Raw genomic sequence first — 55,918 nt, 5'->3', positions numbered from 1 at the left:
GCTGACCGAGAAGCTGACCCACCGTGGCGTGACCGTGAAGTACGCGATCCACCCGGTAGCGGGCCGTATGCCTGGGCACATGAACGTGCTGCTGGCCGAGGCGGAAGTGCCTTACGACCAAGTGTTCGAAATGGAAGACATCAACTCCGAGTTCGGCCAGGCCGACGTGGTGCTGGTGTTGGGCGCCAACGATGTGGTCAACCCGGCCGCCAAGAACGACCCGAACTCACCGATTGCCGGTATGCCGATTCTTGAGGCGTTCAAGGCCAAGACCATCATCGTCAACAAGCGCTCGATGGCCAGCGGCTATGCCGGCCTGGATAACGAGTTGTTCTACCTGGACAAGACCATGATGGTCTTCGGTGATGCCAAGAAGGTCATCGAAGACATGGTCAAAGCCGTCGAATAACACTGCGCCAGCGCAATACCCGAAACCCTGGCCTCCAGTAGGCTGGGGTTTTTTTATTGCCGCATGAAACCCGACCAAAGGCTCTAAATCGCTGCCTGGCATTCGACCATGGTAGCGGGCCGAAATTTTTTGAAATCACTACACTGCCCACCTTGCTTCCGTAGCCTGAGATAACAATTCATGTACCGTGATCGTATCCGCTTGCCTTCGTTGTTGAACAAGGTCATGAGCGCGGCAGACGCCGCCGCACTGATCGAGGACGGCATGACCGTCGGCATGAGCGGCTTCACCCGTGCCGGTGAAGCCAAGGCCGTCCCCCACGCCCTGGCCGAACGCGCCAAGACTTCGCCGCTGAAAATCACCCTGATGACCGGCGCCAGCCTGGGTAATGACCTGGACAAGCAACTGACCGAAGCCGGCGTGTTGTCGCGCCGCATGCCGTTTCAGGTCGACAGCACCCTGCGCAAGGCGATTAACGCCGGCCAAGTGATGTTTATCGACCAGCACCTGTCGGAAACCGTCGAGCAACTGCGCAACAACCAACTCAAGTTGCCGGACATAGCCGTGATCGAAGCCGTTGCGATCACCGAACAAGGACACATCGTGCCCACCACCTCTGTGGGCAACTCGGCCAGCTTCGCGATTTTCGCCAAACAAGTGATTGTTGAGATCAACCTGGCGCATAACCCGAACCTGGAAGGGCTGCACGACATCTATATCCCGACCTACCGGCCGACGCGCACACCGATCCCGTTGGTCAAAGTCGACGACCGCATCGGCAGCACCGCGATTCCGATCCCGCCGGAGAAAATCGTCGCCATCGTGATCACCAATCAGGCCGACTCTGCCTCAACCGTGACACCACCGGACGCCGACACCCAAGGCATCGCTAACCATCTGATCAACTTCCTCAAGCAGGAAGTCGACGCTGGGCGCATGACCAACAAGCTCGGCCCGCTGCAGGCCGGGATCGGCAACATCGCCAACGCGGTGATGTGCGGCCTGATCGAATCGCCGTTCGAAGACCTGACCATGTATTCGGAAGTGTTGCAGGACTCGACCTTCGACCTGATCGACGCGGGCAAGCTGAGCTTTGCTTCGGGCAGCTCGATCACCTTGTCGGAGCGACGCAACGCTGACGTGTTCGGCAACCTGGAACACTACAAGGACAAGCTGGTACTGCGCCCTCAGGAAATCTCCAACCACCCTGAAGTGGTTCGGCGCCTAGGCATTATCGGTATCAACACGGCGCTTGAGTTCGACATCTACGGCAACGTCAACTCCACCCACGTCTGCGGCACGCGGATGATGAATGGGATTGGCGGTTCCGGAGACTTCGCGCGTAACGCGCACCTGGCGATTTTCGTCACCAAGTCGATTGCCAAGGGCGGCGCAATTTCCAGCGTCGTGCCGATGGTCAGCCATGTGGACCATACCGAGCATGACGTGGATATCCTGGTGACCGAGGTTGGCCTCGCTGACCTGCGTGGCCTGGCGCCACGTGAGCGGGCACGGGTGATCATCGACAATTGCGTGCACCCGGCTTACCGCGATGCGCTGAACAGTTACTTCGAAGCTGCCTGTGTAATCGGCGGGCATACTCCGCACATCTTGCGCGAAGCACTGAGTTGGCACATTAACCTGGAAGAAACCGGGCACATGCTCAAGGCTTAATTGATACAGATCCGGGCTGATGCAAACACAGTTTATTCAACTCGGTGATCGCAGCAGTACTTTTTGAAAAAACTGTACTGCTGTACCGGTCATTTCCTACCGAATTATCCTACGCCCCATGTCGAAAATGCCTATTTCGCACCGAATCAGTGCAGACAGGTACAGTTGCCCCATTTCCGTACAGTACAGCCGCTATAAACAGTTAACTGGCCCCTCACAATACAGGTGAACTGTATCTAGAGAGTCTTGCGCCGGAGGAGGATCATTGGCATCAGTTAAACCACTACCTAATCCCGCCACAAGCGGAAGGATGTCATCATGGAACGTACACTCAGTTCCGATCTGTTCTTCGAAGAAAAAGCTGTAAACACCCAGGCTTCCATGCCTTTGCGCGTTCTCGCCAACCTGATGTTGTGGCAGCGCCGCATCTCCAGCCGCCACCAACTGGCTCGTCTGGATTCGCGTCTGCTGGCTGACGCCGGTATCAGCGAAGCTCAACGCTACGAAGAGCTGAGCAAGCCGTTCTGGCGCTAATTGGCGCCCGCTGGCCCTGACCCGCCGGGTCCACCGCCAGCACTCTGATTTAACAAAACAAAGCCCGCCCCGGGAAACCGGAGGCGGGCTTTGTTGTTTTCGGAGTTCAAACTTTACAAGTCCAAAAACAGAGGGCACCAACAAACACCAGTACAGTTAAAATAACATAACAATTAATCAGTACAATTTAGCATTGGTGTATCTGTATTGGTAAAGGCTGGCCGCTCAAGATGGTGTTCCAAGACTTCATGGAAGGCCGTCGTCATGAGCACACAAACCCCGCGCTACAAACAGTTGATGATTCGAATGGCTTGCGCTCTCGGCAGATGGGCGCGGCAGGCCCATGAGCGCCGCCAACTTGCGCAACTTGACCCACGTGAATTGGCCGATGCCGGCATCAGCCACGGCGACCGTACAGCCGAGCTGTCCAAGCCTTTCTGGCACGACTAGACAGATAGAGGCTTTCCGAACGGATAAGTGGCAGCTTAAGATCCCGTTATTACGTGGCGAACCTTGTAGAACGGACGTCTGATGCTTAATCCGCAACAATGTCCGTTTCACAGTGGCCGCATTGCGCCGCTTTATCTGATCTTCTACAGGAGTTATTCCATGTCCCGTCTTCGCCTGCTGAGTGCTGCCACCCTGTTGGCCCTGGCCGCCAACGCCAACGCGAGCAGCTTTATCGTGACCACCGACTCGATCGTTGGCGCGCTCAAAGCCACTTCTGACGCCAGCTCCGATGCCACGTCGTCCCTGCGTGACAACAAAGTCGTGCAAGCTGCCCGTGACGACGCCGCCAGCTTTGTCGCCAGCGAAGGCGCCATTCGTGGGGTGAAGCTGGAAAGCGCCCTGGCCCAGATTCGCCAACAGGCCCCACAACTGAACACTGCGACCGACGCACAACTGGCCCAGGCGATTCTGGCCATCTGATGATCCGGTAGACGCCAGGGCACGCCAGCCGCTACCAAATGTGTCAGCGCTGGCTCTCGCCCGGGCGTTGCGCTAGCCTTGGCGCTCGCTTTCAGTTGTCGAGTCCCATGGCTTTTTCATACCGCCTGTTGATTGTTCCCGTGTTGGTTTCCGCCTGCTGGTCACCCTTGGCTTCGGCCTTTGACGTGTCCATCCAGAGCACCGTCATCAGTGCCTACGCCACCAGCAAGGTGACGTCTGCGCCCTTTGACAGAAAATTGGTACTGGCCGCCCAGGATGACGCTGCCGCTTTTATCGCCACTGACGGCCAATGGCGGGGAGCTCGTCTGGAATCTGCGCTGGAGTACCTGCGCCGAACCCAGCCAAAACTTCATGTCAGCGACCTTGAACTGGCGCAGGCAATTCTCGTCCAATAATCATCGTATATTTCTACCTTTGTATTTCGGAGTCATTCCATGCGTAGCCCGCTGATCGCTGCCGCTCTGGGCCTGCTGTTGTTGGCCGATGTCGCCCACGCGCAAACCCTGAAAGCCACCAGTAACATCATCGTGCGTGCCTCGGCGCGTACCATTGATTTCACTTCGGACACCACCACTTCCATCCGCGACTCCAAAATCGTGCGCGAAGCCCACGATGACGCTGCCAGCTTCGTCGCCTCCAACGGCGAAATCCGCGGCGCGCAGTTGGAAGCAGCCTTCGATACCCTGCGCACCCGCGTACCGGAAGCCCGCGACGCCAGTGACCAGACTCTCGCCGAAGCTATCCTCGCTCTGTGAGGCGCCTGTTCGCCTGGCTACTGGCCGGGACTGTGCTGCTCTGTGCAGGCGCAGCCCAGGCCAGCCTGCAACTGCGGCTCAAGACCGATGGCTTGAGCCCGGCCGAACAGCAGGCCAGCCAGGCGTTGCTCGACGAAGCGATGCGCGCCCTGCCGCCGCGCTTTATCGAGCAGCTTGATCGACGTATTGATGTCGGCTGGACCGACAAGATGCCTGAAAACGCCTATGGCCAAGCCTCCCTGGTGTCCGAACTGGACCTGAACCAGAACCTGCTCGCCAGCCTCACCGACGGCAGCGCCGCCACCCAAAAGACCAATCGCCCCCATGGCACCGTGCGCCGCGAAATGCTCGCCACCGTGCTGCATGAACTGACCCACATCTATGACCGTGCGCGCCCGTGGTCCAGAGACGAGCGCCGCCTGATCCAACGCTGCAGCCGCCAGAACAACATCACCGGCCTGATCGGTCTGCCCGATCAATGCCGTGGCCAGAACGACCGTCGCTTCACCTTGAGTGACGACCCGCGCCTGCTGGACATTGCCGGCTGGCCCCAATACGTGGGCCGTCGCGGCGAGCGCGAGCAACACAACCACCAGGTCGCGCGCAGCCCGGACATCTACGAAACCACCAGCCCGCTGGAGTTTGTGGCGGTCAACATGGAGTATTTCCTCCTCGACCCGAGCTACGCCTGCCGTCGCCCCGCGCTGTTTCGCTATTACAAGGAACACTTCGGCTGGGCACCGCCCGAACAAGACACCTGCGCCAAAACCTACGCGTTCCTGAACGCCGGCAATGACTTCGCCAAAACGCCGCTGGGCCAGATCGACCCGGAGCGCGTGTATGAAATCGACTACCTGTTGGCCGAAGCCAACCAGAACCTGGTGAGCCGCTGGGGCCACAGCATGTTGCGCCTGGTGATCTGCGCACCCGGCCGCCCGCGTGGCCCGGATTGCCGGTTGGACCTGGACCAGCACTTGGTGTTGTCTTACCGCGCTTTCGTCGGTGACGTACAGCTCTCGAGCTGGGATGGACTGGTAGGCAAGTACCCATCACGCTTGTTTGTGCTGCCGCTGGCCCAGGTGATCGACGAATACACCAAGACTGAACTGCGCGGCCTGGCCTCGGTGCCGCTCAAGCTCACCCGCCAGGAAATCAACGACACCGTCGAACATGCCGCCGAAATGCACTGGAGCTACGACGGTAATTACTTCTTCATCTCCAACAACTGCGCGGTGGAGAGCCTCAAGTTGTTACGCAGCGGCAGCGCCAACCCGCAATTGACCAGCCTGGACAACATCACCCCCAACGGCCTGCTCGAGGTGCTCAGCGCCCGGGGCCTGGCTGACACCAGCGTGCTCAATGACAAGCGCGAAGCCTTGCGCCTGGGTTATCACTTCGACTCGTTCCGCGAGCGCTACCAGGCGATGTTCGACGTACTGCGCAAACATCTGCCGATCAAGCAGACCCAAGTCGAAGACTGGCTCGCCCTCAGTGCCGCAGAACGCCGCCAGTGGTTCACCCAGGCCGACCTTCGCACCAGTGCCGCGCTGCTGCTCCTGGAACAAGCCAGCTATCGCAAACAACTGATGCTGGCCCAGGACGAAGTCAAGCAACGCTACCTCAATGCCCGTGAACTGAAAAACGGCGGCATGGAAAGAGCCAACAACACCCTGCAACAGATCCTCGCCAACAGCGGCTTCCTCAGCCGCCCGGCGGAATTGCTCGACAGCGGCGGCTACGGCCTGCCGCAACCTTCGGAAGCCAAGCGCCTGGAATCGGAAAGCGCCGAGCGCCAGAAACAGCTGCAGTCCTTGACCGGCGATCTGGATAAAGAGGTAAGGGCGTTGCTGGACCCTGCACGCGCCGACGAGATTGCCGCCTGCGAAGCCAACCTCAAGCAGATGGGCGAGCACTTGCGGGCCTTGCACAAAGCCTCGGGCGGTTTGGAGCTGCCCTGAGTCGCCTTAAAGAAAATTCCTACAAGCCTTCCATCATCTGACTTACACAGCGAAAGCTGGCTGAAAGCTTCCCCGTCTAGGATCGCCCCCACTGCCGGCAACAGACCGGCTGTAAACAACAACAATGGTGATCCCTGATGTCCGCTACTACCCGCCTGTTCGCTCCAACTCCATTCGTACGCCACGTGCCTTTCGTACTGCGCTGACCCCAACCCGGTTCGCCATTCCCTAGCCGCGCTACGCCTGGAGTATTCCTATGCTGACTTTCCTTGGCTTTGCCATGGTCATCACGTTCATGTACCTGATCATGACCAAGCGCCTGTCCGCGCTGATTGCCTTGATCATTGTGCCGATCCTGTTCGCCCTGTTTGGCGGCTTTGCACCCGAGATCGGACCGATGATGCTTGCGGGCATCACCAAGCTTGCGCCGACCGGCGTGATGCTGATGTTCGCCATTCTGTACTTTGCCCTGATGATCGACTCCGGCCTGTTTGACCCGGCGGTGCGCAAGATCCTCAAGATGGTCAAGGGCGACCCGCTGAAAGTCTCGGTCGGTACCGCCGTGCTGGCCCTGGTGGTGTCCCTGGACGGTGACGGTGCCACCACTTACATGATCTGCGTGGCCGCCATGCTGCCGCTGTACCAGCGCATCGGCATGAGCCCGCGGATCATGGCCGGCTTGATCATCCTCGCCGGCGGTGTGATGAACATGACGCCATGGGGCGGCCCGACGGCCCGTGCCGCCAGTGCGCTGCATGTGGACCCTTCGGATATTTTCGTACCGATGATCCCGGCCATGGCTGTCGGCGTAGTGGCGATCCTGGTGATTGCCTATATGTACGGCAAACGCGAACGTGCCCGCCTGGGTGAACTGCACCTGCAGGGCGACGAGATCGATCACAGCGAGATCAGCGTGTCGCAATTCCCTGACGCCCGTCGCCCCAAGTTGATCTGGTTCAACGGTGCATTGACCTTCGCGCTGATGTGCACCCTGATTGCCGGCCTGTTGCCACTGCCGGTGCTGTTCATGGTCGCGTTCAGTATCGCGATGATCGTTAACTACCCATGCCTGCAAATGCAGAAAGACCGCATCGCCGCCCACGCCGGCAGCGTACTGGCAGTGACGGGTTTGATCTTCGCCGCCGGTATCTTCACCGGCATCCTGTCGGGCACCGGCATGGTCGACGCCATGTCCAAGAGCCTGCTGGCGGTTATCCCGGATGCGCTGGGCCCGTACCTGGCGGTGATCACCGCCTTGGTGAGCATGCCGTTTACGTTCTTCATGTCCAACGATGCGTTCTACTATGGCGTACTGCCCGTGCTCGCCGAAGCCGCCAGCCATTACGGCATCACTGCCGTGGAAATGGCCCGTGCCTCGATCGTTGGCCAGCCCGTTCACCTGCTCAGCCCGCTGGTACCTTCGACTTACCTGCTGGTGGCCCTGGCGGGGATCGAATTTGGCGATCACCAACGCTTTACCCTCAAGTGGGCAGTACTGGTGTGCCTGTGCATAATGTTCGCAGCTTTGCTGATGGGGATTTTTCCGCTGTTCAGCACTCTATAATCGTAACGACCTGACCGCGCGGCGCTGCAGCTTGCGCGGCTTCACATTTGCTCAAAGGAATACACATGGAATGGCTGACCAATCCGGAAATCTGGATTGCCTTCTTCACCCTGACGGCCCTCGAGATCGTCCTGGGCATCGATAACATCATCATGATTTCGATCCTGGTCAGCCGCATGCCCAAGCATATGCAGGCGCGCACCCGGATCTTCGGCCTGGCCCTGGCCATGGTCACGCGAATCCTGTTGCTGCTGTCGATCACCTGGGTCATGCAACTCACTGCGGACCTGTTCGTGGTCTTCGGCCAGGGCATCTCCGGTCGCGACCTGATTCTGTTCTTCGGTGGCCTGTTTCTGCTGTGGAAAAGCTCCCAGGAGATGTACCACGCCCTGGAAGGTGAAGATGAAACCCACGACGAGCCGGGCGGCAAGGGTGGCAAGTTCATCTACACCATCATCCAGATCGCGATCATCGACATCGTGTTCTCCCTGGACTCGGTGATCACTGCGGTCGGCATGGTTTCCCATGTGCCGGTCATGGTCGCTGCGATCGTGGTAGCCGTACTGGTGATGATGCTGGCTGCAGGCACCATCAGTGAATTCATCGACAAGCACCCGTCGCTGAAGATGCTGGCGCTGTCGTTCCTGCTGGTGGTGGGTACGGTGCTGATCGCCGAATCCTTCGGCGTGCATGTGCCAAAAGGCTACGTCTACTTCGCCATGGCGTTCTCGCTGGCAGTAGAAGCGGTAAACATCAAGATGCGTACCGCTATCGCGAAAAAGAGGAAACAGCAGGATCCTGTGAAACTGCGCAAGGACATTCCGGGTCAATAAACCTGACCCGCTGCTGAAATGGGGCGTTCGCGCCCCATTTTTTCATCTGCAAAAAACTGATTTCATGACAGTTTTGTTTCAATCCCCACTTTAGCTATGCGATGCTGGCGCAGAGCCCATTCGCCAACTACAGCTTAAGTACAAGACGTAGAACGGCACGCGGCAATTCTCATTTGCTCTTTCTGGAGCACACCCACACGGGGGGCCGAGCATGCTGACCTTGCTCAATCTGCTTTCCGCCGTGACCCTGCTTATCTGGGGCACGCACATCGTCCGTACCGGCATCTTGCGGGTCTACGGTTCCAACTTGCGCCAAGTCATCGGGCAGAACATGTCCAAGCGCTGGCTGGCGTTTATCGCCGGTATCCTGGTGACGGCCATGGTCCAGAGCAGCAACGCCACGGCGATGCTAGTGACGTCGTTTGTCGGCCAGGGCTTGATGGGCCTCATGCCGGCGCTGGCGACCATGCTCGGCGCCGACGTCGGTACGGCATTGATGGCGCGGGTACTGACCTTCGACCTGTCCTGGCTGTCGCCACTGCTGATTTTTCTTGGGGTGATTTTCTTCCTCTCGCGCAAACAGACGCGGGCAGGGCAGATGGGCCGCGTCGGTATCGGCCTGGGCCTGATTATTCTGGCCCTGCAACTGATCGTCGAAGCCGCCGGGCCGATTACCCATGCCCAAGGCGTCAAAGTTATCTTTGCCTCGCTGACCGGCGACATTTTGCTGGATGCCCTGGTCGGCGCTCTGTTTGCGATGATTTCCTACTCCAGCCTGGCCGCCGTACTGCTGACCGCCACCCTGGCCGGCGCCGGTGTGATCGGCCTGCATGTGGCCATAGGCCTGGTGATCGGCGCCAACATCGGCAGCGGCGTGCTGGCCTTCCTCAGCACCAACATGCAGAACGCCGCCGGCCGCCAGGTCGCGCTGGGCAGCTTGTTGTACAAACTGATCGGCCTGTTGCTGATTATTCCGGTGCTCGACCCGCTCGTACGCTGGATGGATGGCTTGGACTACAGCGCTCAAGGCATGGTCATCACCTTCCATGTGCTCTACAACACCACGCGCTGCCTGATCCTGCTGCCGACCATCGGGCCAATGGCGCGCCTGTGCGCCTGGTTGCTGCCGGAGAAACAGGAAACCAACGGCAAAGCCAGGCCCCGTCACTTGGACCTGGCCTCGCTCGCCACCCCAAGCCTGGCGCTGGCCAACGCGGCCCGTGAAACCCTGCGCCTGGGCGACCTGATCGACAACATGCTCACCGCCATGCTCGAAGTGCTGCGCGGCAAGCAAACCGCGATCACCCAGGAAATGCGCAGCCTCAGCGACGACGTCGAGGCCCTCTACAGCGCGATCAAGCTTTACCTGGCGCAAATGCCCCGCGAAGACCTGAGTGAACAGGACAGCCGCCGCTGGGCCGAGATCATCGAGCTGTCGATCAACCTCAAGCTGGCCGGCGACCTGATCGAGCGGATGTTACGCAAAGTCCAGCAGCAGAAAACCTCACAGCGCCGGCAGTTCTCCGAAGTCGGCCTGGAAGAACTCACCGGCCTGCACAGCCAGTTGATTGCCAACTTGCGTCTGGGCCTGTCGGTGTTCCTCAGTGCCGACCCGGAAAGCGCCCGCCAACTGCTGCGCGAAAAGCGCCGTTTCCGCGCTCAGGAACGTCGTCTGGCCCACGCCCACGTCAGCCGTTTGCAGCGCAAAATCGTACAGAGCATGGAGACCAGTTCCCTGCACCTGGAGCTGATTGCCGACATGAAACGCCTGAACTCGTTGTTTTGCAGCAGTGCTTATGTAGTGTTGGAAACCTCAGACACCGGCGCACTCTCCGCCGAAGATATTGCCGACATCACTCATTCGCCCTGAACGTACGATGGCCCGTGAAGTCAGTTAACAATGGACCTCACCCGCCAGGAAGCTTGTTATGCGTCGCCTGTTACTTGCCTGCCTGCTCATGGGCTCGGTACACACCTTTGCCTTCGACCGCCTGCAAGTCGAAGGCTACACCTTGCCCAATGGCCTGCAATTGCTGCTCAAGCCGGGCACCGAGCGTGGGCACGTGGCGATCCGCCTGGTGGTGGGCGTCGGCCTGGATGACTTTCCCTGCGACGAAAAAGAACTGCCGCACCTGCTGGAGCACTTATTGTTCAGCGGCATTGACGGCGGTGGTGAAGGCGAGCTTGAAGACCGCATGCAAGCCCTCGGCGGCGAATGGAACGCCTACACCAGCAACGCCGACACCACCTTTGTGATCGAGGCGCCCGCGCAAAACCAGCGCAAGGTGCTGGACCTATTGCTGGCGATCCTCACCCGCACCGAACTGACCGACGCGAATATCAATGCGGCCAAAAAAGTGGTCGAGCGCGAAGACGGCGGCCATTACTCGCACCTGCAACGCTTGCTCGACCGCCAGGACCTGGGCCACACCGCCAGCAACCAATTAGCCGTCGAACTGGGGCTCAAATGCGCCGAACGTGCCGAAGTCAGCCAGCTGACCCGCGATCAGTTGCAAACCCTGCGCACACATTGGTACGCGCCCAACAACATGACGCTGATCATCGTCGGCGACCTCGACAAACTGCTGCCGGCGTACCTGGAACGCACTTACGGTCAACTTGATCCGGTCGACCCCACCGAGCATCGACCGCTGCCGGAAATCCAGCACACCGCCGCCAGCCATCGCGACCTTATCCACGGCTGGGTCGGTGACAGCGCCAAACTGCACTGGCTGTTCCCCGAACCGGTTTTGGACGACCAACACGATGAAACCTACGATTTGCTCAAGGACTACCTCGACTGGGCGCTGTACCGTCAGCTGCGCCTCAAGCACGGTTTGTCCTACGGCCCCTGGAGCGAACGCGAAGTGCTCGGCGGCGTCGGCTTCCTCAGCCTGAATGCCGACCTTGAGCGCGACAATCTTCCTGAAGCCGAACAGGTGTTGCAGGACCTCACGGCGCAACTGCTCAAGGACGGCCTCGACCCGGCGGTCTTCAACCGCTTGCAGCAAGCCGCTATTGCGCGCCAAGCCTGGGCAGTGCAGGGCAACAGTGCGCTGGCCGACTATTACTGGAGCGCTGCCGGCGACTATGCCGATGGCCATATCAGCGACCCGGCCAAGCGCATCAAGGCCGTCAACCTGGCGCAAACCAACCAGGCCATGCGCGAGGTGTTTAACCAGAAGGGCTACTGGCGCGTCGAAAAACCGCTGCTGAGCTATGACGCCCTGAGCTGGATCGGGGCCGGCCTGCTCGCACTGATCGCCAGTGTGTTGATCGGCGTGCGTCTTTATCGCAAACGGATCACGTAATGAGGCACCGAACACAGGGCTAAGACGTTATTCTGTCTGTGATTTTTCCTACACCAATTGTGAACCGCCAATGCCAAATCTACCGCCCCTTATCCAGCGCATTATCGAACTGATCAAGCGCTATCCAGGGGTGATTGCACTCGGCGGTTTTATCTCGGGTGTGTGCAGCTTCATCCTGGTGGATCGCCAGCAGGGCATGGCCAGTTGGATTGCGGTGATCATGCTGGTGAGCTGGCTGTGGTTGATGCTGGAAAACAGCTTTACCCAGCTGTTCGCCAAAGTCTTCAAGCGCGAAATCCCCGAGCCGCTGCTGCGCTACGCGACCCAGATGATCCATCAGGAAAGCCTGTTCTTCGTATTGCCGTTCTTTTTCGTCACCACCGCCTGGAACAGCGGCCAGTCGGTATTCACCGGCCTGCTCGGCGCGGCGGCGCTGGTGTCAATCACCGACCCGCTGTACTACAAGTGGCTGGCACCCAAGCGCTCGCTGTTCCTGGCGCTGCACACCCTGACCTTGTTCGCGGCACTGCTCACCGCACTGCCCATCATCCTGCACCTCACCACCGCCGAGAGTTACAAGTTGGCGCTTGGCGTGGCCATGGCATTGTCGATCCCGAGCCTGGCCGTGAGCCTGCCGCTGCGCAGCATCAAGGGCTGGGTGATGCTGCTCGGGGTGACGGCCGCCATCGGCTGCGCCGGCTGGTTCCTGCGCAGTTGGGTGCCGCCGGCCACCTTGTGGATGACCGAAGTGGCGATCAGCACCCAGCTGCAAGACCGCACACCGGGCGATGACCTCAAGGAAGTCACCGCCGCCCAACTGCGCAGCGGCGGGCTGTACGCCTACACCGCGATCAACGCGCCACGCGGGCTGGATGAGCGGATTTTCCATGTGTGGAAATTCAACGGCCAGGAGGTCGACCGTATCGCCCTGGATATCCATGGCGGGCGCAAGGAAGGCTATCGCGCCTGGACCCACAAGCAGAACTTCCCGGCCGACGCCGTGGGGCGCTGGCAGGTGCAGGTGTTGACGGAGGATGGGCAAGTCATCGGTGTGCTGCGCTTCAAAGTCACTGACCCAGCACAAACGGACAACCCAAAGTAGGCCGTATCGTGCTATTACGTACGGATTGTGGATAGCCAAACAAGCTCGGAGCTTATGACCACTCGTACCACGGCCGGCGCAGCCCACCTCGACACATCCAGCGTTCCCCCGTTACTCAGGATTACGGGGGACTGGACGCTTGCCCACTACGCCAATCTTAAAAAACTGAGTGACAAGCTCGACGGCCAATACGACGCCGGTGCACACATCGACCTCAATGGCCTCGGCGCCCTGGATACCGCGGGTGCCTCGCTGCTGGTCGAGCTGCTGGGCCCGGACCGTATCGAGCGTTCCGCCGAGCAGACCGATTGCAGTTTGTCTACCGCCGACCGGGCACTGCTCAAAACCGTCTACCGCTCTCTGAACGATTTCTGCGTACCCGACAAAGAGCCGGAAGAAGCCGCCGGTATCCAAGTGCTGGCGCGTATCGGCCGGGCCGTCGACACGGTATGGCAGGACGGCATGAAACTGCTGGGCTTTATCGGCCTGATCCTCGAAACCTTCGCCCGTGGCGTTTTGCGCCCCAAGCGCTGGCGCATCACACCGATGGTCGCGCATATCGAACAAACCGGCCTCGACGCTGCCCCCATTGTCGCGTTGCTGACCTTTCTGGTGGGCGCCGTCGTGGCGTTCCTCGGCGCCACCGTGCTCAAGAGCTTCGGCGCGACGATTTTTACCGTGGACCTGGTGGCGTTTTCCTTCCTGCGAGAATTCGGCGTGTTGCTCACCGCCATCCTGATCGCCGGTCGCACCGCCAGTGCCTTCACCGCGCAAATCGGCTCGATGAAGGCTAACGAAGAAATCGACGCGATCCGCACCCTGGGCCTGGACCCGATGGAACTGTTGGTGCTGCCACGGGTAATGGCGCTGCTGGTGTCGCTGCCGATGCTGACATTTTTGGCGATGCTCTCGGGGATTGTCGGCGGCGGCGTGGTGTGTGCCGTGGCCCTGGATATTTCACCGGCGATGTTTCTCTCGCTGCTGCAATCGGACATTGGCGTGCAGCACTTTTTGGTGGGCATGGTGAAAGCGCCGATTTTCGCCTTCCTGATCGCGGCGATTGGCTGCCTTGAAGGCTTCAAGGTCAGCGGCAGCGCCGAGTCGGTCGGCGCGCACACCACCTCCAGCGTGGTGCAGTCTATTTTCGTGGTGATCGTGCTGGATGCGGTTGCCGCGATGTTCTTTATGGAGATGGGCTGGTGAGTCGTCTACACCGTGCGCCCACTGAGGCGGTGATCGAAGTGCGCGGCCTGTGCAATCGCTTTGGCAGCCAGAGCGTGCACGAGAACCTCGATCTGGATTTGTACAAAGGCGAGATCCTCGCGGTGGTCGGCGGCTCCGGCAGTGGCAAGTCGGTGCTGCTGCGCAGCATCGTCGGCCTGCGTCGGCCCAGCGAAGGCGAGGTGCGGGTCTTCGGCAAGAACCTGCCCAACCTGCCCGAGCATGAACGCTCGCTGGTGGAACGGCGCTTTGGCGTGCTGTTCCAGAAGGGCGCGCTGTTTTCCTCGCTGACGGTCACCGAAAACGTCGCCCTGCCGTTGATCGAACACGCCGGCCTCAGCCGTCGCGATGCCGAGCACTTGGCGGCGGTCAAGCTTGCCCTGGCGGGGCTGCCTTTGTCGGCGGCGGATAAATACCCGGCGTCACTGTCCGGCGGCATGATCAAACGCGCCGCTTTGGCGCGGGCGTTGGCACTGGACCCGGACATTCTGTTTCTGGACGAACCCACCGCCGGCCTCGACCCGATTGGCGCGGCGCAATTCGACCAACTGATCCTGACCCTGCGCGATGCGCTGGGCCTGAGTGTGTTCCTGGTCACCCACGACCTCGACACGCTGTACACCATCACCGACCGCGTGGCGGTGCTGGCACAGAAAAAAGTGCTGGTGGCCGATGCCATCGATGTCGTCTCGGAAACGGACGACGCCTGGATTCACGAATATTTCCACGGCCCCCGTGGCCGCGCGGCATTGGATGCCGCTCAATCGCTTAACGAGGTATGACATGGAAACCCGAGCCCATCATGTGATGATCGGTCTGTTCAGCGTGATCGTGGTGGTCGGCGCAATGCTGTTCGGCCTGTGGCTGGCCAAGTCCAGCGTCGACAGCGCCTTCCAGGACTACGAGGTGGTGTTCAACGAGGCGGTCAGCGGCCTGTCGCAAGGCAGTTCGGTGCAATACAGCGGGATCAAGGTGGGCGATGTCACCAGCCTGCGCCTGGACCCGAAAGACCCGCGCCGGGTACTCGCACGCATTCGCCTGGCCGGGCAGACGCCGATCAAGGAAGACACCCAGGCCAAGCTGGCACTGACCGGCATCACCGGCACTTCGATCATCCAGCTCAGTGGCGGCACGCCGCAAAGCCCGGAGCTCAAGGGCAAGGACGGCAACCTGCCGGAAATCATCGCCTCGCCGTCACCCATCGCGCGTCTGCTCAATAACAGCAACGACCTGATGACCAGCATCAACTTGTTGCTGCACAACGCCAACCACATGTTTTCGCGGGAGAACGTCGAGCGCCTGAGCAACACCCTGGACAACTTGCAACAAACCACCGGCGCCATTGCCGACCAGCGCGGTGATATCAAGGTGGTGATGCAACAGTTGATGCAGGTCAGCAAACAGGCGAGCGCCGCGCTGGAACAGACCACCACGCTGATGCGCAATGCCAACGGCTTGCTCAACGACCAGGGCAAGCAAGCCTTCGGCAGCGCCGAGCAGGCCATGAAGTCGCTGGAACAAAGCACCACGACCATCAACACCTTGCTGACCAACAACAAAGACTCGGTAAACAGCGGCATGCAGGGCCTCAATGAACTGGCACCGGCCGTGCGCGAGTTGCGCGAAACCCTCGGTTCGCTGCGCGCCATCTCCCGCCGCCTCGAAGCCAACCCCAGCGGTTACCTGCTGGGCAGCGACAAGAACAAGGAGTTCACGCCATGAAGCGTGCTTACCAAATAATCGCCCCGCTGGCCTTGGTGCTGATCAGCGCTTGCTCGATCCTGCCCAAGCCGGATCCGTCTGATGTGTATCGCCTGGCTTCGGCGCCAACCAGCACCCAAGGCACGCCAGTGAGCTGGTCGCTGCGTGTGTCCAAGCCGCAGAGCAGCGAGTTTCTCGACAGCCCGCGTATTGCCGTAGTGCCAAACGGCGACCTGATCAGCAGCTACGCGAACTCACGCTGGAGCGACCCGACGCCGGTGTTGCTGCGCAATCGGTTTATGGACGGTTTCCAGCGCGATGGGCGAGTGACGCTGCTGAGTACCGACGAGACCAATCTACAGGCTGATTACGAGCTGGGCGGTCAGTTGCAGGCGTTTCAGAGTGAGTACCACGGCAGTGCGGTAGAGGTGGTGATCCGCCTGGATGCGCGGTTGGTGCGTGGGAGTGATCAGCGGATTATTGCCAGTCGGCGGTTTGAGGTGAAGCAACCGGTCGGCGATACAAAGGTGCCAGCGGTAGTGGCGGCGTTTGGGCAGGCGGGGGATCAGTTGAACAAGCAGGTGGTGGATTGGGTGGTGCAGCAGGGAAACACAGCTCTTGTGGCGAGGGTGCTTGCTCCCGCTGGGTTGCGCAGCGGCCCCAAAACCCGCCCATGAGTTTTCACTGACACACCTGCCAAACCCTGTTGGGGCCGCTTCGCGGCCCAGCGGGAGCAAGCTCCCTCACCACAAATAACTAAGCCTTAACCAAAGAACCAGTAGCACACCGCAATCGCCGCCACCACACCGGCAAACTCCGCCAGCAACGCACACCCAACAGCATGCCGCGCCCGCTGAATGCCCACCGAACCAAAGTACACCGCCAACACATAAAAGGTGGTCTCGGTGCTGCCCTGAATCGTCGCCGCGACTAACGCCGGGAAGCTGTCCACGCCCTTGGCCTGCATGGTCTCAATCAACAGCGCCCGCGCCGCGCTACCGGAAAACGGCTTGACCATCGCCGTCGGCAACGCGTCGACAAAACGCGTGTCCATGCCCGTCCAGGCCACCACGTGGCGAATGCCTTCCAGGCCGAAGTCCAACGCCCCGGAGGCGCGCAATACACCCACTGCGCAGAGCATGGCCACCAGATACGGCAGCAGGTTCTTTGCAACGTCAAAACCCTCTTTGGCGCCTTCGACAAAGGCCTCGTACACCTTCACTTTGCGCAACGCACCGATCACCAGAAACAGCATGATCAAGCCAAACAGCGTCAGGTTGCCGAGGATCGATGACAAGCCCGCCAGCGCCGTGGCGGACAAGGTCGCCAGCAACGCCATAAAGCCGCCCAGTACCAGCGCGCCGGGAATCAGATAGGCCAGCACCACCGGGTCCCACAAGCGCAGGCGCTGCATCACCGCCACCGACAGCAGGCCCACCAACGTAGAGGCACTAGTGGCCAGCAGGATCGGCAGGAACACCAGCGTCGGGTCGGCGGCGCCTTGCTGGGCGCGGTACATGAAGATGGTCACCGGCAACAGCGTCAGCGAGGACGCGTTGAGCACCAGGAACAGAATCTGCGCGTTGCTCGCGGTATTGGGGATGGGGTTGAGTTCCTGCAACGCCTTCATGGCTTTCAGGCCAATCGGCGTGGCGGCATTGTCCAGGCCCAGGCCGTTGGCGGCGAAGTTGAGGGTGATCAAGCCGATGGCCGGGTGGCCGGCGGGCACCTCCGGCATCAAACGGCGAAACAACGGGCCGAGCGCCTTGGCCAGCCAGTCGACGATCCCGGCTTTTTCGGCGATGCGCAAAAAGCCCAGCCACAAGGTCAGGGTGCCGAACAGCAGCACCATCACGTCGACCGACAGTTTGGCCATGGCGAAAATGCTTTCGACCATCGCCGCAAAAATCCCGGCATTACCGCCAACCAGCCATTGCGCCAGTGCTGACACCATTGCCACGACAAAGAAGCCAAGCCACAGGCCATTGAGCATCAGTTGAATCCCCCGAAAGATGGAGCGAATGATAGCGGGGCTGGCAGAAACGACAAACCCCGGAATTTTCCGGGGTTTGTTTCAAAGCAGGGTGCTATCAGCCGCGGGTAGCTTGTGCGGTGGGCGCGGCTTCTTTGCTGCGCCAGTGCGGCAGCGAGTTCCAGTAGCGCTCGCCCTTGGCATCGTCGTACATGCCTTCCCAACGGGAGATGACCAGAACCGCCAGGGCGTTGCCGATCACATTGAGCGCGGTACGCGCCATGTCCATCACACGGTCGACACCGGCGATAAAGGCCAGGCCTTCCAGCGGAATGCCCACGCTGCCCAGGGTGGCCAGCAGCACCACGAAGGACACGCCCGGCACACCGGCGATACCTTTGGAGGTGACCATCAGGGTCAGTACCAGCATCAGTTGCTGGCCGATCGACAGGTCGATGCCATACAGCTGGGCGATAAAGATGGCCGCGATGCTCTGGTACAGGGTTGAACCGTCGAGGTTGAACGAGTAGCCGGTTGGCACTACGAAGCTGCAGATGGCCTTCGGCGCACCGTAGGCTTCCATCTTCTCGATCACACGCGGTAGCACGGTTTCGGAGCTGGCGGTGGAGTAGGCCAGCACCAGCTCATCTTTGAAGATGCGCATCAGCTTGAGAATCGAGAAGCCGAACAGGCGGGCGATCAGGCCCAGTACCGCAAAGGCGAAGAACAGGATGGCGACGTAAACCAGGATCACCAGCTTGGCCAGCGGCAGCAAGGAGGCGAAGCCGAAGTTGGCGACCGTTACCGCGATCAGGGCAAATACACCGATTGGGGCGTACTTCATGATCATGTGGGTGACTTTGAACATGCTCTCGGACACGCCCTGGAACATGGTCACCAACGGCTCGCGCAGCTCAGGCTTGAGGCTCGACAAGCCCAGGCCGAACAACACCGAGAAGAAGATGATCGGCAGCATGTCGCCACGGGCAACGGCGGCGAAAATGTTCGACGGGATCAGGTTGAGGATGGTTTCGATGAACGCATGCTCATGCTGCACTTCGGCGGCGGTGGCGGTGTACTTGGAGATGTCGACGGTACCCAGGGTACTCATGTCGATGCCGGCGCCCGGGTGGAACAAGTTAGCAAGCAACAGGCCGACCACAATGGCGATGGTGGTGACCACTTCGAAGTAAAGGATGGTTTTGACGCCGATTCGCCCCAGCTTCTTCGCATCACCTACGCCGGCGATGCCGACAATCAGCGAGGAAATCACAATCGGGATCACGATCATCTTGATCAGGCGGATAAAGATATCGCCTGCCGGCTGCAACACATTGCTGATCCACCAGGCTTTTTCAGCACTGAAATGGTTGAGCACTGCACCGATTGCGATCCCCAGTACCAAACCGATGAGGATCTGCCAGGCGAGGCTTAGCTTTGCCTTCTTCATGTCATTACCCTTACTTCAAGTGGACTTAAGGCAAATGCGCCATCTGCAACGCTCGGAAGCGAAAAAGTGTGTGCATTTGCCTCCATGGAAGGTCACCGCAGCGTGGCCGAAATGGCTTACTGGCAGGCGAAAAAAGGCGCAACTATTCCCATGCAAGGGAGCGACGTCTAATGCCGTAAACGCCTACCCTATGCCGAATCGGCATGACTTTTTTTGAAATTAACTGTCCGAACGGTCAGTTCAAATCCGCCATTAAAGCCCGTGAATATGCCGTTGACCGGCCAATACCGGCTCGCTCAGAGATGTTGGACAACTTATAGAGGTTGGCAAAAATGCCTGGGAATTCACTGACCTGGCGTCAGAAATGTCCTATGGCACAGCCAAAATTTTCTCGATAGATGGTCGCTACGAAACACCAAGTAATGGTTAGGAACGCGCAAAAGAGAAATTATCGGCTATGAGCCGTATAAGAAGCGGAGCATCAGAGTGATAAGCCCGTCGCAAGTTCAGCAAGCGTGAGGGCTTGTGAACTTGCGTCGCAGCTTTTCACCTGACCCGGCCCTTGCGCAGGCACTCCCTGTACCCGTAGGTCACGCCGATCTCGATTGATCAGAGCAACCCGGCCCCCTGGCCATGCATCACCCTTGGCGGGTGATGCAGACAGAAAGAAGCAAAGGGCTTCTTTCTATGGACGCCGGCTCCGCAGACGACAGACGCGTCAGACGGAACCTAGTACCAATTCGGGTCTTTCTTGAGCTGCTCCATCAGCAGCTTTTGCATGCCTTCGTTCGGCTTACCAATAAAACGGTAATCGGCGTGCCGTGTCGGGGATTTGTCTGCCGGTAAACCGGCCGGGACTTCCACCAACATGGCGTAGGCATCTTCCTTGTCGTAGCTGAAGGCAACGATCAGGCGCTTGTTCAGGCACGTATCTGCAGTTTCACAGAGCGGCCCCACCAAGTACTTCTCGCCATCCTCTTCTACAGCGTTCATTTGTTCGGCCGTACCGGACAGGTTCATCACCCATTCCGGCAGGCGCTGTTCTTTCTTCACCACGCTTTGCCAGGTTTCGCGGTACTGCTTGTCCGCACTGAGCAATTCGTTGGCTCGGGATTGGCCGTCATTGGCGGCCATCACCAAGCCGCTGCCGCCCAGGAGCAGGGCAGCAGCCATGGCTTTAAAGGACAAATGGGTCATATTCAGCCTCGGCCGCGACGACCAAAGAAGAACGAAGCGATGAACATCACCAGGAAAACCACAAACAGAATTTTTGCGATACCCGTGGCGGTGCCCGCGATACCACCGAAGCCCAGGACTGCAGCCACAATGGCGATGATCAGAAATGTGATTGCCCAACTCAACATGGTGATTCTCCTTACGCTTTTTTAGAGGTAACAGCGGTAGTGCCGTGCAGCCGCTCAACACAAGCGACCTTTTCTTGCTTAGAACACCCAACGCTCTTGGGCTGGCAATTCACCCAGGGTTGAACCCTGGTCTGCCACTCTCAATTGCGGGGCGGTTACATCAGTAGTAGCGCTGGCGCTGCCAACGGAACGGAAATGGGTTTGGGTCATCGACGGACGTTCGAATTGCGGGGTTTGCTGCTGACTTTGCTGCCAATGCTGCATCTGCTGGCCGCCAATCAACGTGACCATCAAAGCCAGGCTGGCAAACAGACCTTGCTGCATGCGCAGTGGCGATACACGTAATTGGCTGAGGCTTTGGCGAGTCATGCTGCATTTCTCCCGCATTCTGATTATTCGTTGGGAGAGCTATTGCAGAGTGCATGCCAGTTTTTTTACAAAATAAAACCCAATAAAATCAGTATGTTATGAATACACCAGTACTGTATCGAACAGCATCCTGCACGATGCCCCTTTGCAGGCCGTGCGAAATGCACGATGGTCAGTGGTCGGGTCAACGGATCGAAAGTGCAGGAGGCGTTGCCGAAGTGGCAGAAAGGCATGAAAACGCCATCAATCGGCGTCTTTGTAGGAGAACATGAAGATACCTGCGCGAAGATGCCTTTTATGAATCAGAATAAACCATGCAACTTGCCCGATTAATCCGGGACTAAACACCATCATTTATAGTTAAGGAGCGCGGGACAGATGGAATCAGCCAAGGAACTTCAAGGCCGCATTCTTTTAGTGGATGACGAATCCGCAATCCTCCGCACCTTCCGTTACTGCCTGGAAGATGAAGGCTACACCGTAGCCACTGCCAATAGCGCCGCCCAAGCCGATGCCCTGATGCAGCGTCAGGTATTCGACCTGTGCTTCCTGGACCTGCGCTTGGGTGAAGACAACGGCCTGGATGTGTTGGCCCAGATGCGCATCCAGGCGCCATGGATGCGCGTGGTGATTGTGACCGCGCATTCGGCCGTGGATACCGCCGTTGACGCGATCCAGGCCGGCGCCGCCGACTACCTGGTCAAGCCATGCAGCCCTGACCAACTGCGCCTGGCCACCGCCAAGCAGTTGGAAGTGCGCCAGCTCTCGGCACGCCTGGAAGCGCTTGAGGGCGCAGTGCGCCAACCCAAGGACGGCCTCGACTCCCACAGCCCGGCGATGATGGTGGTACTGGAAACAGCGCGCCAAGTGGCAGGCACCGATGCCAATATTTTGATCCTCGGTGAGTCCGGCACCGGTAAAGGCGAGCTGGCCCGGGCCATACACGGGTGGAGCAAGCGCTCGAAAAAATCCTGCGTGACCATTAACTGCCCGTCACTGACGGCGGAACTGATGGAAAGCGAGCTGTTCGGCCACAGTCGCGGCGCCTTTACCGGGGCCAGCGAGAGCACGCTGGGCCGGGTTAACCAGGCCGACGGCGGCACGCTGTTTCTCGACGAGATCGGCGACTTCCCCCTGACTTTGCAGCCAAAACTGCTGCGATTCATTCAAGACAAGGAATATGAACGCGTAGGCGACCCGGTCACTCGACGGGCCGACGTGCGCATCCTGGCGGCCACCAACCTGAACCTGGAAGACATGGTGCGCGACGGCCGTTTCCGGGAAGACTTGCTCTATCGCCTCAACGTCATCACCTTGCACCTGCCGCCGCTGCGCGAGCGCAGTGAAGACATCCTGACCCTGGCCGACCGTTTCCTGGCGCGCTTCGTCAAGGAATACGCCCGGCCTGCGCGCGGCTTCAGCGATGCCGCCCGTGAGGCGCTGCTTAACTACCGCTGGCCGGGCAATATCCGCGAACTGCGTAACGTGGTGGAACGGGCCAGCATTATTTGCCCGCAGGAAAAGGTTGAAATAAGCCACCTCGGCATGGCCGAACAGCCGACCAACAATGCCCCGCGTATCGGCGCAGCATTGAGCCTGGACGAGCTGGAGAAAGCCCATATCGGCGCCGTTCTCGCTACCAGCGACACCTTGGATCAAGCGGCCCGCACGCTGGGCATCGACGCGTCGACCCTGTACCGCAAACGTAAACAGTACAACCTGTGAGCTGTACCTTATGAAGCTTGCGATGAAACTGCGCACTCGGTTGTTTCTGAGTATCTCAGCGCTGATCACCGTCGCCCTGTTGGGACTGGTCCTGGGACTGGTCAGCGTCATGCAAATGGCCAAGAGCCAGGAGTCGCTGATCCGCAGCAACTTCATCACCCTGGACCTGGGCCTCAAGCTGCGCCAAACCTTGGGCGACCAGTTGATCCTGATGCTGGAGGAGCAGCCCGATCCCGCTGCCCTGCAGACGTCCAAGCAGAACTATTTTGCCCTGCTGGACCAGGGCATCGCCCATGAACAGCAGGACGGCAGAACCAGTGGTTTCAGCCAGGCACGCATCGACTACCTGAATTTTCTCAAGGCGTTTGACGAGGCTCCGCGAACCTCACTGGCCAACGGTAAAAACGAAAAGCTCACCGAAACCTTCAATACATTGCGCAATGGTTTGATCACCGAGCACAAACAAGCCTTGGAAAATATCAACGACAGCGAACACAAGTCGCGCAATCGCGCCTTGTTGATCGCCGGCTTGCTGGGGCTGGTCGGCCTGGCGGTGTTGATCATCGGCTTCGTGACCGCCCATGGCATCGCCCGGCGCTTTGGCGGGCCGATTGAAGCCTTGGCCAAGGCCGCCGACAAGATCGGGCAAGGCGATTTCGAAGTGACGCTGCCGATCTCATCGGCGGCAGAAATGAATCAACTGACCCGCCGCTTCGGCATCATGGCCGAAGCACTGCGCCAACATCAGGCAACCAATATTGATGAGTTGCTGGCCGGTCAGCAACGCCTGCAGGCGGTGCTCGACAGCATCGACGACGGCTTGCTGATGATTGACCGCCAAGGCCACCTGGAGCACCTTAACCCTGTGGCACAGCGCCAGTTGGGCTGGGACGAAGAGCGCCTCGGCCAGGGCTTGGGTGAAGCCTTGGGTCGCCCTGAAATGGATGAGCAACTGCAACTGGTGCTGCGCGGCAGCAACCTGGAGCGCGCGCCAGACGATCTGGAAGTGGAAGTCGAAGGCGAACTGCGCCTGCTGACCTACAGCCTGACGCCGGTCAGCCATACCCAAGGGCATATTCTGGGCGCAGTGATGGTGCTGCATGACGTCACCGAACAACGCGCGTTCGAACGGGTGCGCAGCGAGTTCGTCTTGCGCGCCTCCCACGAGTTGCGTACGCCGGTGACGGGCATGCACATGGCCTTCGGGCTGTTCCGCGAACGTGCGAAGTTTCCCGCCGACTCCCGTGAAGCGGACCTGCTGGATACGGTCAATGAAGAAATGCAGCGCCTGATGCAGTTGATCAACGATTTGCTCAACTTCTCGCGCTACCAGAACGGCCTGCAAAAACTCACCCTCGGGCCGTGCGATGTCACCGATCTGCTGGAGCACGCGCGAGGCCGGTTCACGGAGCTGGCGAACGCACAGGACATCGAACTGCTGGTAGAAGCCCAATCCGAGTTGCCCAGGCTGTATGCCGACCAGGTTCAGCTCGAGCGTGTACTCGATAACCTTCTAGGCAACGCTCTGCGACATACCGCCAATGGTGGCCAGATTCGCTTGCAGGCGCGGCGCCACGGCGAACGAGTGATTATCAGCGTTGAGGATAACGGTGAGGGTATTGCTTATGGCCAACAGGGGCGCATCTTTGAACCCTTCGTACAGGTAGGCCGCAAGAAAGGTGGCGCCGGCCTCGGGCTGGCGTTGTGCAAGGAGATCGTACAGCTGCACGGCGGCCGGATGGGCGTGTATTCGCGGCCGGGGCAGGGTACGCAGTTTTATATGGCGTTGCCGTTGTAGCCTGGCTACAAAAAATGTGGGAGCGGGGTTGCCCGCGATTGCGGTGGTTCAGCCAAAAGTTTATTGACTGACACTCCGTCATCGCGGGCAAGCCCGCTCCCACATTTGCATCGGCTTACAGCTTATCGGCGGTTCAATGCGCTCAGGATCGCAGCACTTTCAGCATCCGGCGTGCCGTCAAACCGTGATGGCCGGAAGTGCATCTGGAACGCCGCGATCACATGGCGTGTGGCCACATCCAGCTCACCTGTCTGCGGCGTCTGGTAGCCCAGGCGCGCCAGTTCTTCCTGGAACCACGTGATACTCGGCAGGCTGACGGCATATTGCTGTTGGAACCGAGCCACCGCCTGTGCATCCGGCCACACGCCCAAACCTTCAGCCGCCAGGCGCTTCCACGGGAACAACGGGCCCGGGTCGAGCTTGCGCAATGGCGCAATGTCGCTGTGGCCGATGATGTTCCTGGGGGCAATGCCGTTGCGCTTGCTGATGTCCTTGAGCAACACCACTAACGACTGCACCTGGGCCTCTGAGTACGGGTACCACAGGCGGCCGCTCGGCGAATCTGTATAACCTGGGTTAACAATTTCGATGCCAATGGAGCTGGAATTGAGCCAGGTGCGGCCCGCCCACTCGCTCTCACCGGCATGCCAGGCGCGCTGGCTCTCGTCCACCAGCTTGTAGATGGTGCCTGAGGCGTCGTCGCCGATAAGGTAATGGCTGCTGACCTGACCGTGCGTGAGCAGCGCCAGGGAGCGCTCAAGGCTGGCCGAGGTGTAATGGACAATGACGAACTGCACCCGGTTGTCGTGGTTCGACGAAGGATGGCTGGTGTTCAGCCGCGGGCCGCTGGCGCAGCCGGCGAGCAGGAGAAACACAAAGGCGATGCAAAAAGATTTCATGGCGGAAGACAGTACGCAGAAGACGATAATGCAACAGTGTAACGGATGGGTCGGGGCTCGACGGTCAAATTACAAAATGGAACATCTTTTACGCCGCCTGCACCCGGTTGCGTCCAGCTGCCTTGGCCCGGTACAACGCCTCATCGGCACGCTTTAGCGCCAGGTCACTGCGTTCGCCCGGCTGAAACTGCGCCACGCCCATGGACACTGTGATGGTCACCGGCTCGCCCTTGAAGTGGAACGGGCATGCTTCGATGGCCGAACGCAGCACCTCACCTACGTCCAGAGCATCTGCCAGGGCTGAATCCGGCATCAACAATACAAACTCTTCACCCCCAAATCGCGCGATAAAATCGTCGGGGCGCAGGCGCTTGTGCAACACATTAGCGATGATCTTCAACACCTTGTCGCCCGCCAAGTGGCCGTAGCCATCGTTGATGCGCTTGAAGTGGTCCAGGTCGAGCATGGCCAGTGACAGGCTGTTGCCGCGCTGATGCCAGCTATTCACTTCATGGTCCAGGCGCTCGCTCCAGGCCGCACGGTTGGGCAGGCCGGTGAGCGGGTCGATCAAAGCTTTCTGGCGCTGCACTTCCAAATGTTCGCGATAACCTTGGGCTTCCTGCTCCATGTTCGCCACCCGCTCGGCCAGGCTTTTGAGCCGCGCCGCGACTTCCTGCTCGCGCTGGTCACGCTGCTGCTGGTGTTCGTCCATGGTGCCGAGCAGGCCTTCAAGGTGGCTTTCCAGTACATGCTTGAGGCTGTCCAGGTCAGCAGCTTCCTGCACGCTGCTTTGCAGGCCGTCGACCTGTTCACGGATCTGCGTATCCAGCTCCCGCGCGGCTGAGCGGCTGTCGGCGTGCCCCTCGCTGGCCACCTGCAGATGGCCCTGAAAAGCTTCAAGGCGTTCATTGAGCTGTTTGAGGTAGGCCTCGAACTCATGCTGGCCGCTGTCGGTAATCGCCAGCATCAGCACCGCCAGGTCGTCAAGGATCGGCAGCAATTCGTACCAGTTCAAGCCGTGGGCCAAGCGCTCGCGCATGGCTTCGGCCTGAGGCCGGTGGCGCTCGGGTAGGGACAGATCCTCCAGCAAGCCGAGCAAGGTGTCTTCGATATGCTTCGCGACCGAGCTGTAGGACGGCTCGGGGGAGTCGGGCAGGGCATAGGTGCCGTCCGGTTGCAGCGCATCGGGGTCGGGCTCGCAGGTTTCCAGCACGGGCGGAAGCGACAGGCTGCCGATGACCGTTTGATCTGGCGTGTCGACCTCAACCTGCGGTTCTTCGATAAATGCAGCAAGGGCGCTTTCGGGCGCGGCTTCCTCTACCGCTGGCTCGGGCACCTCTGGCTCAGAGACTTCGACAGGCGCGACGGGGGCTTGCTCCAGCGCCGCAGCCTCGAAGACAAAGGTTTCGCCGGCGACTTCAGCCACTTTGACCGGCTCAGCCGGCTCAGGCTGCGCGGCGGCCGGCGTTACCGGCAATGGCGCGAAGGCCCGCAAGGCTTGGGTCAGCTCTTCGGATTGCGCGGGTTCCAGAGCCTCGGGCGCGGCTTTGGCAGCGTCAGGTTTCGGCGCCGGCGGTTGCGGTGCATAGAGCGGGGCAGGTTCAACCACCGGCGCCTCATTCGACACATCCTTTGCACCAAACAGGCGTTGCAGCAGGCCTGGCCCAGGGCGCGCGGCTTCGCCTTCCGGCTCCAGGTTATTCAGCGCCTGCCCTTGCAGGCTGCTCAATTCGCTGAGCAGCAGCGGGATCTCACGCGCCTGGCCGACTCGGCCATCAAGCTGCTTGGCGAAGGTTTTCAGCGGGCGGGCGACTTCACGCGGCAGGGGCAGCTTCTGCAACTGCGCGACCAAGGCAGTCAGCGCGGTACTGATCTGGTCGACCCTGGTTTCGCGGCGCTGCTCCGAGTCGAGCACGGCCTTTTCCAGGCGTGGCAGCAAGGCGGCGAGGGCGGCGTCCATGTCGTCGGTGCGCACCACATCGCGCATCTCCTTCATGCATTGATCAACCGCTCGGTCAGTACCTTCCGCCGCCAGCGTGCTGCGCACCAGGCCTCGGCGCAGCAGGTCGAGGCGCGCGGCCCAGCGGCGTTCGAGCTTGTCTTGCTGCTCAACGCTTTTAAGGTATTTCTCTTTCCAGCGCTGGGCGTCGTCGCTCATGCAAGGGGTCCGCGAGGGCCTGGGCTCAACGCGGGCAATGCATCAGCCGTGAGCGAACCCGGCAGACGAATCTCTACCGCGACCGGCAGGTGATCGGAAATGGGCTGCGCCAGCACCTGCACACTTTCCAGTGTGAGGCTCGGGCTGAGCAGGATATGGTCGAGACAACGTTGCGGGCGCCAGCTGGGGAACGTGGCTTCGACTTGCGGCGCCAGTAACCCGAGGTCGCGCAACGGGGAATTCTGCAACAGGTCGGTGGCATGGGTGTTCATGTCACCCATCAGCACCTGGTGTTTGTAGTTGCCGATCAGATCACGCACGTAGGCCAACTGGAGGTTGCGTGTACGCGCTCCAAGCGCCAGGTGCATCATCACCACCACCAAGGCTTCCGGGCCTTCGCCGAAACGCACAAGAATCGCGCCGCGCCCTTTTGGGCCGGGCAACGGGTGATCTTCGATGGCAGTCGGCTTCAAGCGGCTGAGCACGCCATTGCTGTGCTGCGCCAGGCGCCCGAGGTTGCGGTTGAGTTGCTGATACCAATAAGGGAAAGCACCGAGATGGGCGAGGTGCTCCACCTGATTGACATAACCGGAGCGCATGCTGCCGCCGTCGGCTTCCTGCAAGGCGACCAGATCGAAGTCGCTGAGCAGGTCGCCGATTTTCTGCAGGTTGCCGATACGCCCTTTGTGCGGCAGCAGATGCTGCCAGCCACGGGTGAGGTAGTGCCGATACTTCTCGGTACTGTTGCCCACCTGGATATTGAAGCTGAGCAGCCGCAGACGGCTGTCTGCCGGCAAACCCGTGGATTCCAGGTGATGTTCGTTGACCCGCGGTTCATGCAGGCCAACACTACGTTCAGTACCCCAGCCGCGCATGATGGCCCCCTTACTTGGCTGCGCGCTCTTTAGCGATCAGTTGGTCGGCAACATTGAGGGTTTGCTCAGGACCACCGGTAGTGCCCAGGTCGAAACGGTATTTGCCGTTGACGATCATGGTCGGTACGCCTTGTACGCCGTACTTCTGCGCGAGCTCCTTGGCCTGTTTGATTTGACCCTGGATAGCGAAGGAGTTGAAGGTGGCCAGGAACTTGTCCTTGTCGACGCCTTGGGTGGCAACAAAGTCAGCCATGTCGTCAGGCTTGGTTAGGCGCTTGCCTTCTTTCTGAATCGCGTTGAATACAGCGTTGTGAACCTTGTGCTCAACACCCATGGCTTCCAGGGTCAGGAACAGTTGGCCGTGGGCATCCCATGGGCCGCCGAACATGGCTGGAATGCGTCTGAAATTCACATCAGAAGGGAGTTTTTCAGCCCAAGGGTTGATGGTCGGCTCAAAAGCGTAGCAATGCGGGCAGCCATACCAGAACAGCTCCACCACTTCGATCTTGCCTGGCTCCGAAACCGGCACCGGGGTGGCCAATTCAACATAGGTCTTACCGGCTTCAAGCGGCACGTCGGCAGCTTGTGCGGTCATGCCGAAGAGGCTGGCAGTGACGAGAGCGGCGCTGAGGATCAGATTACGCATGCTTTACTCCTGGACAAATAAAGTCGCCTCACGCGACCTTTAGTTGTGACAGGTCTACGCGGGCATGAGTTCGTTAGTGTAACGGCACCGGCCACAAAAAAGGGCGGCCTAAGCCACCCTTTTTATGCTTGCATCGATGGATTAATCGAGCGTTAACGTCCCAGGCCCAATCAGTGCAGCCCCTGAATATAGCTGGACAGCGCTTCGATATCTTTATCCGAAAGTTTCGCCGCAATGTCAGTCATCATTTTGTTGCTGGCATCGCCATCGATGGAGCGAACCTTCTCGCGGAAGTCCTTCAATTGCTTGGCGGTGTATTGGGCGTGCTGACCACTCAAGTGAGGGAAACCCGCCTCGGCCAGCCCACTGCCACCTGCGATGTGGCAAGCCTTGCAGGCAGGCATGCCACCGATAGGCTGGTCTTCGGCGAGCTTGCCGCCTTGAAACAACGCCTGGCCTTTATCAACGAGCTTCGGATCAGCAGCTCCCACACTGCCTTTCTGGCTGGCAAAATACGCCGCGATGTCCGCCAGGTCCTGATCGCTGAGATTGGTCAGCAGGCCGGTCATTTCCAGCACCGTGCGCTTGCCGTCCTTGATGTCGTGCATCTGCTTGGTCAGGTAACGCTCACCTTGACCGGCCAGTTTGGGGAAGTTCGGCGCCGGGCTGTTGCCATCCGGTCCATGGCAAGCACCACATACGGCGGCTTTCGCCTGGCCCGCTGTAGCGTCGCCTGCAGCATGGGCAACACCGGTGATGCCCAAGGTCAACAGCAGACTCACGATCAGTTTGTTCATCAGCTAATCCAACTACGGCTAAGGGTTTAAGAGTTATCTACCGGGTTTACTCACCATCAACTCGTTGATGGCCTGGTAATCCTCAGTACTGCAGTCCATGCACAAACCACGCGGCGGCATTGCCTTGAAACCCTGAGTCACGTGTTGCATCAGCTTAGCCATGCAAACTCGGTTGTACAGCGCCTCTGGATCCTGTGTAGCCTGAGCGCCTAAAAGCGCGATCAGGACACCAAAAGCGCGCAACCATCAGGTCATACATCGACCTTTTCAGGGTTTGAGAGCGTTTTGCGTTCTAATGCGCAATGAAGGTCTTTCGCTCCCGTGAACTTCATCCTTCGCTGGGACAAAGCACACACAAAATCTGCGGCATTATATACTGGCGCTACTGAAACGGAAACGACACCGCTTGCCGCACCCTTTCTCGGCACCGCCCACATCGGAAATCTCATGCAACTCAAGAATCCCATCCTCGGCCTGTGCCAACAGTCCACGTTCATGCTCAGCGCCGCCAAAGTGGACCAATGCCCCGATGACGAAGGCTTTGAAGTCGCCTTTGCCGGCCGTTCCAACGCCGGTAAGTCCAGCGCGCTGAACACCCTGACCCACGCCAGCCTGGCGCGCACCTCGAAAACTCCGGGCCGCACGCAACTGCTCAATTTCTTCAAGCTAGACGATGATCGGCGTCTGGTCGACCTGCCGGGCTACGGTTATGCAAAAGTACCTATCCCGCTGAAGCTGCACTGGCAGCGTCACCTGGAGGCGTACCTGGGTGGCCGCGAGAGTTTGAAGGGTTTGATTCTGATGATGGACATCCGTCATCCAATGACCGATTTCGACCTGCTGATGCTCGACTGGGCCGTCGCCAGCGGTATGCCAATGCATATCCTTTTGACCAAGGCCGACAAGCTGACCTACGGCGCGGCCAAGAACACCTTGCTCAAAGTGCAGTCCGAAATCCGTAAGGGTTGGGGCGATGCGATCACCATCCAGTTGTTCTCGGCGCCCAAGCGCATGGGCCTGGAAGACGCTTACACCGTATTGGCCGGCTGGATGGAATTGGCAGACAAGGGCGCGCAAATCGCGGAATAACTTTTCTGCGGGCAAAAAAAACCCCGGACTTCGTATGGGGAGGGGAAGTTCGGGGTCCAAGTTCCGGACCGCTAGGGCGGGGTCCAGATATCTGCCAACACTTAACACAACATAGGAGCATTGAAGGGCTTCACCACCCATTCAGTAACTCTGAGTCACAGTTCACGGGTTAAGTTCCGGCAGGTCAAAAAACTATTGGAAATAACCTGCGACGCTTTCTGATCTAAAGCGCTCTGCCATCACCCTGGGCAATGGCAGAGCCGCGCTGTCAGTGTGCTTCGTCCCAGTTATCGCCCACGCCCACGTCCACCACCAATGGCACGTCCAGCTTGGCCGCCGCGCTCATATGCTCGCGGATCTTCTTGCTGACTTGCTCCACCAGATCCTCACGCACCTCAAGCACCAATTCATCGTGCACCTGCAGGATCACCTTGGCGTCCAGGCCCGACTCGGCCAGCCAGTTGTCCACCAGCACCATGGCTTTCTTGATGATATCCGCGGCGGTGCCTTGCATCGGCGCGTTGATCGCCGTGCGCTCAGCGGCCGCGCGCTCCTGGGGCTTGTTGGAGTTGATGTCCGGCAGGTACAGCCGACGCCCGAAGAAGGTTTCGACATAACCCTGGTCTGCCGCCTGGGCGCGGGTGCGCTCCATGTATTCACGAACGCCCGGGTAGCGCGCAAAGTACACATCAATGTAGGCCTTGGCGGTCTTGGTATCGACGCCAATGTCCTTGCCGAGCTTCTGCGCGCCCATGCCGTAGATCAGGCCAAAGTTAATTGCCTTGGCACTGCGGCGCTGGTTCGACGTGACTTGCGTGAGCTCAACCTTGAACACTTCGGCGGCGGTGGCGGTGTGCACGTCCAGGTCATTACGGAACGCATTCATCAGCCCCTCGTCCTTGGACAAGTGCGCCATGATCCGCAGCTCGATCTGCGAATAGTCCGCCGCCAGCAATTTGTAGCCTTTGGGCGCGACAAACGCCTGGCGAATGCGCCGCCCTTCGGCAGTGCGCACCGGGATGTTCTGCAGGTTCGGATCACTGGACGACAAACGCCCGGTCGCCGCCACCGCCTGATGATAAGACGTGTGAATACGCCCGGTACGCGGGTTGATCTGCTCCGGCAGGCGATCGGTGTAGGTGCTTTTGAGCTTGCTCATGCTGCGGTACTGCATCAGTACCTTGGGCAGCAGGAAGTCATCTTCGGCCAGCTTGGCCAACACTTCTTCAGCCGTGGATGCCTGGCCTTTGCCGGTCTTTTTCAGTACCGGCAAACCGAGCTTCTCGTAGAGGATCGCCCCGAGTTGCTTGGGCGAGCCCAGGTTGAACTCTTCACCGGCGATCTCAAACGCCTGGCGCTCCAGTTCCACCATCTTGTTGCCCAGCTCGATACTCTGGATGCCCAGCAGCGCCTTATCCACCAGTGCGCCCTGGCGCTCGATACGCGCCAGCACCGGCACCAAGGGAATTTCGATGTCGGTCAGCACGCTGGCAAGGCTTGGAATGGCTTCAAGCTGTGCATGCAAAGCCTGGTGCAGGCGCAGCGTCACGTCGGCATCTTCGGCAGCGTAAGGGCCAGCTTGCTCAAGCGGGATCTGATCAAACGTCAGCTGCTTGGCGCCTCTGCCGGCGATGTCCTGGAAACTCACGGTGTCGTAGTCCAGGTACTTCTTGGCCAGGCTGTCCATATCGTGCCGGGTCGCGGTGGAGTTCAGCACGTAGGATTCGAGCATGGTGTCGAAAGCGATCCCGCGCACAGTAATACCGTTGGCCTGATCGCCGCCGATGGCACAGTTGGCCAGGATGTTCATGTCGAACTTGGCGTGCTGGCCGACCTTGAGCTTGGTCGCGTCTTCCAGCAACGGCTTCAAGGCCAGCAGTACCGTGTCACGGTCCAGTTGTTGCGGCGCACCGATGTAGGAATGGGTCAGCGGGATGTAGGCCGCTTCATGGGGCTGCACGGCAAAGGAGACACCGACCAGTTGCGCCTGCTGCGCATCGATCCCCGTGGTTTCGGTGTCGAACGCGAACAATTTTGCCGCGTTGAGCTTTTTCAGCCAGGCATCGAATGTCGCCTGGTCGAGGATCGTGGTGTAGGACGCCTCTGCGGGCGCCGCGACTTCGACGGCTTCCTCAACAACTGGAGCAGCCTTGAGCTCAACGCGCTTGGCATCGCGCTGAATCTCATCAAACCAGCTCTTGAACTCCAGCAGCGTGTACAGCTCCAGCAGTTTTTCGCGGTCGGGCTCGATCAGGTGCAAATCATCTAGGCCCACATCCAGCGGCACGTCGACCTTGATCGTCGCCAACTGATAGGACAGGAATGCCATCTCCTTATGCTCTTCCAGCTTGGCCGGCAGCGTCTTGGCACCACGGATGGGCAAGGTCGGCACGATATCCAACTGCTCATACAGCTCTTTGATGCCGCCATTCACGCCCACCAGCAAGCCGGAAGCCGTCTTCGGACCAATCCCCGGCACGCCTGGGATGTTGTCGGACGAATCGCCCATCAGCGCCAGATAATCGATGATCTGCTCCGGAGCGACACCGAATTTCTCCTTCACGCCCTCGATATCCATCGAGCTACCGGTCATGGTGTTGACCAAGGTAATGTGCCCGTCGACCAACTGCGCCATGTCCTTGTCGCCGGTAGAGATCACTACCGGACGGTCAGCCGCCGCGCTGCTGCGGGCCAGGGTGCCGATTACATCATCGGCCTCGACGCCTTCAACGCACAGCAACGGGAAGCCCAGGGCGATCACGCTCTGGTGCAGGGGCTCGATTTGCAGGCGCATGTCATCGGGCATGCTCGGGCGGTTGGCCTTGTATTCGGCGTACATCTCATCGCGAAAGGTCCCACCCTTGGCGTCGAACACCACCGCGAACGGGCTGTTCGGGTACTGTTTGCGCAGGCTTTTGAGCATGTTCAACACGCCCTTGACCGCACCGGTGGGCAGGCCTTTGGACGTAGTCAGCGGTGGCAACGCGTGAAAGGCGCGGTACAGATAAGAAGAACCGTCCACCAGGACGAGGGGGGCTTGGCTCATGAGCAGGATCAACCTTTTCGGCGGGTCAGGCGCTAGAATAGCCGGACCAATGACGACAAAGGGACAAGGTTATCATGCGTACAGTAAATCGCCTGTTGTTGACCGGCTTGATTGCACTCACTCCGATAGTGGCCATGGCGGCAGATACTGCACCGTCGGGCGACCCGGAAGTTACCATTCGCACGGAAGGCGACAAGACCATTCAGGAATACCGCCAGAATGGCTTCCTGTATGCAATTAAGGTGACGCAAAAAGGCTTTCCACCGTATTTCCTGGTGCGCGCGGACGGAACCGATGCGAACTTCATCCGCTCTGACCAGCCGGATATGCTGATCCCGTCATGGAAGATCTTCGAATGGAAATGATTTCTTAATTTTAACCGGCGCCGCACACCGCGGCGCCCGTACTGGCAGTTTAAACATGTCTGTGTTCACCCCCCTGGCTCGGCCCGAGCTGGAAACCTTTCTCGCCCCTTACGGGCTCGGCCGCCTGCTTGATTTCCAGGGGATTGCCGCAGGTAGCGAAAACACCAACTTCTTTATCAGCCTGGAACAGGGCGAATTCGTCCTGACCCTGGTCGAGCGTGGCCCAGTGGCGGAAATGCCATTCTTCATCGAACTGCTCGATGTACTGCACGACGCCGACCTGCCGGTGCCTTACGCCCTGCGTACCATCGATGGCGTGGCACTTCGCGAACTCAAAGGTAAACCGGCGCTGTTGCAACCGCGCCTGGCCGGCAAGCACATCAAGGACGCCAACGCCCAGCATTGCGCCCAGGTCGGCGACCTGCTCGGCCACCTGCACCTGGCAACGCAAGGCGACAAAGTGCTGGAGCGCAAAACTGATCGCGGCCTGGATTGGATGCTCACTGAAGGCACGCAGCTTATTTCACACCTGAACGACGCCCAGCAGCGCCTGCTGCAAGCGGCATTGAGCGAAATCCAAGCCCACAAGGCCGACATCCTCGCCCTGCCGCGTGCCAACGTGCACGCCGACCTGTTCCGCGACAACGCGATGTTCGAAGGCACGCACCTCACCGGCTTGATCGACTTCTACAATGCCTGCTCAGGCCCGATGCTGTACGACGTGGCCATCGCCTTGAATGACTGGTGCTCCGACGCCGATGGCGTGATTGATGGGCAACGCGCCCGCGCCTTGTTGGGCGCCTACGCGGGGCTGCGGCCGTTTACCGCCAAGGAGGCCGAGTTGTGGCCGACCCTGCTGCGCGTGGCGTGTGTGCGCTTCTGGCTGTCACGCCTGATCGCCGCGGAATCGTTTGCCGGGCAGGATGTGCTGATCCATGACCCGGCCGAGTTCGAGCATCGGCTGGCGCAGCGTCAGCAGGTTACAGTCCACCTGCCGTTCGCACTTTAAAGGCCTACTCGATCAATGTGGGAGCTGGCTTGCCTGCGATAGCGGTGGTGACTGACACACCGCCATCGCAGGCAAGCCAGCTCCCACATTGGTTAGTGTGTGGCTGTCAGAGCGACTCCAGGCACCCGGCCAAGTCATTCCCCAGCTTCTCCAGCACTTGCTCATAACCCTGCGCTGTCGCCGGGGTATAGCCACCCAACGCATCCAGCTCCGCCAGTTTCACCGGCAAGCCCGCCACCAGTGTCTCGGCCAAACGCGGCCGTAGCGGCGGCTCGCTGAACACACAGGTCTTACCCACTTCCTGCAAACGTGTACGCATCGCCGCCACATGCTGGGCGCCCGGCTGCACTTCGGCGGCCACGCTGAACACGCCGGTGTGCTTGAGCCCGTAAGCGTCTTCGAAGTAGTCAAATGCCTCGTGGAACACGAAGTACGGCTTGTCGCCAACGGTGGACAGACGCGCCTTCAAGCGTGCATCCAACGCATCCAGGCGCTCATCGAATGCCTTCACGTTGCTCTGATAACGCGCGGCGTTGGCCGGGTCGGCAGTGCTGAGGTCAGACGCCATACGCGCCGCAATCACCCGAGCGTTGACCGTTGACAACCACAAGTGCGCATCCAGGCTGCCTGGGCGATGATCGTGGTCGTGTTCGTCGGCATCATCGGCGTGGGAGTGGCTATCTTCGGCGAACCGGCGCAACTTCATCCCAGGCAAGTCCTGAACTGCCACAGTCGGCAGGCTGCGCCCCTTGAGTACGCGCGGCAGGAAGCTCTCCATATCCGGGCCGATCCAATACAGCAGGTCCACCGACTGTACGCGCCGTACGTCGGATGGGCGCAACGCATAGTTATGCGGCGATGCGCCCGGCGGCAACAGCACCTCTGGAATCGCCACGCCGTCCTGCACAGCAGCGGCGATCAACTGCAACGGTTTGATGCTGGTCAGCACCTTGACCTCAGCCTGAGCGGCCCCGGCGATGAACAAACTGGTGACAAATACGACAAAAACGGGAAAAAGTCGGGACACGATGACCACTCAATGGCGTAGGAACAGGTAACATAATAACGTCTCTATCAAATGTCTGTCGCCGCTCATGCCTAAAACACCGCTTGCCAGCCGTCCCCACGACCACTCTCACTGCGTGCACACCGCGCTGTCGGAGGCCGATACCCTGTGCGCGCAGAAAGGCTTGCGCCTGACCGCCCTGCGTCGTCGGGTGCTGGAGCTGGTGTGGCAAAGTCACAAGCCGCTGGGCGCCTACGACATTCTTGGCGTGCTCAGCGAGCAGGACGGCCGCCGTGCCGCGCCGCCGACGGTGTACCGCGCGCTGGACTTCCTGCTGGAAAACGGCCTGGTACACCGCATCGCCTCGCTCAACGCCTTTGTCGGCTGCAGCCACCCGGAGCACGCGCACCAGGGCCAGTTCCTGATCTGCCGCGAGTGCCATGCCGCCATCGAGCTTGAACAAAAAAGCATCAGCGACGCCATCGTCAAAAGCTCCGCCGACGTGGGCTTCAAGGTCGAAGGGCAAACGGTCGAAGTGGTGGGGCTCTGCTCCGGTTGCCAGGGGGCTTGATGAGCAACGCGTTAATCCGCCTGGAGCAGGTCGGGGTCACGTTCGCCGGGCAAAACGTGCTGGATAACATCGCCCTGAGCGTCGAGCCGGGGCAGATCGTGACGCTGATCGGCCCCAATGGCGCCGGCAAGACCACGCTGGTGCGCGCCGTGCTTGGCCTGCTCAAGCCCGACACTGGCAGCGTGTGGCGCAAGCCCAAGCTGCGCGTCGGTTACATGCCGCAAAAATTACACGTCGATCCAACGCTGCCGCTGTCCGTACTGCGCTTCCTGCGCCTGGTGCCTGGCGTCGACCGCGCGCGCGCCCAAGCGGCGCTCAAGGAAGTCGGCGCCGAACAGGTCATCGACAGCCCGGTGCAGAGCATCTCCGGCGGCGAGATGCAGCGCGTATTGCTGGCCCGCGCCCTGTTGCGCGAACCCGAGCTGCTGGTACTTGATGAGCCCGTTCAAGGCGTCGATGTTGCCGGCCAGGCCGAGCTGTACAGCCTGATCACCCGCCTGCGCGACCGCCATGGCTGCGGCGTGCTGATGGTCTCCCACGATTTGCACCTGGTGATGAGCACCACGGATCAAGTGGTGTGCCTCAACCGCCACGTGTGCTGCTCCGGCCACCCGGAACAGGTGAGCGGCGACCCGGCATTCGTCGAGCTGTTCGGCAAAAACGCCCAGAGCCTGGCGATTTACCACCACCATCACGACCACGCCCATGATTTGCATGGCGCCGTGGTCGACGATCCCGCTACGCCTCAACCCCACGTTCATGGAGATAGCTGCAAGCATGGCTGATTTTCTGCTCTACGCCCTGCTGGCAGGCTTGGCTTTGGCACTGGTGGCGGGCCCCTTGGGCTCGTTCGTGGTCTGGCGGCGCATGGCCTATTTTGGCGACACGTTGTCGCATGCCGCGCTGCTGGGCGTGGCCATGGGGTTCTTGCTGGATGTAAGCCCGACCATCGCCGTCACCGTAGGCTGCCTGCTGTTGGCAGTGCTGCTGGTGACCCTGCAACAGCGCCAGCCGCTGGCCTCGGACACGCTGCTGGGCATCCTCGCGCCAAGCACGCTGTCGCTGGGCCTGGTGGTGCTGAGCTTCATGCATGAAGTACGCATCGACCTGATGGCCTACCTGTTCGGCGATTTACTGGCGATCAGCCCCACCGATCTTGCCTGGATCCTCGGCGGCAGCGCCGCTGTGCTGGTGCTGCTGGTGACCCTGTGGCGCCCGTTGCTGGCAATTACCGTGCACGAAGAGCTCGCCACCGTGGAAGGTTTGCCCGTGCCGGCGCTGCGCATGACCCTGATGCTGCTGATCGCGGTGGTGATTGCTGTCGCAATGAAGATTGTCGGCGTATTGTTGATCACGTCGCTGTTGATCATTCCCGCAGCCGCCGCCCAGCGCCATGCCCGCTCACCCGAGCAGATGGCGATCGGCGCCAGCCTGCTGGGCATGCTCGCCGTGTGCGGGGGCCTGGCGCTGTCCTGGTTCAAGGACACGCCGGCCGGGCCGTCGATTGTGGTCACGGCCGCCGCCCTGTTTCTGCTGAGTTTTGTCCTGCCCCGTCGAGGGGTGTAGACTTGCTCGCTTTTTGCGCAAATAGAGAGTCGCAGGAATGAAGCCGTTCAACTCCCGTTATCTGCTCCTTGCCGCATTTTCCCTGCTGCTGGGCGCCTGCCAAAGCACACCGCCCGCAGCCCCTCAGGCACCGGACCCGCGTGCTGCGGCCATCGCGCAGCTGGAGCAAAACCTGGCCAGCAGTGAGCTGGCCACCGCCGAAGACGAGCTGGCCTCGCTGCAAGCCCAGTCGCCCAACGACCCGGCGCTGGAAAACTATCAGCGCCAATTGGCCGAAGCCTACCTGCAGCGCAGCCAGATCGTGTTGCAAAAAGGTGATGTGAATGCCGCCGCTACGGCGTTAAGCCGCGCACGCGCCTTGATGCCCAAGGCTCCGGCGCTCACTGGCGGCGTCAACAGCGCCATCAGCCACGCCCGCAAAGCCGAGCTGGATAAAGCCGAAGCCGCCCTGAAAGCCGCTGAAGCCAAGCCACCCGCCAAGGTCATCGACCCGGCGGCTCAAAGCACCACGGTTGCGCTGAACCTCACCAATATTGAAGAACTTCGCCATCAGTTGGATGCGATCGCCACCGATGTGGTGAATTACCAGTGCGATGTGACCATTCAAGCGCCGCGCACCCAGGATTACCCGTGGTTGGCCACGTTGCTGACCAAACGGGTGAAGCGCATTGATTCGGCGTATGACCTGAAGATTCACCGGCAGATTGTGAAACACATCCCGGCGCAGGTTGTTTTAATTCCGCGCAAAACCGAGTAAAGCCATCGCAGGCAAGCCAGCTCCCACATTTGAATGTATTCACAGTTCAAAAGGTGGGAGCTGCGGTGCGACGATTCGACTTGCCTGCGATAGCAATCTAACAAACAACCAAAAGCTTAAGCCGGAATCGCCTTGGCCTTAGGCTCCCGCGCCCACACCCGATGCTGCGCAATCGCCGCAAAGAATGCCTTGAACGCCTTGGCATCCGCGCCAACAATCAACCCCGCATCCGCCTCCAGCTTAAGCTGATCCAGCAACGGTTTGGCCTCACTGGCAACCGCAATCGCCTTCAAGTGCTTGTACGCCTCCAACAGGAAGTGCAACGCCACGCCATCACCGCTCAGCGCCTTGATCGACTCTTTACCGCCCGGTACGAACACCGCATCAAACGCAACCGACGGCATGCCTTCCATCGACGCATCCACCGGCAGGCTCTTGCCATCCGCAGTCTTCACCGGTGCCGACGTCGGCCCCAGCACCTTGGCATGCGCACCTTCGGCGGCCAGCGCCGTCTTCAGCGCCGCGATCGCCGCGCCATCCACACCGTTAGCCGCAAGAATCGCGACTTTGCGCGTTTTGATATCGCCCGACAGTAGGTTCACCTGGCTCAACGCCGGCGACTCTTTAAGCGACGTCTTGCGTGGCGGCACTGTGCCTTTGGTCGGCGCCGGCAAACCGAGGTTCTGCGCCACGCGCTTGGCCAGTTCCAGGTCGATATTGGCGAGGATCTCGTTGACCTGACGTGCGCGAATAAACTCACGCTCCACCTTGCCCAACTCGAAGCTATAGGCCGCGATAATGTGCTCTTTCTCGTGGTGGCTCATGCTGTGGAAAAACAGCGTGGCTTGGGAGAAATGGTCGCCGAACGATTCACTGCGCTCACGCACCTTGTTGGCGTCGACACGCTCGTAATACGTTTCGAACCCACCATCTTGAGCCGCTGGTGGCGTTTCTTTCGGCCAACCGCCATCAATCGAGTTAGGCTCATAAGACGCACGGCCCTTGTCGATCACCGTGCGATGCTGGGCATCACGCTGGCCGTTATGGAAAGGCGTGACCGGCCGGTTGATCGGCAGCTCATGAAAGTTCGGGCCACCGAGTCGGCTGATCTGCGTATCGGTGTAGGAAAACAGACGGCCTTGCAGCAGCGGGTCGTTGGTGAAGTCGATACCCGACACGATGTGGCCTGGGCAAAAGGCGACCTGTTCGACCTCGGCAAAGAAGTTGTCCGGGTTACGGTTGAGCACCATTTTGCCCAGCGGCGTAATTGGCACCAGCTCTTCGGGGATGATCTTGGTCGGGTCGAGCAGGTCGAAGTCGAACTTGTGCTCGTCCTCTTCGGCAACGATTTGTACGCCCAATTCCCACTCAGGGTAGTCGCCGCCCTCGATCGCTTCCCACAGGTCGCGACGGTGGTGGTCGGTGTCTTTACCGGCAAGCTTTTGCGCTTCGTCCCACACCAGCGAGCAGGTGCCGACTTTCGGGTGCCAGTGGAATTTAACGAAGCTGGACTTACCTTCGGTATTGATCAACCGGAAGGTGTGAATGCCAAACCCCTGCATCGAGCGCAGGCTTTTCGGAATGGCACGGTCAGACATGGCCCACAACACCATATGCGCCGATTCCGGCTGCAGCGAGACGAAATCCCAGAACGTATCGTGGGCCGAGCCGCCGGTAGGAATCTCGTTATGGGGCTCAGGTTTTACCGCATGCACAAAATCCGGAAACTTGATCGCATCCTGAATGAAGAAGATCGGCATGTTGTTGCCCACCAGATCGAAGTTGCCTTCGTCGGTGAAGAACTTCACGGCAAAGCCGCGCACGTCGCGCACGGTATCGCCCGAACCACGCGGGCCCTGCACAGTAGAGAAACGCACGAACACCGGGGTTTTATGCTCCGGGTTGCGCAGGAACCCGGCCTTGCTCAGCGCCGAATGGTTCTGATACGTCTGGAAATAACCATGGGCGCCGGTGCCACGGGCATGCACGATGCGCTCCGGGATACGCTCATGGTCAAAATGCGTGATTTTTTCACGCATGATGAAGTCTTCCAGCAGCGATGGGCCACGGGCGCCGACTTTAAGGGTGTTCTGGTTATCGGAAATCTTTACGCCTTGGTTGGTGCGCAGTGCCTGCCCGGTCGCATCGGAGCGAAATTCTTCTAGGGCCTGCAGCTTGGCGTTGGTGTTGCCACGGTCCAGGGTATCGGTGCCCGCAAGCTCACTCTTGGGCGGGGTGGCTGGCTTCTTGGTACTCATCAGGCAAAACTCCTTAATCAAAGTGGCCAGAGCGGACCCCCGGCTCGTTTGAGCAAAACCCCAGGCACGGCACCTGAGGAAATCGCGTTGCTTATGTAGTGACTGATGGGGTTTTTAGCCGTTCCTTTTTTATGACCTTTGATCGCGTTATTGCCAAATCACTGGTTGAATGCGAAATAAATGCTAAGAAACGCTATACGGACAGGCTAAAATGCGCGCCCGGCTAACCGCTGATCCCTTTTCCATGCGCCCCACAAGGTTCGCTACGTGATCGAGTTTCATAACGTCCATAAAACCTACCGCGTCGCCGGTAAGGAAATCCCCGCACTGCACCCCACCAGCCTGCGCGTCGAGAACGGCCAGGTGTTCGGCCTGATTGGCCACTCCGGTGCGGGCAAAAGTACCCTGCTGCGCCTGATCAATCGCCTGGAGCAGCCAAGCGGCGGTCAGATCAACGTCGACGGTGAAGAAGTCACCGCCCTGGACGCCAACGGCCTGCGCCGTTTTCGCCAGCAAGTCGGGATGATCTTCCAGCACTTCAACCTGCTGGCGTCCAAGACCGTTGCCGACAACGTGGCATTGCCGCTGACCCTGGCCGGCGAGTTATCGCGTAAAGACATCGACCTGCGCGTGGCTGAACTGCTCGCCCGCGTAGGCCTGTCGGACCATGCCAAGAAGTACCCGGCGCAATTGTCCGGCGGCCAGAAGCAGCGCGTCGGCATCGCCCGCGCCCTGGCGACCAAACCGAAGATTTTGCTGTGCGACGAAGCCACCAGCGCCCTTGACCCGCAAACCACCGCCTCGGTGCTCAAACTGCTGGCCGAGATCAACCGCGAGTTGAAGCTGACCATCGTACTGATCACCCATGAAATGGACGTGATCCGCCGCGTGTGCGACCAGGTCGCCGTGATGGACGCCGGCGTGATCGTCGAGCAAGGCTCGGTGGCCGAGGTGTTCCTGCACCCCAAGCACCCGACCACCAAGCGCTTCGTGCAAGAAGCCGAGCAAGTCGATGAAGGCGAGCAGCGTGACGTGTTTGCCCATGTACCGGGCCGCATCGTGCGCCTGACGTTCCAGGGCGAAGCGACCTACGCGCCATTGCTGGGTACCGTCGCCCGCGAAACGGGAGTGGACTACAGCATCCTTGCCGGTCGCATCGACCACATCAAAGACACCCCCTACGGGCAACTGACCCTGGCCATCACCGGCGGTGACATGGAAGCGGCCTTCGCCCGCTTTACCGCAGCCGATGTGCACATGGAGGTACTGCGTTAATGGACGCGTTACTGCATTATTTCGACAAAGTTGACTGGGCCGACATCTGGGTTGCCACCGGCGACACCATGCTGATGCTCAGCACCTCGCTGGTTTTCACCGTACTGGTCGGCTTGCCGCTGGGCGTTCTGCTGTTTCTGTTCAGCCCACGTCAGTTGCTCGAGCAGAAAGCCACCTATGGCGTGCTGGCATTTATCGTCAACGCCATACGCTCTCTGCCGTTTATCATTCTGCTGATTGTGATGATCCCTACAACGATCTTTATCACCGGCACTTCGCTCGGCGTAGCCGGTGCGATCCCACCCTTGGTGGTGGGCGCTTCGACGTTCTTCGCGCGACTGGTGGAAACCGCATTGCGCGAGGTGGATCGCGGCATCATCGAGGCGACTCAAGCCATGGGCGCCACCACTCGGCAGATCATCACCAAGGCACTGCTGCCCGAGGCTAAACCCGGCATCATTGCGGCAATCACCGTCACTGCCATTGCCCTGGTGGGTTACACCGCCATGGCTGGCGTCGTGGGTGCTGGCGGGCTGGGTGACCTGGCGATCCGCTATGGTTACCAGCGCTTCCAGGATGACGTAATGGTCGTCACCGTGGTGATGTTGATTGTGCTGGTACAGATTCTGCAAACCATCGGCGATAAGCTGGTGACACACTACTCTCGAAAATAACGGCCATTGCCGGCCCCCGCCGGCACATGCCCGAACAAGGAGCTTGTTGGATGAAAAAACTACTGGTTGCTTTCGCCGCCGTTGCCGCGTTTTCTGCCCACGCTGCCGAGACTATTACAGTCGCTGCATCGCCGGTGCCCCATGCGGAAATCCTCGAATTCGTGAAGCCTGCACTCGCCAAAGAAGGCGTGGACCTGCAGGTCAAAGTTTTCACCGACTACGTGCAGCCAAACGTACAGGTGGCTGAAAAGCGCCTGGACGCCAACTTCTTCCAGCACCAGCCGTACCTGGATGAGTTCAACAAAACCAAGGGCACTCACCTGGTGAGCGTTGCAGCGGTACACCTGGAGCCATTGGGCGCCTACTCCAGCAAGTACAAAAAGCTGGAAGACCTGCCAGATGGCGCCAACGTGGTGATCCCGAACGACGCCACCAACGGCGGCCGCGCCCTGTTGCTGCTGGCCAAGCACAACCTGATCACCCTGAAGGACCCGACCAACATCCTGTCGACCATCAAGGACATCAGCGGCAACCCGAAAAACCTGAAATTCCGCGAACTGGAAGCCGCGACCCTGCCGCGCGTGCTGACCCAGGTCGACCTGGCGCTGATCAACACCAACTACGCTCTTGAAGCCAAGCTGGACCCATCCAAGGACGCCCTGGTGATCGAAGGCAACGACTCGCCTTACGTGAACATCCTGGTGACCCGCGACGACAACAAGGATTCCGACGCCGTGAAGAAGCTGGTTGCAGCCCTGCACACGCCGCAAGTGAAAGCGTTCATTCTTGAGAAGTACAAAGGCGCAATTCTGCCGGCGTTCTGATCAAACTCGATCTTCACAACACCGAAGATCAAAAAATGTGGGAGCGGGCTTGCTCGCGAAGGCGGCGGTTCAGTCACTTATTAGTCGACTGACACTGCGCCTTCGCGAGCAAGCCCGCTCCCACATTTGTTTTGTGTTGATTGAAAGATCTTGAGTTCTGACTCGACGCTCAACCCTTGCACAAAACCACTGTGGGAGCTGGCTTGCCTGCGATGGCGGTGGGTCAGCGACTGAGATGCAAGCTGGTCCACCGCTATCGCAGGCAAGCCAGCTCCCACATTTGTTTTGTGTGGCTTTTGCTGTCAGCGCAGAGCTGGCACCACCTCATGGGTCAGCCATTGGCGCAGGCACCGATTCTCCGGGTAGTAGTGGTAGATAAGCAGCGCGTAGACGCCAGACTCACTGACCATCAACGTCGGCGCACAGTGGCCATGAGTGATCAGGGGCAGGGTGTGTTGTTGGTCGGGATCGAGCTTGCGCAGTAACGCAGGGTTTAGGTGCAGGCCCATCAGGTGGCCGATGTCGGAGGCGCTGAACCAGGGTTGGTTGTCGACCAGCACGGCATGCAGCTGGTGATGGTGGCGGGTGAAGACTTTGGGTGTGATCGGTGGATCAGGGGTAAGTGATTGCATTGGGACAACTCCGGGTATGAACAGGAGCTGCCAACAGCCTTCCTACGGGCATGGGTGGCAGCCATACGCGGGGTAGGAACCGAGTACCCAGGGATCTCAGCCACGTCGAAACGTGCCCGCGCATAGCCGCCGCGACTGATAGTACGGGCACAAAAAAAACGCCGCAATCAGACGATGGCGCTATGACGCCAAGGGTACATAAAAGGGTTCCTACGCCCTGTCACTGAATTTGCAGCGACAGGCCAAAGACTAGCCACCCCAAGACCGTCCAACAAGTTCACGCACAGCGCGACAACACGTGGGAAATCTCCGACGACTCCCTGTTCAAACCTTGCACAAAACCACTGTGGGAGCTGGCTTGCCTGCGATGGCGGTGGGTCAGCAACTGAGATGCAAGCTGGTCCACCGCTATCGCAGGCAAGCCCGCTCCCACAGGTGATTTGTGTAGTTTGCTAAGGCGGTGACCGGCTTATTTGCGCTGTAGCAAACCCGGCAACTGCGCCACCAGCTTCTGGTTATTCAACGGCGCACGTATGAACCCACGCTGCGTGCCATCCGGGCCGATCAGCGCCAGGTTGCCGCTGTGGTCCACTGTGTAGTTGGGCTTGCTGGTATCGGCCGGAATAAACGGAATGCTAACCGCATTCGAGACTTTCTGCACATCTTCCACATTCGCGCCGGTCAGGCCTTCGAATTGCGGGTCGAAGTAGCCCAGGTACTGCTTGAGCTGGGTCGGTGTGTCGCGGTTGGGGTCGACGCTGACCAGGATCACCTGCAACTTATCCACCGCCTCTTTAGGCAGCTCGCTCTTGATCTGGCGCAGTTGCGCGAGGGTGGTCGGGCAGATGTCGGGGCAGAAGGTGTAGCCAAAGAACAGCAGGCTCCACTTGCCTTTCAACTCATTGACCACCACTGGCTGGCCGTCCTGATTGGTCATGGTCACCGGCGGCAGCTGGCGGCTTTGCGGCAGCAGGATAATGCCGGCGTCGATCAGTGCGGTAGGGTCGCCCTGGCCTTTGCCGCTGAGCACTTTGTTAACGGTCAGGCCCATGATCAACGCGACGATGGCCACCAGGATAAAGACGGTTTTTTGAGTTCGAGTCATAGGTTCAACAATAGGTAGTGGTCGACGAGCAGCGCGATAAACAGCAGCACCAAGTACCAGATAGAGTACTTGAAGGTGTTGATCGCAGCGTGCGGCTTGCTGCCACGGTACAGCACCCAGGCCCATTGCAGAAAGCGCCCGCCCAACACCAGCGCACACGCCAGGTACAGCAGGCCGCTCATATGGATCACATAGGGCATGAAGCTCACCGCCAGCAGGGCGAAGGTGTAGAGCAGGATATGCACCTTGGTGTAGTGCTCGCCGTGGGTGACCGGCAGCATCGGGATATCGGCCTTGGCGTATTCCTCTTTGCGGTGAATGGCCAGAGCCCAGAAGTGCGGCGGGGTCCAGGCAAAAATGATCAGCACCAGCAGCAGCGGCTCGGCGCTGACATGCCCGGTAACCGCGACCCAGCCGAGCAGCGGCGGCGCAGCACCGGCCAGGCCGCCGATTACGATATTTTGCGGCGTGGCACGCTTGAGGAAACCCGTGTAGATCACCGCGTAACCCAGCAATGAGGCCAGCGTGAGCCAGGCCGCCAAGGGGTTGGTGAACGCCAGCAGCAAGGCCAAACCTGCAACAGCCAGAAACAATGCAAAGGCCAATGCCGCCACGGGCGACACGCGCCCTTCTGCCAGCGGCCGTTTATGGGTGCGCGCCATCACCGCGTCGATGCGCCGATCCACCACATGGTTGACCGCTGCCGCGCCACCGGCGCACAGGGCAATGCCCAAATTGCCGAACACCAGCACCGTCCACGGCACCCCGGCGCGGGTCGCGAGGAACATGCCCACCAAGGACGTGATGAGCATCAGCACCACCACTTTCGGCTTGGTCAGCTCCAGGTAATCGCGCCAGATCGCCTGATCGTGACGCGCGCCGATCAAGGTCGCCATGGCATCTCTCCTTTAAGGGTGATGAGGCCCGACACATGCTTGCGCGGGATAAAGCGCCAGCCAAACGGCAGCTGATTGCGCACCCGGACCAGGCTGGTACGGGCGTGGTAATTGACCAGCACCAGCGTCAGTAATAAACCCGCCCCGCCTGCGTTGTGCCCGACCGCCACCGGCAGTGGCAAGCCGAACGCCACATTGCTCACGCCCAGGCAGATTTGCGCCGCGAGGGCGATCAGCAGCAGGCCCGACAGCCGCGTCATGCCGACTGCGCGCAATTGCCAGGCCAGCCCCAGCAGCACCAGCGTCACCAGCACAGCACCGATGCGATGGGTCAGGTGAATGGCCGTGCGGGCTTCACTGTCGAGCTGGCCGCCGAGGTAATTGGGGCCGATATGCTGGGTGAGGTGAAACCCGTTGGCAAAGTCCGCCGCCGGCCACCACTCGCCATGGCACGTCGGCAAGTCGACACAGGCCACGGCCGCGTAGTTGGAACTGACCCAACCGCCCAGCGCAATCTGCCCGATCACCAGCACCAGGCCCGCTGTGGCCCAATATTGCAGGCGCTTGGGCACGATCAATGCGGGCAGCACGCCGGACAGTCGCAATGTCAGCAGAAACAGCAGGCTCAATGTGGCAAAGCCGCCGAGCAAATGCCCCGTGACCACTTGCGGCCACAACTTCAGCGTCACCGTCCACATACCAAACGCCGCCTGGGCAAACACCACCGCCAACACAAACAGCGGCAATTTTACTGGCTGCCCCGGATCACGCCGATGGCTCCACGAGCGCGCCGCCAGCAGCACGATCAGCAAGCCCAAGGTGCCAGCAAAGTAGCGATGGGTCATCTCGGCCCAGCCCTTGTCGGCCTCTACCGGCGTATCGGGAAAATGCAGCTCGGCATGCGCCAGCTGGGCTTCGCTTTGCGGCACGCTGATAAACCCGTAGCAGCCGGGCCAGTCCGGGCAGCCGAGGCCTGCGTGGGTCAGGCGCGTGTAGGCGCCGAGCAACACGACCAGCAGCGCCAGCAAGGTGGCAAACAACGCGAGGCGAAATCCAGGTTTGGCCATGACGATGCCCTTATCCGATGTTCGACAGTTTCAGCAGCAGGCGCAGGTCGTTGAGCAAGTCCTTGCCCTTGACCTTGGCGTCGTAGCGCAGCACCAGATTGCCGTGCGGGTCGACGATCCACAGTTGCGCCTCTCCCGGCGCGGCGGCGTTTTTACTGAAGGTGGTCAGGTCCAGCGGGTAGCGCTGCAGTTGCGGGTATTCGGCCTTGAGCTTGGCGTCGTAATCCGTGCTCACCGGCTGCGCGCTGGCCAGGGCATGGCTGGCGCGCGAGGCATCGCGGCCCAGGCTGATTTGCAGCTGGCGCGCCAGGTACACCAGTTGCTGGCAGTCGGTGGCGCAGGCGGTGGGCGCGGTAACCAGCAGTTGCCAACGCTCATCATCGGCCTGCACGCCGATGTCGGCGCGGGTCTGGCCGTTGCCGATCATCTCGCCGTGGTAGCTGCGGCTGTCGGGCACCCAGAACTGCAACTTGTACATAAAAGTGGCGAGCGCCATCGGGCCGATCACCATCATCAGGATCAAAATCAGCTGCCAGCGGCCTTTGCGCCGGTCGGGCGCCTCAGACGTGCTGGGTGGATTCATCGCCGCTCCCATGGGGTTTCTCCTTTTTGTTATGCCATCCGAGGTAGAGGTAAAGCGCCAGCAACGCCAGTGCCATGGCGAACCACTGCACGGCGTAGCCCAAGTGTTTTTCCGGGCCCATGGCGACCACCGGCCAGGTCGTGTCGTAGGTGCCGGGGCCAGGTTCGGCACGCAGCTCATAGGCGAAACCGTTGCGGCCCAACTCCGCCCAGAGCGCGGCGGGATGCAGCGCGGTAAGCAAGCGCGGCCATTGCGTGGTGGCGGGGTCGGCATGCAGTTGGAAGGTTTCGCCGGGGGCGACGTAGACCCAGGCATCCAGATTCAATGGTTGTTCAGGCGTGGTGAACACGGGCGGCGTGCGCCGATCCGGCCAGGGCAGCCAGCCGCGATTGAACAACAGCCATTCGCCGCTGGCCTGGTCGTGAAAGGGCTGCAAGAGCTCAACACCGGCCTTGCCATCGCGCATGCGGTTGTCGAGCAGCACGCTGTGTTCGGCGTCGAATTGGCCGCGCAGGCGCACACGGCGAAAGGCCGGGTCAGCCATGCCCTGAAGCTGCACGCTGCTGACCGGTTCAGCCAAGCGCCGTTCGGCATAGCTGTCCACCAGCAGCTGTTTTTCATGCCCGCGAGCCAATTGCCAGAACCCCAGGCCCACCATCAACGGCAGCAGCACCAGCACCACCAGCGTGGGAGCGAGCCCTGGGCGAAAGTCTTTTATGGCGCTGGCTATACTTGTTTTCATTGCCCGCCTTTTCATTGCCCGCCCACCCGAATGGAACCTGACCATGCTCAAAGCAGCCATTGCCCTGATGCTGATCGCGACTGTCGTGAGCCTGTTCAGTGGCTTGTTCTTTCTGGTCAAGGACGAGGGCAACTCCAACCGCCTCGTCACTGCCTTGACCGTGCGTGTTGTACTGGCCGCGATCACCGTGGGCTTGATCGCCTGGGGCTTTTTCAGCGGCCAGTTGGTCTCTCATGCACCGTGGTAAAACGCCTCACAGCACATAAACGAAGAAAAACAGGCCGATCCACACCACATCCACAAAGTGCCAGTACCAACTGGCCGCCTCAAAACCGAACTGGTGCTCGGCGTTGAAGTGCCCCTTGAGGATGCGCATCAGCATCACGAACAGAATGATGGTGCCGATGGTCACGTGGGCGCCGTGAAAGCCGGTGAGCATGAAGAACGTCGCGCCGTACACGCCCGAACCGAGGGTCAGGCCCAGCTCTTTGTAAGCGTGCATGTACTCCTCGGCCTGAAAGCCCAAAAACGCCCAACCCAGTAGCACCGTCAGCGCCAGCCAGATTTTCAGAGCGCCGCGATGGCCCTTGCGCAACGCATGGTGGGCGATGGTGATGGTCACGCTGGAGCTGACCAGCAAGATCGTATTGACCAGCGGCAAGCCCCACGGGCTGATGGTGCCTTCGGGCGGCGGGTACATTTTCGGGTCAGGGTTGTTGAGCAACGGCCAGGCAAATTCGAAGTTCGGCCACAGCATGTGCGCGACGCCCTTGGAGCCTTCGCCCGCCAGCCATGGCGCGGACATATGCCGCACATAAAACAGTGCACCGAAGAACGCGATAAAGAACATCACCTCGGAAAAGATGAACCAGGTCATGCCCCAGCGGAACGACCGATCCATCTGCGGGCTGTACAAACCGGCGCGGCTTTCCTTGATTACCGCGCCGAACCAGCCGAACAGCATGTAGGCCAGCAACAGGCCGCCGACGAAAAAGATCCACGGGCCGTGGGATTCCGGGCGCGCTGCCTTGAGGTCGTTGAACCACACGGCCAGGCCGTACACCGTGATCAACATGCCAAACGTAGCAATTATTGGCCATTTGCTTTGCGCTGGTACGTAGTACGTATCATGAGACGACATGTATTCGCTCTCCTGATTGAAGGGGCAAACAGTAGCTAGCCGCCGGTACGGACGGCCACCGGCGGTTGGCGCGCAGTGATGTCAAACAGCGTGTATGCCAGGGTCAAATGCTTCACATCCTTGGGCATGGCGCGATCGACGATAAAGCGCACGGGCATTTCAATGCGCTGACCTGGCTGCAGCACTTGCTGGGTGAAGCAAAAACATTCGGTCTTGTGGAAATACATCGCCGCTTCGGCCGGGGAAATACTCGGTACAGCCTGGGCAGTCATGGGTTTGTCAGTGGGGTTGTAGGCCACGAATAGCATCTCGGTGACGGCACCGGGGTTGACCACGACTTCATCGGCTTTGGAGTGGAATTCCCAGACCATGTCGATGGCATTGGTGGACATGAACTGCACGCGCACCTGACGCGTAGGGTCCACCAACTGCTCACCTTCGTACTGCCCGGCGGTCTTGCCGTTGATGCCGAACGCCTTGCACATCACGTCGTAGATCGGCACCAGGGCGAAGCCGAAGGCGAACATGGCCACGACCAGGATCAGCAGGCGAGTGACCAGGCGCTTGATGGGGACGGACTCAAGCATGGCGCTCACCCGTTCCTGGCTTTTCTGTGGGAGCTGGCTTGCCTGCGATGAGGCCCTGGCAGGCGATAGATTCGGCGCCTGACACACCGCTATCGCAGGCAAGCCAGCTCCCACAGGAGACCGAGTCGACCTGCGACAAAGCGTTCACTTGACCTCCGGCGGCGTCGTAAACGTGTGATACGGCGCAGGCGAGGGGATGCTCCATTCCAGGCCTTCGGCGCCGTCCCACGGCTTGGCCGGCGCCGGCGGGCCGCCACGGATGCACTTGATCACGATAAACAGGAAGAAGATCTGCGTGGCGCCGAACATGAACGCGCCAATTGAGGAAACCATGTTGAAGTCGGCGAACTGCAGGTTGTAGTCCGGCACCCGGCGCGGCATGCCAGCCAGCCCGACAAAGTGCATCGGGAAGAACGCCATGTTCATGCCCACAAAAGACAGCCAGAAGTGCAGCTTGCCCAGGGTTTCGTCGTACATGTGGCCGGTCCATTTCGGCAGCCAGTAGTAGGCCGAGGCGAAGATGCCGAAGATCGCGCCAGGCACCAATACGTAATGGAAGTGCGCCACCACAAAGTAGGTGTCGTGGTACTGGAAGTCCGCCGGGGCAATCGCCAGCATCAGCCCGGAGAAACCGCCGATGGTGAACAGAATCACAAAGGCCACGGCGAACAGCATCGGTGTCTCAAAGGTCAGCGAGCCTTGCCACATGGTGCTGACCCAGTTGAACACCTTTACGCCGGTGGGCACCGCGATCAGCAGCGTGGCGTACATGAAGAACAGCTCGCCCACCAGTGGAATGCCGACCACGAACATGTGGTGCGCCCACACGATGAACGACAGAAACGCGATGCTTGCCGTGGCGTAAACCATCGAGGTGTAGCCGAACAGCGGCTTGCGCGAGAAGGTCGGGATGATCGAGCTGACGGCGCCAAACGCCGGCAGGATCATGATGTACACCTCAGGGTGGCCGAAGAACCAGAACACATGCTGGAAAAGCACCGGGTCACCGCCACCGGCCGCACTGAAAAAGCTGGTGCCGAAGTGGATGTCCATCAACATCATGGTCACGCAACCGGCCAGCACCGGCATCACCGCGATCAGCAGGAAGGCAGTGATCAGCCAGGTCCAGACGAACAGCGGCATTTTCATCAAGGTCATGCCCGGCGCGCGCAGGTTGAGAATGGTGGCGACCACGTTAATCGCGCCCATGATCGAACTGATGCCCATCAGGTGAATGGCAAAGATGAAAAACGTCACGCTTTCCGGCGCATAAGTGGTGGAGAGCGGGGCGTAGAAGGTCCAGCCGAAATTCGGCCCGCCGCCCGGTGTAAACAACGTCGAGACCAGCAGCAGGAAAGCAGCAGGCAACAGCCAGAAACTGAAGTTGTTCATGCGCGGCAAGGCCATGTCCGGCGCGCCGATCATCAGCGGGATCATCCAATTGGCCAGGCCGACGAACGCCGGCATCACCGCGCCAAACACCATGATCAGGCCGTGCATGGTGGTCATCTGGTTGAAGAACGCCGGTTGCACAATCTGCAGGCCGGGCTGGAACAGCTCGGCGCGGATCACCATGGCGAATGAGCCACCGAGCAGAAACATGGTGAAGGCGAACCACAGGTACATCGTGCCGATGTCTTTGTGGTTGGTGGTCAGCACCCAGCGCATCAAGCCTTTGGCGGGGCCATGGGCATGGTCGGCATGACCATGGTCGATCACAGTGCTCATGGCCGTTCTCCTGCAAAGGAATGGGCTGTGCGGTTCAGGGCATACGCAGTTGAGGCCGTCATTTGCTTTCCGCCTGTTTCAGAGCCAGCACGTCTTTGGGCGTGACCATGTCGCCTTTGTTGTTGCCCCAGGCGTTGCGCTCGTAGGTGACCACGGCGGCGATATCGACTTCCGACAACTGTTTGCCGAACGCCGCCATGGCGGTGCCGGGCTTGCCGAAGTACACGCGGTGCAGGTGGTCTTCCTTAGGCCCGATGGCAATCGGCGAGCCCTTGAGCGCCGGGAACATTGGCGGCAGGCCCTGGCCTTCGGCCTGGTGACAGGCCACGCAGGTGGTGTGGTAAACCTTGTCGCCACGCGCCACCAGCTCATCCAGCGTCCACTCTTTGGACGTCAGCTCCTTGAGCTTGGCGGCTTCTGCTTTGCGCTCGCCCAGCCAGGTGTCGTAGTCGGCCTTGGATTTGACCTCGACCACGATGGGCATGAAACCGTGGTCCTTACCGCACAGCTCGGCGCACTGGCCACGGTAAATGCCGGGCTTCTCGACCCGGGTCCAGGCCTCGTTGACGAAGCCGGGGATCGCATCGCGCTTGACCGCAAAGGCCGGCACCCACCAGGAGTGGATCACGTCGGCGGCCGTCACCAGAAAGCGCACCTTGGCGCCCACCGGCAGCACCAGCGGCTGGTCGACTTCGAGCAAGTAGTGCTCGCCCTTCGTCGCCTGGTTATGGATCTGCTCGGCGGGCGTGGCCAGGTTGCTGAAGAACTCCACGTCCTGGCCCAGGTATTTGTAGTGCCACTTCCACTGATAGCCGGTGACCTGGATATCGATATCCGACTCACTGCTGTCGTAGATGTTGATCAGGGTTTTGGTTGCCGGAATGGCCATGGCCACCAGGATCAGCAAGGGCACTACGGTCCAGAGAATTTCCACGGTGGTGCTCTCGTGGAACTTGGCCGCCACCTGGCCCGTGGACCGGCGGTGCAGGATCATCGACCAGAACATCGCGCCAAACACGACGATGCCGATCACCACACAGATCCAGAAAATGGTCATGTGCAGGTCAAACACGGCGTGACTGACTTCAGTAGCCCCTGGCGCCATATTCGTTGTCCAGGCGGCGTGCGCCTGGCCGAATACTGACCACAACAGTAGGCCCATCCAAACGTGTGGATGTCGCGTCATTGCGGGTTCCCCTTTATGTTTCTTGTTATCCCGCCGGTTTGCACCTGCGGCGAAGGGAGCGGCTTCCATACTGCTTACAACCGCCAAGCCTTGCCTGCGTCATGCAGTTGGGCGTCATCAGCTAATTGCGTACAAACCCGAGTATAGACAGCGCCTGCAACCCCGCAATGTGTAGGGGCAAATGAGCAAAAACAGACGGGCGGCCCCAATAAAACCGGGGGCGCAAACGTTTATCCGACGAACGATGGCATTTCGATATAACGCACACGCATAACCATGAAATAATTATGACAAATGCGTCTTAGGCGCTCGTATAAACGAGCTACCTTATCCTCTCCTTTTCCTACGCCTGTTTCACTGGAGCCTTCATGAACACCGCCGCATTGCGCGAGCAGATTTCCCGTGCCCATCAACACGAAGCCACTACGGGCCAGCTTGCCCTGCAACTGGAAAAACAATTGCCGCACCTGCATTCGGCCATCTCCCTGGCTGACGGTGATAGCAACATTGTCATGACCCGCTTTGTCACTGCCTACATCGAACTGGTTCCGGACTTGCTGGAAGCCGCGAACGATGTGGCCCGCGAAGCCGGTATCGAAAGCCAGATCAAACCGGTGCTGAAAATCGCCGAGCATTTCTTCCTGCAGCCGCCTGCAATCCTGGCCGGCCATGAAGGCCTGGACGGCCTGCTGGATGAGGCCTACCTGGCTCACCGCTTGGTTGAAGAGGTCAACGACCTGTATATCAAGCATTTCGGCCAGCCGTTGATTCCGGCAGATACCACCGTCGCCAACTTGATTGCCCATCAACTGATCGGTGAGCAATTCGCCAATCAGCTGGATGAAGCGGTGCATTTGGCGGTGGATGAGATGCTCAACGAAGAGAGCTTTGCGCTGGAGTCGGTTGAGGCGTATCGCGAAACACTCAAGAGCCCGAACACGGAAGCGGCGTGGAAGCGCTGGCCGTGCCTGTCGCGGCAACTGGGCGTTGAGTTATCGCTGGATCAGCCAGCCTGATTTTCAAGCCAACATAGATCTGAATGTGGGAGCGGGCTTGCTCGCGAAAGCGGCGTGTCAGCCAAAGTGATGTTGACTGATCTACCGCTTTCGCGAGCAAGCCCGCTCCCACAGTTTTGATCCGGTTTCGTCAGGTGATTGGCGGCGCCGAACCTATCCCCACCGTCGTCCGCACCCGGCCTTCGAGCCTGCGCTTCAACCCCCGCGCCTCGATCACCAGCGTCGAGCCCTTGGCCGCATTGGCCCGGCCCCATTCCTCCAGCAACTCCAGACACGAATGGTCGATGTAGCTCAGGTTGCTCAGCGGCACATGCAAGGTGGTCCCCGCAGGCACCGACGACAGCACCTGAGTCAGCGCCGGCACTTTCAGGAAGGTCGCCGCACCGGTCAATCGCAGCTCCATTTCACCGTCCTGGGGCAAATCGATCAGGCTGACTTTCAATCGCGAAGCTTTAAACGCGAGCTTCAGCAACGTGAGCCCAAAGCCCACCAACACGCCAGTCAACAGGTCCGTAAAGATGATCGCCAATGCCGTGGCGGCGTAGGTAAACATCGGCATCCGCCCATAACGGCCCAGCGCGCGAAAGGCTTTGACGTCTACCAGCTTGATCCCGGTGTACACCAGCACGCCCGCCAAACTCGCCACCGGAATGCTTTGCAGCACACTCGACAGCAGCAACACAAAGCCCAGCAGCCACACACCATGAAACATCGCCGACAGCCGCGTGG

General features: G+C 60.0%; 56 protein-coding genes (2 of these 56 only partly in view). 31 read left to right on the top strand and 25 right to left on the bottom strand.

Annotated features, from left to right (window positions below; all coding sequences use genetic code 11):
* The 17 genes from PSH96_RS00555 to PSH96_RS00475 all read left to right on the top strand — a co-directional run.
* Positions 1–409: the 3' portion of an NAD(P)(+) transhydrogenase (Re/Si-specific) subunit beta gene (locus PSH96_RS00555; protein WP_305456886.1), read on the top strand. It extends 1,028 nt beyond the left edge of the window; only the last 409 of its 1,437 coding nucleotides appear in the window; the start codon falls outside the window, past its left edge; the stop codon is at positions 407–409.
* A gap of 180 nt (positions 410–589) precedes the next feature.
* Positions 590–2,083 carry an acetyl-CoA hydrolase/transferase family protein gene (locus PSH96_RS00550; protein ID WP_305456885.1) on the top strand — a complete coding sequence of 498 codons (1,494 nt, stop codon included), beginning with the start codon at positions 590–592 and terminating at the stop codon, positions 2,081–2,083.
* A 318-nt stretch (positions 2,084–2,401) separates the two neighbouring features.
* Complete coding sequence (locus PSH96_RS00545; RefSeq protein ID WP_048721398.1) at positions 2,402–2,617, top strand: DUF1127 domain-containing protein; 216 nt, start codon at positions 2,402–2,404, stop codon at positions 2,615–2,617.
* Between the two features lie 264 nt (positions 2,618–2,881).
* Positions 2,882–3,067, top strand: a complete 186-nt coding sequence (locus PSH96_RS00540; RefSeq protein ID WP_305456883.1) for a DUF1127 domain-containing protein — start codon at positions 2,882–2,884, stop codon at positions 3,065–3,067.
* Between the two features lie 159 nt (positions 3,068–3,226).
* Positions 3,227–3,547 (top strand): DUF2388 domain-containing protein, encoded by a 321-nt coding sequence (locus tag PSH96_RS00535; protein WP_056861033.1) that lies wholly within the window; start codon positions 3,227–3,229, stop codon positions 3,545–3,547.
* 107 nt (positions 3,548–3,654) lie between these two features.
* Positions 3,655–3,963: a DUF2388 domain-containing protein gene (locus tag PSH96_RS00530; protein ID WP_056861032.1), complete on the top strand. Its 309-nt coding sequence runs from the start codon at positions 3,655–3,657 to the stop codon at positions 3,961–3,963.
* 39 nt (positions 3,964–4,002) lie between these two features.
* Positions 4,003–4,323, top strand: coding sequence for a DUF2388 domain-containing protein (locus PSH96_RS00525; RefSeq protein ID WP_060756468.1), 321 nt, complete (start codon positions 4,003–4,005; stop codon positions 4,321–4,323).
* Entirely contained in the window at positions 4,320–6,281 is a 1,962-nt protein-coding gene (locus tag PSH96_RS00520; RefSeq protein ID WP_305456880.1) for a DUF4105 domain-containing protein, read from the top strand. Before PSH96_RS00525 ends, PSH96_RS00520 begins: the two co-directional genes overlap by 4 nt.
* Positions 6,282–6,537: 256 nt before the next feature.
* Positions 6,538–7,845: a CitMHS family transporter gene (locus PSH96_RS00515; RefSeq protein ID WP_138813127.1), complete on the top strand. Its 1,308-nt coding sequence runs from the start codon at positions 6,538–6,540 to the stop codon at positions 7,843–7,845.
* Between the two features lie 65 nt (positions 7,846–7,910).
* On the top strand, positions 7,911–8,678 hold the full coding sequence (locus PSH96_RS00510) for a TerC family protein (protein ID WP_305456877.1): 768 nt from the start codon (positions 7,911–7,913) through the stop codon (positions 8,676–8,678).
* Positions 8,679–8,889: 211 nt separating this feature from the next.
* Positions 8,890–10,548, top strand: coding sequence for a Na/Pi cotransporter family protein (locus PSH96_RS00505; RefSeq protein WP_305456875.1), 1,659 nt, complete (start codon positions 8,890–8,892; stop codon positions 10,546–10,548).
* 58 nt (positions 10,549–10,606) lie between these two features.
* Entirely contained in the window at positions 10,607–11,989 is a 1,383-nt protein-coding gene (locus PSH96_RS00500) for a pitrilysin family protein (protein WP_305456873.1), read from the top strand.
* Positions 11,990–12,059: 70 nt separating this feature from the next.
* The gene (locus PSH96_RS00495; RefSeq protein WP_236371287.1) at positions 12,060–13,091 is read left to right on the top strand and encodes a DUF5924 family protein; all 1,032 of its coding nucleotides are present in this window, start codon (positions 12,060–12,062) and stop codon (positions 13,089–13,091) included.
* 54 nt (positions 13,092–13,145) lie between these two features.
* On the top strand, positions 13,146–14,294 hold the full coding sequence (locus tag PSH96_RS00490) for an ABC transporter permease (protein WP_305456872.1): 1,149 nt from the start codon (positions 13,146–13,148) through the stop codon (positions 14,292–14,294).
* Positions 14,291–15,094: an ABC transporter ATP-binding protein gene (locus PSH96_RS00485; RefSeq protein ID WP_056861025.1), complete on the top strand. Its 804-nt coding sequence runs from the start codon at positions 14,291–14,293 to the stop codon at positions 15,092–15,094. Before PSH96_RS00490 ends, PSH96_RS00485 begins: the two co-directional genes overlap by 4 nt.
* Before the next feature lies 1 nt (position 15,095).
* Positions 15,096–16,034: an MlaD family protein gene (locus tag PSH96_RS00480; RefSeq protein ID WP_056861024.1), complete on the top strand. Its 939-nt coding sequence runs from the start codon at positions 15,096–15,098 to the stop codon at positions 16,032–16,034.
* A complete protein-coding gene (locus tag PSH96_RS00475; protein WP_305456870.1) occupies positions 16,031–16,690 on the top strand; it encodes an ABC-type transport auxiliary lipoprotein family protein in 660 nt (219 codons plus the stop codon). Before PSH96_RS00480 ends, PSH96_RS00475 begins: the two co-directional genes overlap by 4 nt.
* An 86-nt stretch (positions 16,691–16,776) precedes the next feature.
* Here PSH96_RS00475 and PSH96_RS00470 read toward each other — a convergent pair whose 3' ends face one another.
* The 5 genes from PSH96_RS00470 to PSH96_RS00450 all read right to left on the bottom strand — a co-directional run bounded on the left by PSH96_RS00470 (position 16,777) and on the right by PSH96_RS00450 (position 21,168).
* Positions 16,777–18,006, bottom strand: coding sequence for a nucleoside recognition domain-containing protein (locus PSH96_RS00470; protein WP_305456868.1), 1,230 nt, complete (start codon positions 18,004–18,006; stop codon positions 16,777–16,779).
* 97 nt (positions 18,007–18,103) lie between these two features.
* Positions 18,104–19,435: a glutamate/aspartate:proton symporter GltP gene (gene gltP, locus PSH96_RS00465; protein WP_017139080.1), complete on the bottom strand. Its 1,332-nt coding sequence runs from the start codon at positions 19,433–19,435 to the stop codon at positions 18,104–18,106.
* Positions 19,436–20,164: 729 nt separating this feature from the next.
* Positions 20,165–20,632, bottom strand: a complete 468-nt coding sequence (locus PSH96_RS00460) for an inhibitor of vertebrate lysozyme family protein (RefSeq protein ID WP_065931953.1) — start codon at positions 20,630–20,632, stop codon at positions 20,165–20,167.
* 2 nt (positions 20,633–20,634) lie between these two features.
* The gene (locus PSH96_RS00455) at positions 20,635–20,799 is read right to left on the bottom strand and encodes a DUF1328 domain-containing protein (RefSeq protein ID WP_003170804.1); all 165 of its coding nucleotides are present in this window, start codon (positions 20,797–20,799) and stop codon (positions 20,635–20,637) included.
* 78 nt (positions 20,800–20,877) lie between these two features.
* On the bottom strand, positions 20,878–21,168 hold the full coding sequence (locus PSH96_RS00450; protein WP_305456867.1) for a hypothetical protein: 291 nt from the start codon (positions 21,166–21,168) through the stop codon (positions 20,878–20,880).
* A 378-nt stretch (positions 21,169–21,546) separates the two neighbouring features.
* Between PSH96_RS00450 and algB the strand changes: the two genes are divergently transcribed.
* Together algB and PSH96_RS00440 are read left to right on the top strand one after the other, a co-directional pair.
* Positions 21,547–22,893 carry a sigma-54-dependent response regulator transcription factor AlgB gene (gene algB / locus PSH96_RS00445; RefSeq protein ID WP_056861018.1) on the top strand — a complete coding sequence of 449 codons (1,347 nt, stop codon included), beginning with the start codon at positions 21,547–21,549 and terminating at the stop codon, positions 22,891–22,893.
* Positions 22,894–22,903: 10 nt separating this feature from the next.
* Positions 22,904–24,691, top strand: a complete 1,788-nt coding sequence (locus tag PSH96_RS00440; protein WP_305456866.1) for a KinB sensor domain-containing domain — start codon at positions 22,904–22,906, stop codon at positions 24,689–24,691.
* Positions 24,692–24,813: 122 nt separating this feature from the next.
* Here the strand turns inward: PSH96_RS00440 and PSH96_RS00435 are convergent, their stop codons facing one another.
* The 6 genes from PSH96_RS00435 to PSH96_RS00410 all read right to left on the bottom strand — a co-directional run bounded on the left by PSH96_RS00435 (position 24,814) and on the right by PSH96_RS00410 (position 30,309).
* A complete protein-coding gene (locus tag PSH96_RS00435; RefSeq protein ID WP_305456865.1) occupies positions 24,814–25,590 on the bottom strand; it encodes an N-acetylmuramoyl-L-alanine amidase in 777 nt (258 codons plus the stop codon).
* Between the two features lie 88 nt (positions 25,591–25,678).
* On the bottom strand, positions 25,679–27,748 hold the full coding sequence (locus PSH96_RS00430; protein ID WP_305456864.1) for a GGDEF domain-containing protein: 2,070 nt from the start codon (positions 27,746–27,748) through the stop codon (positions 25,679–25,681).
* A complete protein-coding gene (locus PSH96_RS00425) occupies positions 27,745–28,626 on the bottom strand; it encodes an endonuclease/exonuclease/phosphatase family protein (RefSeq protein ID WP_370694381.1) in 882 nt (293 codons plus the stop codon). Before PSH96_RS00425 ends, PSH96_RS00430 begins: the two co-directional genes overlap by 4 nt.
* Before the next feature lie 7 nt (positions 28,627–28,633).
* Positions 28,634–29,269, bottom strand: a complete 636-nt coding sequence (locus tag PSH96_RS00420; RefSeq protein WP_305456861.1) for a thiol:disulfide interchange protein DsbA/DsbL — start codon at positions 29,267–29,269, stop codon at positions 28,634–28,636.
* A 170-nt stretch (positions 29,270–29,439) separates the two neighbouring features.
* Positions 29,440–30,066: a cytochrome c4 gene (locus PSH96_RS00415; protein ID WP_056861013.1), complete on the bottom strand. Its 627-nt coding sequence runs from the start codon at positions 30,064–30,066 to the stop codon at positions 29,440–29,442.
* 33 nt (positions 30,067–30,099) lie between these two features.
* Complete coding sequence (locus tag PSH96_RS00410) at positions 30,100–30,309, bottom strand: cytochrome (protein WP_236371297.1); 210 nt, start codon at positions 30,307–30,309, stop codon at positions 30,100–30,102.
* Between the two features lie 204 nt (positions 30,310–30,513).
* On the opposite strand from PSH96_RS00410, the gene yihA reads away from it, so the two are divergent.
* Positions 30,514–31,155 (top strand): ribosome biogenesis GTP-binding protein YihA/YsxC, encoded by a 642-nt coding sequence (yihA, locus tag PSH96_RS00405; protein WP_305456860.1) that lies wholly within the window; start codon positions 30,514–30,516, stop codon positions 31,153–31,155.
* 268 nt (positions 31,156–31,423) lie between these two features.
* Here yihA and polA read toward each other — a convergent pair whose 3' ends face one another.
* Positions 31,424–34,201: a DNA polymerase I gene (polA, locus tag PSH96_RS00400; protein ID WP_305456859.1), complete on the bottom strand. Its 2,778-nt coding sequence runs from the start codon at positions 34,199–34,201 to the stop codon at positions 31,424–31,426.
* Positions 34,202–34,275: 74 nt separating this feature from the next.
* On the opposite strand from polA, the gene PSH96_RS00395 reads away from it, so the two are divergent.
* Both PSH96_RS00395 and PSH96_RS00390 read left to right on the top strand, forming a co-directional pair.
* The gene (locus PSH96_RS00395; RefSeq protein WP_017139093.1) at positions 34,276–34,566 is read left to right on the top strand and encodes a DUF2782 domain-containing protein; all 291 of its coding nucleotides are present in this window, start codon (positions 34,276–34,278) and stop codon (positions 34,564–34,566) included.
* Between the two features lie 55 nt (positions 34,567–34,621).
* The gene (locus PSH96_RS00390) at positions 34,622–35,575 is read left to right on the top strand and encodes a homoserine kinase (protein WP_305456858.1); all 954 of its coding nucleotides are present in this window, start codon (positions 34,622–34,624) and stop codon (positions 35,573–35,575) included.
* Between the two features lie 106 nt (positions 35,576–35,681).
* Here PSH96_RS00390 and PSH96_RS00385 read toward each other — a convergent pair whose 3' ends face one another.
* The gene (locus tag PSH96_RS00385) at positions 35,682–36,611 is read right to left on the bottom strand and encodes a zinc ABC transporter substrate-binding protein ZnuA (protein WP_069785817.1); all 930 of its coding nucleotides are present in this window, start codon (positions 36,609–36,611) and stop codon (positions 35,682–35,684) included.
* Positions 36,612–36,669: 58 nt separating this feature from the next.
* On the opposite strand from PSH96_RS00385, the gene zur reads away from it, so the two are divergent.
* The 4 genes from zur to PSH96_RS00365 are packed head-to-tail and all read left to right on the top strand — an operon-like array spanning position 36,670 to position 39,475.
* Positions 36,670–37,152, top strand: coding sequence for a zinc uptake transcriptional repressor Zur (gene zur, locus PSH96_RS00380; protein WP_056861009.1), 483 nt, complete (start codon positions 36,670–36,672; stop codon positions 37,150–37,152).
* Positions 37,152–37,937: a zinc ABC transporter ATP-binding protein ZnuC gene (gene znuC / locus PSH96_RS00375; RefSeq protein ID WP_056861008.1), complete on the top strand. Its 786-nt coding sequence runs from the start codon at positions 37,152–37,154 to the stop codon at positions 37,935–37,937. Before zur ends, znuC begins: the two co-directional genes overlap by 1 nt.
* Entirely contained in the window at positions 37,930–38,718 is a 789-nt protein-coding gene (gene znuB, locus PSH96_RS00370; protein WP_058421933.1) for a zinc ABC transporter permease subunit ZnuB, read from the top strand. Before znuC ends, znuB begins: the two co-directional genes overlap by 8 nt.
* 37 nt (positions 38,719–38,755) lie before the next feature.
* A complete protein-coding gene (locus PSH96_RS00365) occupies positions 38,756–39,475 on the top strand; it encodes a PA5502 family lipoprotein (RefSeq protein ID WP_305456857.1) in 720 nt (239 codons plus the stop codon).
* 116 nt (positions 39,476–39,591) lie between these two features.
* On the opposite strand, the gene katE is transcribed toward PSH96_RS00365, so the two are convergent.
* Positions 39,592–41,733 (bottom strand): catalase HPII, encoded by a 2,142-nt coding sequence (katE, locus tag PSH96_RS00360; RefSeq protein WP_305456856.1) that lies wholly within the window; start codon positions 41,731–41,733, stop codon positions 39,592–39,594.
* Between the two features lie 267 nt (positions 41,734–42,000).
* Here katE and PSH96_RS00355 point away from each other — a divergent pair, with 267 nt between their 5' ends.
* From PSH96_RS00355 to PSH96_RS00345, 3 genes are read left to right on the top strand one after another with little or no spacing between them, the layout of a single operon-like run.
* Positions 42,001–43,008 (top strand): methionine ABC transporter ATP-binding protein, encoded by a 1,008-nt coding sequence (locus PSH96_RS00355; RefSeq protein WP_017139103.1) that lies wholly within the window; start codon positions 42,001–42,003, stop codon positions 43,006–43,008.
* Positions 43,008–43,682: a methionine ABC transporter permease gene (locus tag PSH96_RS00350; RefSeq protein ID WP_065931971.1), complete on the top strand. Its 675-nt coding sequence runs from the start codon at positions 43,008–43,010 to the stop codon at positions 43,680–43,682. The genes PSH96_RS00355 and PSH96_RS00350 overlap by 1 nt, the downstream gene beginning before the upstream one ends.
* Positions 43,683–43,732: 50 nt before the next feature.
* The gene (locus PSH96_RS00345; protein ID WP_305456854.1) at positions 43,733–44,506 is read left to right on the top strand and encodes a MetQ/NlpA family ABC transporter substrate-binding protein; all 774 of its coding nucleotides are present in this window, start codon (positions 43,733–43,735) and stop codon (positions 44,504–44,506) included.
* A 302-nt stretch (positions 44,507–44,808) separates the two neighbouring features.
* Here the strand turns inward: PSH96_RS00345 and PSH96_RS00340 are convergent, their stop codons facing one another.
* The 6 genes from PSH96_RS00340 to PSH96_RS00315 all read right to left on the bottom strand — a co-directional run bounded on the left by PSH96_RS00340 (position 44,809) and on the right by PSH96_RS00315 (position 49,531).
* Positions 44,809–45,138 (bottom strand): Bro-N domain-containing protein, encoded by a 330-nt coding sequence (locus PSH96_RS00340; protein WP_370694319.1) that lies wholly within the window; start codon positions 45,136–45,138, stop codon positions 44,809–44,811.
* 469 nt (positions 45,139–45,607) lie between these two features.
* On the bottom strand, positions 45,608–46,243 hold the full coding sequence (locus tag PSH96_RS00335; protein ID WP_056861000.1) for an SCO family protein: 636 nt from the start codon (positions 46,241–46,243) through the stop codon (positions 45,608–45,610).
* Positions 46,240–47,139 carry a heme o synthase gene (cyoE, locus tag PSH96_RS00330; RefSeq protein ID WP_305456853.1) on the bottom strand — a complete coding sequence of 300 codons (900 nt, stop codon included), beginning with the start codon at positions 47,137–47,139 and terminating at the stop codon, positions 46,240–46,242. The genes PSH96_RS00335 and cyoE overlap by 4 nt, the downstream gene beginning before the upstream one ends.
* Positions 47,127–48,206, bottom strand: a complete 1,080-nt coding sequence (locus tag PSH96_RS00325; protein WP_058420534.1) for a heme A synthase — start codon at positions 48,204–48,206, stop codon at positions 47,127–47,129. The genes cyoE and PSH96_RS00325 overlap by 13 nt, the downstream gene beginning before the upstream one ends.
* Before the next feature lie 10 nt (positions 48,207–48,216).
* Positions 48,217–48,801 (bottom strand): hypothetical protein, encoded by a 585-nt coding sequence (locus PSH96_RS00320; protein ID WP_305456852.1) that lies wholly within the window; start codon positions 48,799–48,801, stop codon positions 48,217–48,219.
* Positions 48,767–49,531 carry an SURF1 family protein gene (locus tag PSH96_RS00315; RefSeq protein ID WP_305456851.1) on the bottom strand — a complete coding sequence of 255 codons (765 nt, stop codon included), beginning with the start codon at positions 49,529–49,531 and terminating at the stop codon, positions 48,767–48,769. The genes PSH96_RS00320 and PSH96_RS00315 overlap by 35 nt, the downstream gene beginning before the upstream one ends.
* A gap of 43 nt (positions 49,532–49,574) precedes the next feature.
* On the opposite strand from PSH96_RS00315, the gene PSH96_RS00310 reads away from it, so the two are divergent.
* Complete coding sequence (locus PSH96_RS00310; RefSeq protein ID WP_016969525.1) at positions 49,575–49,778, top strand: twin transmembrane helix small protein; 204 nt, start codon at positions 49,575–49,577, stop codon at positions 49,776–49,778.
* Between the two features lie 6 nt (positions 49,779–49,784).
* Here the strand turns inward: PSH96_RS00310 and PSH96_RS00305 are convergent, their stop codons facing one another.
* From PSH96_RS00305 to coxB, 4 genes are all read right to left on the bottom strand, one after another.
* Positions 49,785–50,672, bottom strand: a complete 888-nt coding sequence (locus PSH96_RS00305; RefSeq protein WP_017137899.1) for a cytochrome c oxidase subunit 3 — start codon at positions 50,670–50,672, stop codon at positions 49,785–49,787.
* A gap of 35 nt (positions 50,673–50,707) precedes the next feature.
* Positions 50,708–51,259 (bottom strand): cytochrome c oxidase assembly protein, encoded by a 552-nt coding sequence (locus PSH96_RS00300; protein WP_056860996.1) that lies wholly within the window; start codon positions 51,257–51,259, stop codon positions 50,708–50,710.
* A 144-nt stretch (positions 51,260–51,403) separates the two neighbouring features.
* Complete coding sequence (gene ctaD / locus PSH96_RS00295) at positions 51,404–52,987, bottom strand: cytochrome c oxidase subunit I (protein WP_017137901.1); 1,584 nt, start codon at positions 52,985–52,987, stop codon at positions 51,404–51,406.
* A 58-nt stretch (positions 52,988–53,045) separates the two neighbouring features.
* Entirely contained in the window at positions 53,046–54,173 is a 1,128-nt protein-coding gene (gene coxB / locus PSH96_RS00290; RefSeq protein WP_058420537.1) for a cytochrome c oxidase subunit II, read from the bottom strand.
* A gap of 368 nt (positions 54,174–54,541) precedes the next feature.
* Between coxB and PSH96_RS00285 the strand changes: the two genes are divergently transcribed.
* Positions 54,542–55,189 carry a hypothetical protein gene (locus PSH96_RS00285; protein ID WP_305456850.1) on the top strand — a complete coding sequence of 216 codons (648 nt, stop codon included), beginning with the start codon at positions 54,542–54,544 and terminating at the stop codon, positions 55,187–55,189.
* A gap of 130 nt (positions 55,190–55,319) precedes the next feature.
* Here PSH96_RS00285 and PSH96_RS00280 read toward each other — a convergent pair whose 3' ends face one another.
* Positions 55,320–55,918, bottom strand: partial view of a SulP family inorganic anion transporter gene (locus PSH96_RS00280; RefSeq protein WP_305456849.1) — the 3' end only. Its footprint extends 949 nt past the window's final position; 599 of the gene's 1,548 nt are visible here — the last part of the coding sequence; its start codon lies beyond the right edge, outside the window — the gene reads right to left on this strand; the stop codon is at positions 55,320–55,322.

The sequence above is a fragment of the Pseudomonas sp. FP2338 genome (genome assembly GCF_030687515.1).
Classification (GTDB): domain Bacteria; phylum Pseudomonadota; class Gammaproteobacteria; order Pseudomonadales; family Pseudomonadaceae; genus Aquipseudomonas; species Aquipseudomonas salomonii.
The sequence above is the reverse complement of the archived record's forward strand: the minus strand, read 5'-3'. Positions and strand labels throughout refer to the sequence as shown.

What these genes read in the sequence shown, in the direction of transcription:
- PSH96_RS00550 (WP_305456885.1), top strand. Translation starts at nt 590, where the DNA reads ATGTACCGTGATCGTATCCGCTTGCCTTCGTTGTTGAACAAGGTCATG.
- PSH96_RS00545 (WP_048721398.1), top strand. Translation starts at nt 2,402, where the DNA reads ATGGAACGTACACTCAGTTCCGATCTGTTCTTCGAAGAAAAAGCTGTA.
- PSH96_RS00540 (WP_305456883.1), top strand. Translation starts at nt 2,882, where the DNA reads ATGAGCACACAAACCCCGCGCTACAAACAGTTGATGATTCGAATGGCT.
- PSH96_RS00535 (WP_056861033.1), top strand. Translation starts at nt 3,227, where the DNA reads ATGTCCCGTCTTCGCCTGCTGAGTGCTGCCACCCTGTTGGCCCTGGCC.
- PSH96_RS00530 (WP_056861032.1), top strand. Translation starts at nt 3,655, where the DNA reads ATGGCTTTTTCATACCGCCTGTTGATTGTTCCCGTGTTGGTTTCCGCC.
- PSH96_RS00525 (WP_060756468.1), top strand. Translation starts at nt 4,003, where the DNA reads ATGCGTAGCCCGCTGATCGCTGCCGCTCTGGGCCTGCTGTTGTTGGCC.
- PSH96_RS00515 (WP_138813127.1), top strand. Translation starts at nt 6,538, where the DNA reads ATGCTGACTTTCCTTGGCTTTGCCATGGTCATCACGTTCATGTACCTG.
- PSH96_RS00510 (WP_305456877.1), top strand. Translation starts at nt 7,911, where the DNA reads ATGGAATGGCTGACCAATCCGGAAATCTGGATTGCCTTCTTCACCCTG.
- PSH96_RS00505 (WP_305456875.1), top strand. Translation starts at nt 8,890, where the DNA reads ATGCTGACCTTGCTCAATCTGCTTTCCGCCGTGACCCTGCTTATCTGG.
- PSH96_RS00500 (WP_305456873.1), top strand. Translation starts at nt 10,607, where the DNA reads ATGCGTCGCCTGTTACTTGCCTGCCTGCTCATGGGCTCGGTACACACC.
- PSH96_RS00495 (WP_236371287.1), top strand. Translation starts at nt 12,060, where the DNA reads ATGCCAAATCTACCGCCCCTTATCCAGCGCATTATCGAACTGATCAAG.
- PSH96_RS00490 (WP_305456872.1), top strand. Translation starts at nt 13,146, where the DNA reads ATGACCACTCGTACCACGGCCGGCGCAGCCCACCTCGACACATCCAGC.
- PSH96_RS00480 (WP_056861024.1), top strand. Translation starts at nt 15,096, where the DNA reads ATGGAAACCCGAGCCCATCATGTGATGATCGGTCTGTTCAGCGTGATC.
- PSH96_RS00475 (WP_305456870.1), top strand. Translation starts at nt 16,031, where the DNA reads ATGAAGCGTGCTTACCAAATAATCGCCCCGCTGGCCTTGGTGCTGATC.
- PSH96_RS00470 (WP_305456868.1), bottom strand. Translation starts at nt 18,006, where the DNA reads ATGCTCAATGGCCTGTGGCTTGGCTTCTTTGTCGTGGCAATGGTGTCA.
- gltP (WP_017139080.1), bottom strand. Translation starts at nt 19,435, where the DNA reads ATGAAGAAGGCAAAGCTAAGCCTCGCCTGGCAGATCCTCATCGGTTTG.
- PSH96_RS00460 (WP_065931953.1), bottom strand. Translation starts at nt 20,632, where the DNA reads ATGACCCATTTGTCCTTTAAAGCCATGGCTGCTGCCCTGCTCCTGGGC.
- PSH96_RS00455 (WP_003170804.1), bottom strand. Translation starts at nt 20,799, where the DNA reads ATGTTGAGTTGGGCAATCACATTTCTGATCATCGCCATTGTGGCTGCA.
- PSH96_RS00450 (WP_305456867.1), bottom strand. Translation starts at nt 21,168, where the DNA reads ATGACTCGCCAAAGCCTCAGCCAATTACGTGTATCGCCACTGCGCATG.
- algB (WP_056861018.1), top strand. Translation starts at nt 21,547, where the DNA reads ATGGAATCAGCCAAGGAACTTCAAGGCCGCATTCTTTTAGTGGATGAC.
- PSH96_RS00440 (WP_305456866.1), top strand. Translation starts at nt 22,904, where the DNA reads ATGAAGCTTGCGATGAAACTGCGCACTCGGTTGTTTCTGAGTATCTCA.
- PSH96_RS00435 (WP_305456865.1), bottom strand. Translation starts at nt 25,590, where the DNA reads ATGAAATCTTTTTGCATCGCCTTTGTGTTTCTCCTGCTCGCCGGCTGC.
- PSH96_RS00430 (WP_305456864.1), bottom strand. Translation starts at nt 27,748, where the DNA reads ATGAGCGACGACGCCCAGCGCTGGAAAGAGAAATACCTTAAAAGCGTT.
- PSH96_RS00420 (WP_305456861.1), bottom strand. Translation starts at nt 29,269, where the DNA reads ATGCGTAATCTGATCCTCAGCGCCGCTCTCGTCACTGCCAGCCTCTTC.
- PSH96_RS00415 (WP_056861013.1), bottom strand. Translation starts at nt 30,066, where the DNA reads ATGAACAAACTGATCGTGAGTCTGCTGTTGACCTTGGGCATCACCGGT.
- yihA (WP_305456860.1), top strand. Translation starts at nt 30,514, where the DNA reads ATGCAACTCAAGAATCCCATCCTCGGCCTGTGCCAACAGTCCACGTTC.
- polA (WP_305456859.1), bottom strand. Translation starts at nt 34,201, where the DNA reads ATGAGCCAAGCCCCCCTCGTCCTGGTGGACGGTTCTTCTTATCTGTAC.
- PSH96_RS00395 (WP_017139093.1), top strand. Translation starts at nt 34,276, where the DNA reads ATGCGTACAGTAAATCGCCTGTTGTTGACCGGCTTGATTGCACTCACT.
- PSH96_RS00390 (WP_305456858.1), top strand. Translation starts at nt 34,622, where the DNA reads ATGTCTGTGTTCACCCCCCTGGCTCGGCCCGAGCTGGAAACCTTTCTC.
- zur (WP_056861009.1), top strand. Translation starts at nt 36,670, where the DNA reads ATGCCTAAAACACCGCTTGCCAGCCGTCCCCACGACCACTCTCACTGC.
- znuC (WP_056861008.1), top strand. Translation starts at nt 37,152, where the DNA reads ATGAGCAACGCGTTAATCCGCCTGGAGCAGGTCGGGGTCACGTTCGCC.
- znuB (WP_058421933.1), top strand. Translation starts at nt 37,930, where the DNA reads ATGGCTGATTTTCTGCTCTACGCCCTGCTGGCAGGCTTGGCTTTGGCA.
- PSH96_RS00365 (WP_305456857.1), top strand. Translation starts at nt 38,756, where the DNA reads ATGAAGCCGTTCAACTCCCGTTATCTGCTCCTTGCCGCATTTTCCCTG.
- katE (WP_305456856.1), bottom strand. Translation starts at nt 41,733, where the DNA reads ATGAGTACCAAGAAGCCAGCCACCCCGCCCAAGAGTGAGCTTGCGGGC.
- PSH96_RS00350 (WP_065931971.1), top strand. Translation starts at nt 43,008, where the DNA reads ATGGACGCGTTACTGCATTATTTCGACAAAGTTGACTGGGCCGACATC.
- PSH96_RS00345 (WP_305456854.1), top strand. Translation starts at nt 43,733, where the DNA reads ATGAAAAAACTACTGGTTGCTTTCGCCGCCGTTGCCGCGTTTTCTGCC.
- PSH96_RS00340 (WP_370694319.1), bottom strand. Translation starts at nt 45,138, where the DNA reads ATGCAATCACTTACCCCTGATCCACCGATCACACCCAAAGTCTTCACC.
- PSH96_RS00335 (WP_056861000.1), bottom strand. Translation starts at nt 46,243, where the DNA reads ATGACTCGAACTCAAAAAACCGTCTTTATCCTGGTGGCCATCGTCGCG.
- cyoE (WP_305456853.1), bottom strand. Translation starts at nt 47,139, where the DNA reads ATGGCGACCTTGATCGGCGCGCGTCACGATCAGGCGATCTGGCGCGAT.
- PSH96_RS00325 (WP_058420534.1), bottom strand. Translation starts at nt 48,206, where the DNA reads ATGGCCAAACCTGGATTTCGCCTCGCGTTGTTTGCCACCTTGCTGGCG.
- PSH96_RS00320 (WP_305456852.1), bottom strand. Translation starts at nt 48,801, where the DNA reads ATGGGAGCGGCGATGAATCCACCCAGCACGTCTGAGGCGCCCGACCGG.
- PSH96_RS00315 (WP_305456851.1), bottom strand. Translation starts at nt 49,531, where the DNA reads ATGAAAACAAGTATAGCCAGCGCCATAAAAGACTTTCGCCCAGGGCTC.
- PSH96_RS00310 (WP_016969525.1), top strand. Translation starts at nt 49,575, where the DNA reads ATGCTCAAAGCAGCCATTGCCCTGATGCTGATCGCGACTGTCGTGAGC.
- PSH96_RS00305 (WP_017137899.1), bottom strand. Translation starts at nt 50,672, where the DNA reads ATGTCGTCTCATGATACGTACTACGTACCAGCGCAAAGCAAATGGCCA.
- PSH96_RS00300 (WP_056860996.1), bottom strand. Translation starts at nt 51,259, where the DNA reads ATGCTTGAGTCCGTCCCCATCAAGCGCCTGGTCACTCGCCTGCTGATC.
- ctaD (WP_017137901.1), bottom strand. Translation starts at nt 52,987, where the DNA reads ATGAGCACTGTGATCGACCATGGTCATGCCGACCATGCCCATGGCCCC.
- coxB (WP_058420537.1), bottom strand. Translation starts at nt 54,173, where the DNA reads ATGACGCGACATCCACACGTTTGGATGGGCCTACTGTTGTGGTCAGTA.
- PSH96_RS00285 (WP_305456850.1), top strand. Translation starts at nt 54,542, where the DNA reads ATGAACACCGCCGCATTGCGCGAGCAGATTTCCCGTGCCCATCAACAC.